The organism is Chryseobacterium sp. HNCC26DJ239, from assembly GCF_057180445.1.
In genome coordinates, this window is record NZ_JBXUGJ010000002.1 from 346029 (window position 1) to 402059 (window position 56031).

At 34.7% G+C, this 56031-nt stretch carries 63 protein-coding genes and 1 tRNA gene (2 of these 64 running past the window's edge); 49 read left to right on the top strand and 15 right to left on the bottom strand.

The annotated features are described in order from the left end of the window. From AC2A1D_RS05275 to AC2A1D_RS05295, 5 genes are all read left to right on the top strand, one after another. A protein-coding gene (locus tag AC2A1D_RS05275) for a hypothetical protein (RefSeq protein ID WP_484042583.1) crosses the window boundary here: on the top strand, positions 1 to 1015 show its 3' portion. Its footprint begins 2360 nt before the window's first position; 1015 of the gene's 3375 nt are visible here — the last part of the coding sequence; the start codon falls outside the window, past its left edge; its stop codon occupies positions 1013 to 1015. Between the two features lie 42 nt (positions 1016 to 1057). Further along, positions 1058 to 1612: a hypothetical protein gene (locus tag AC2A1D_RS05280; protein WP_484042584.1), complete on the top strand. Its 555-nt coding sequence runs from the start codon at positions 1058 to 1060 to the stop codon at positions 1610 to 1612. Beyond that, positions 1587 to 2165, top strand: coding sequence for a hypothetical protein (locus AC2A1D_RS05285; RefSeq protein WP_484042585.1), 579 nt, complete (start codon positions 1587 to 1589; stop codon positions 2163 to 2165). Before AC2A1D_RS05280 ends, AC2A1D_RS05285 begins: the two co-directional genes overlap by 26 nt. A gap of 123 nt (positions 2166 to 2288) precedes the next feature. Beyond that, positions 2289 to 2828, top strand: a complete 540-nt coding sequence (locus tag AC2A1D_RS05290) for a glycoside hydrolase family 108 protein (RefSeq protein ID WP_484042586.1) — start codon at positions 2289 to 2291, stop codon at positions 2826 to 2828. Position 2829: 1 nt separating this feature from the next. After that, the gene (locus AC2A1D_RS05295; RefSeq protein ID WP_484042587.1) at positions 2830 to 3063 is read left to right on the top strand and encodes a hypothetical protein; all 234 of its coding nucleotides are present in this window, start codon (positions 2830 to 2832) and stop codon (positions 3061 to 3063) included. A 68-nt stretch (positions 3064 to 3131) separates the two neighbouring features. Here AC2A1D_RS05295 and AC2A1D_RS05300 read toward each other — a convergent pair whose 3' ends face one another. Then, on the bottom strand, positions 3132 to 3347 hold the full coding sequence (locus tag AC2A1D_RS05300; RefSeq protein WP_484042588.1) for a hypothetical protein: 216 nt from the start codon (positions 3345 to 3347) through the stop codon (positions 3132 to 3134). A 197-nt stretch (positions 3348 to 3544) separates the two neighbouring features. On the opposite strand from AC2A1D_RS05300, the gene AC2A1D_RS05305 reads away from it, so the two are divergent. From AC2A1D_RS05305 to AC2A1D_RS05420, 24 genes are all read left to right on the top strand, one after another. After that, positions 3545 to 4363: a Clp protease/crotonase-like domain-containing protein gene (locus AC2A1D_RS05305; protein WP_484042589.1), complete on the top strand. Its 819-nt coding sequence runs from the start codon at positions 3545 to 3547 to the stop codon at positions 4361 to 4363. A 3-nt stretch (positions 4364 to 4366) separates the two neighbouring features. Then, on the top strand, positions 4367 to 6448 hold the full coding sequence (locus AC2A1D_RS05310; protein ID WP_484042590.1) for a hypothetical protein: 2082 nt from the start codon (positions 4367 to 4369) through the stop codon (positions 6446 to 6448). Positions 6449 to 6499: 51 nt separating this feature from the next. Beyond that, positions 6500 to 7315 (top strand): hypothetical protein, encoded by an 816-nt coding sequence (locus AC2A1D_RS05315; protein ID WP_484042591.1) that lies wholly within the window; start codon positions 6500 to 6502, stop codon positions 7313 to 7315. 113 nt (positions 7316 to 7428) lie between these two features. Continuing rightward, positions 7429 to 7725, top strand: a complete 297-nt coding sequence (locus AC2A1D_RS05320; protein WP_484042592.1) for a hypothetical protein — start codon at positions 7429 to 7431, stop codon at positions 7723 to 7725. Continuing rightward, positions 7703 to 9040 carry a hypothetical protein gene (locus AC2A1D_RS05325; protein ID WP_484042593.1) on the top strand — a complete coding sequence of 446 codons (1338 nt, stop codon included), beginning with the start codon at positions 7703 to 7705 and terminating at the stop codon, positions 9038 to 9040. Before AC2A1D_RS05320 ends, AC2A1D_RS05325 begins: the two co-directional genes overlap by 23 nt. Further along, on the top strand, positions 9040 to 9936 hold the full coding sequence (locus tag AC2A1D_RS05330) for a DUF6712 family protein (protein ID WP_484042594.1): 897 nt from the start codon (positions 9040 to 9042) through the stop codon (positions 9934 to 9936). The genes AC2A1D_RS05325 and AC2A1D_RS05330 overlap by 1 nt, the downstream gene beginning before the upstream one ends. Then, positions 9933 to 10778 carry a hypothetical protein gene (locus AC2A1D_RS05335; RefSeq protein ID WP_484042595.1) on the top strand — a complete coding sequence of 282 codons (846 nt, stop codon included), beginning with the start codon at positions 9933 to 9935 and terminating at the stop codon, positions 10776 to 10778. Before AC2A1D_RS05330 ends, AC2A1D_RS05335 begins: the two co-directional genes overlap by 4 nt. After that, positions 10759 to 11199 (top strand): hypothetical protein, encoded by a 441-nt coding sequence (locus AC2A1D_RS05340; RefSeq protein ID WP_484042596.1) that lies wholly within the window; start codon positions 10759 to 10761, stop codon positions 11197 to 11199. The genes AC2A1D_RS05335 and AC2A1D_RS05340 overlap by 20 nt, the downstream gene beginning before the upstream one ends. Positions 11200 to 11201: 2 nt before the next feature. Next, positions 11202 to 11630, top strand: a complete 429-nt coding sequence (locus AC2A1D_RS05345) for a hypothetical protein (RefSeq protein WP_484042597.1) — start codon at positions 11202 to 11204, stop codon at positions 11628 to 11630. Positions 11631 to 11648: 18 nt separating this feature from the next. Next, entirely contained in the window at positions 11649 to 11858 is a 210-nt protein-coding gene (locus AC2A1D_RS05350) for a hypothetical protein (protein ID WP_484042598.1), read from the top strand. A gap of 150 nt (positions 11859 to 12008) precedes the next feature. Next, positions 12009 to 12164: a type II toxin-antitoxin system HicA family toxin gene (locus tag AC2A1D_RS05355; RefSeq protein ID WP_484042857.1), complete on the top strand. Its 156-nt coding sequence runs from the start codon at positions 12009 to 12011 to the stop codon at positions 12162 to 12164. Positions 12165 to 12213: 49 nt separating this feature from the next. Next, a complete protein-coding gene (locus tag AC2A1D_RS05360) occupies positions 12214 to 12624 on the top strand; it encodes a type II toxin-antitoxin system HicB family antitoxin (RefSeq protein WP_484042599.1) in 411 nt (136 codons plus the stop codon). A gap of 83 nt (positions 12625 to 12707) precedes the next feature. After that, positions 12708 to 13214: a DUF4468 domain-containing protein gene (locus tag AC2A1D_RS05365; protein WP_484042600.1), complete on the top strand. Its 507-nt coding sequence runs from the start codon at positions 12708 to 12710 to the stop codon at positions 13212 to 13214. A 232-nt stretch (positions 13215 to 13446) separates the two neighbouring features. Continuing rightward, positions 13447 to 13767, top strand: coding sequence for a hypothetical protein (locus tag AC2A1D_RS05370; RefSeq protein ID WP_484042601.1), 321 nt, complete (start codon positions 13447 to 13449; stop codon positions 13765 to 13767). Continuing rightward, the gene (locus AC2A1D_RS05375) at positions 13739 to 13993 is read left to right on the top strand and encodes a hypothetical protein (protein WP_484042602.1); all 255 of its coding nucleotides are present in this window, start codon (positions 13739 to 13741) and stop codon (positions 13991 to 13993) included. The genes AC2A1D_RS05370 and AC2A1D_RS05375 overlap by 29 nt, the downstream gene beginning before the upstream one ends. Beyond that, the gene (locus AC2A1D_RS05380) at positions 13986 to 14174 is read left to right on the top strand and encodes a hypothetical protein (RefSeq protein WP_484042603.1); all 189 of its coding nucleotides are present in this window, start codon (positions 13986 to 13988) and stop codon (positions 14172 to 14174) included. The genes AC2A1D_RS05375 and AC2A1D_RS05380 overlap by 8 nt, the downstream gene beginning before the upstream one ends. A 14-nt stretch (positions 14175 to 14188) precedes the next feature. Further along, a complete protein-coding gene (locus AC2A1D_RS05385) occupies positions 14189 to 14401 on the top strand; it encodes a hypothetical protein (RefSeq protein WP_484042604.1) in 213 nt (70 codons plus the stop codon). A gap of 80 nt (positions 14402 to 14481) precedes the next feature. After that, positions 14482 to 15318 carry a hypothetical protein gene (locus AC2A1D_RS05390; RefSeq protein ID WP_484042605.1) on the top strand — a complete coding sequence of 279 codons (837 nt, stop codon included), beginning with the start codon at positions 14482 to 14484 and terminating at the stop codon, positions 15316 to 15318. 61 nt (positions 15319 to 15379) lie between these two features. Further along, entirely contained in the window at positions 15380 to 15676 is a 297-nt protein-coding gene (locus AC2A1D_RS05395) for a hypothetical protein (protein WP_484042606.1), read from the top strand. Next, positions 15663 to 16244 (top strand): hypothetical protein, encoded by a 582-nt coding sequence (locus tag AC2A1D_RS05400; protein WP_484042607.1) that lies wholly within the window; start codon positions 15663 to 15665, stop codon positions 16242 to 16244. The genes AC2A1D_RS05395 and AC2A1D_RS05400 overlap by 14 nt, the downstream gene beginning before the upstream one ends. Further along, a complete protein-coding gene (locus AC2A1D_RS05405) occupies positions 16241 to 16573 on the top strand; it encodes a hypothetical protein (RefSeq protein ID WP_484042608.1) in 333 nt (110 codons plus the stop codon). The genes AC2A1D_RS05400 and AC2A1D_RS05405 overlap by 4 nt, the downstream gene beginning before the upstream one ends. Further along, the gene (locus tag AC2A1D_RS05410) at positions 16548 to 17189 is read left to right on the top strand and encodes a hypothetical protein (RefSeq protein WP_484042609.1); all 642 of its coding nucleotides are present in this window, start codon (positions 16548 to 16550) and stop codon (positions 17187 to 17189) included. The genes AC2A1D_RS05405 and AC2A1D_RS05410 overlap by 26 nt, the downstream gene beginning before the upstream one ends. Next, a complete protein-coding gene (locus tag AC2A1D_RS05415; RefSeq protein ID WP_484042610.1) occupies positions 17164 to 18879 on the top strand; it encodes a hypothetical protein in 1716 nt (571 codons plus the stop codon). The genes AC2A1D_RS05410 and AC2A1D_RS05415 overlap by 26 nt, the downstream gene beginning before the upstream one ends. A gap of 35 nt (positions 18880 to 18914) precedes the next feature. Then, entirely contained in the window at positions 18915 to 19379 is a 465-nt protein-coding gene (locus AC2A1D_RS05420) for a hypothetical protein (protein WP_484042611.1), read from the top strand. A 94-nt stretch (positions 19380 to 19473) separates the two neighbouring features. Here AC2A1D_RS05420 and AC2A1D_RS05425 read toward each other — a convergent pair whose 3' ends face one another. From AC2A1D_RS05425 to AC2A1D_RS05450, 6 genes are all read right to left on the bottom strand, one after another. After that, complete coding sequence (locus tag AC2A1D_RS05425) at positions 19474 to 19665, bottom strand: hypothetical protein (RefSeq protein WP_484042612.1); 192 nt, start codon at positions 19663 to 19665, stop codon at positions 19474 to 19476. Then, the gene (locus AC2A1D_RS05430) at positions 19656 to 20297 is read right to left on the bottom strand and encodes a DUF3560 domain-containing protein (RefSeq protein ID WP_484042613.1); all 642 of its coding nucleotides are present in this window, start codon (positions 20295 to 20297) and stop codon (positions 19656 to 19658) included. The genes AC2A1D_RS05425 and AC2A1D_RS05430 overlap by 10 nt, the downstream gene beginning before the upstream one ends. Positions 20298 to 20308: 11 nt before the next feature. Beyond that, positions 20309 to 20734: a DUF6943 family protein gene (locus tag AC2A1D_RS05435; RefSeq protein ID WP_484042614.1), complete on the bottom strand. Its 426-nt coding sequence runs from the start codon at positions 20732 to 20734 to the stop codon at positions 20309 to 20311. After that, positions 20715 to 20897 (bottom strand): SymE family type I addiction module toxin, encoded by a 183-nt coding sequence (locus AC2A1D_RS05440; protein WP_484042615.1) that lies wholly within the window; start codon positions 20895 to 20897, stop codon positions 20715 to 20717. Before AC2A1D_RS05440 ends, AC2A1D_RS05435 begins: the two co-directional genes overlap by 20 nt. Further along, the gene (locus tag AC2A1D_RS05445) at positions 20878 to 21087 is read right to left on the bottom strand and encodes a hypothetical protein (RefSeq protein ID WP_484042616.1); all 210 of its coding nucleotides are present in this window, start codon (positions 21085 to 21087) and stop codon (positions 20878 to 20880) included. The genes AC2A1D_RS05440 and AC2A1D_RS05445 overlap by 20 nt, the downstream gene beginning before the upstream one ends. Positions 21088 to 21150: 63 nt before the next feature. Further along, entirely contained in the window at positions 21151 to 21582 is a 432-nt protein-coding gene (locus AC2A1D_RS05450; protein ID WP_484042617.1) for a hypothetical protein, read from the bottom strand. Positions 21583 to 21988: 406 nt separating this feature from the next. Between AC2A1D_RS05450 and AC2A1D_RS05455 the strand changes: the two genes are divergently transcribed. The 3 genes from AC2A1D_RS05455 to AC2A1D_RS05465 are packed head-to-tail and all read left to right on the top strand — an operon-like array spanning position 21989 to position 30247. Next, positions 21989 to 26365 (top strand): phage tail tape measure protein, encoded by a 4377-nt coding sequence (locus AC2A1D_RS05455; protein ID WP_484042618.1) that lies wholly within the window; start codon positions 21989 to 21991, stop codon positions 26363 to 26365. A gap of 16 nt (positions 26366 to 26381) precedes the next feature. Beyond that, the gene (locus AC2A1D_RS05460) at positions 26382 to 28385 is read left to right on the top strand and encodes a hypothetical protein (protein ID WP_484042619.1); all 2004 of its coding nucleotides are present in this window, start codon (positions 26382 to 26384) and stop codon (positions 28383 to 28385) included. After that, complete coding sequence (locus tag AC2A1D_RS05465; RefSeq protein ID WP_484042620.1) at positions 28385 to 30247, top strand: hypothetical protein; 1863 nt, start codon at positions 28385 to 28387, stop codon at positions 30245 to 30247. Before AC2A1D_RS05460 ends, AC2A1D_RS05465 begins: the two co-directional genes overlap by 1 nt. Here AC2A1D_RS05465 and AC2A1D_RS05470 read toward each other — a convergent pair. Together AC2A1D_RS05470 and AC2A1D_RS05475 are read right to left on the bottom strand one after the other, a co-directional pair. Continuing rightward, positions 30244 to 31365 (bottom strand): tyrosine-type recombinase/integrase, encoded by a 1122-nt coding sequence (locus tag AC2A1D_RS05470; protein WP_484042621.1) that lies wholly within the window; start codon positions 31363 to 31365, stop codon positions 30244 to 30246. The two genes, AC2A1D_RS05465 and AC2A1D_RS05470, sit on opposite strands and share 4 nt — an antisense overlap. A gap of 204 nt (positions 31366 to 31569) precedes the next feature. Beyond that, positions 31570 to 31643: transfer RNA gene (locus AC2A1D_RS05475), tRNA-Arg, on the bottom strand. A gap of 47 nt (positions 31644 to 31690) precedes the next feature. On the opposite strand from AC2A1D_RS05475, the gene AC2A1D_RS05480 reads away from it, so the two are divergent. Genes AC2A1D_RS05480 through AC2A1D_RS05490 form a run of 3 tightly spaced genes read left to right on the top strand, consistent with a single transcriptional unit; the run spans position 31691 to position 35471 of the window. Beyond that, entirely contained in the window at positions 31691 to 32737 is a 1047-nt protein-coding gene (locus tag AC2A1D_RS05480) for an ABC transporter substrate-binding protein (protein ID WP_484042622.1), read from the top strand. A gap of 41 nt (positions 32738 to 32778) precedes the next feature. Next, a complete protein-coding gene (mtgA, locus tag AC2A1D_RS05485) occupies positions 32779 to 33423 on the top strand; it encodes a monofunctional biosynthetic peptidoglycan transglycosylase (protein ID WP_484042623.1) in 645 nt (214 codons plus the stop codon). Positions 33424 to 33437: 14 nt separating this feature from the next. After that, positions 33438 to 35471, top strand: a complete 2034-nt coding sequence (locus tag AC2A1D_RS05490) for a recombinase (RefSeq protein WP_484042858.1) — start codon at positions 33438 to 33440, stop codon at positions 35469 to 35471. On the opposite strand, the gene AC2A1D_RS05495 is transcribed toward AC2A1D_RS05490, so the two are convergent. The 3 genes from AC2A1D_RS05495 to AC2A1D_RS05505 are packed head-to-tail and all read right to left on the bottom strand — an operon-like array spanning position 35449 to position 37580. Beyond that, positions 35449 to 35745 carry a DciA family protein gene (locus tag AC2A1D_RS05495; RefSeq protein ID WP_484042624.1) on the bottom strand — a complete coding sequence of 99 codons (297 nt, stop codon included), beginning with the start codon at positions 35743 to 35745 and terminating at the stop codon, positions 35449 to 35451. The two genes, AC2A1D_RS05490 and AC2A1D_RS05495, sit on opposite strands and share 23 nt — an antisense overlap. Then, a complete protein-coding gene (gene recF / locus AC2A1D_RS05500; RefSeq protein WP_484042625.1) occupies positions 35742 to 36821 on the bottom strand; it encodes a DNA replication/repair protein RecF in 1080 nt (359 codons plus the stop codon). The genes AC2A1D_RS05495 and recF overlap by 4 nt, the downstream gene beginning before the upstream one ends. Positions 36822 to 36824: 3 nt before the next feature. After that, on the bottom strand, positions 36825 to 37580 hold the full coding sequence (locus AC2A1D_RS05505; protein ID WP_484042626.1) for a UbiA prenyltransferase family protein: 756 nt from the start codon (positions 37578 to 37580) through the stop codon (positions 36825 to 36827). Between the two features lie 18 nt (positions 37581 to 37598). Between AC2A1D_RS05505 and AC2A1D_RS05510 the strand changes: the two genes are divergently transcribed. The 5 genes from AC2A1D_RS05510 (at position 37599) to AC2A1D_RS05530 (ending at position 45534) form a co-directional block, all read left to right on the top strand. Then, the gene (locus AC2A1D_RS05510; RefSeq protein WP_484042627.1) at positions 37599 to 43595 is read left to right on the top strand and encodes an alpha-2-macroglobulin family protein; all 5997 of its coding nucleotides are present in this window, start codon (positions 37599 to 37601) and stop codon (positions 43593 to 43595) included. A 155-nt stretch (positions 43596 to 43750) separates the two neighbouring features. Continuing rightward, on the top strand, positions 43751 to 44206 hold the full coding sequence (locus AC2A1D_RS05515) for a DUF1569 domain-containing protein (protein WP_484042628.1): 456 nt from the start codon (positions 43751 to 43753) through the stop codon (positions 44204 to 44206). A 72-nt stretch (positions 44207 to 44278) separates the two neighbouring features. Beyond that, a complete protein-coding gene (locus AC2A1D_RS05520; protein ID WP_484042629.1) occupies positions 44279 to 44749 on the top strand; it encodes a hypothetical protein in 471 nt (156 codons plus the stop codon). A gap of 2 nt (positions 44750 to 44751) precedes the next feature. Continuing rightward, positions 44752 to 45159, top strand: a complete 408-nt coding sequence (locus AC2A1D_RS05525; RefSeq protein ID WP_484042630.1) for a hypothetical protein — start codon at positions 44752 to 44754, stop codon at positions 45157 to 45159. Between the two features lie 3 nt (positions 45160 to 45162). Then, positions 45163 to 45534: a VOC family protein gene (locus AC2A1D_RS05530; RefSeq protein WP_484042631.1), complete on the top strand. Its 372-nt coding sequence runs from the start codon at positions 45163 to 45165 to the stop codon at positions 45532 to 45534. 83 nt (positions 45535 to 45617) lie between these two features. Here AC2A1D_RS05530 and AC2A1D_RS05535 read toward each other — a convergent pair whose 3' ends face one another. Next, on the bottom strand, positions 45618 to 47639 hold the full coding sequence (locus AC2A1D_RS05535; RefSeq protein WP_484042632.1) for a hypothetical protein: 2022 nt from the start codon (positions 47637 to 47639) through the stop codon (positions 45618 to 45620). Between the two features lie 515 nt (positions 47640 to 48154). Here AC2A1D_RS05535 and AC2A1D_RS05540 point away from each other — a divergent pair. The 8 genes from AC2A1D_RS05540 (at position 48155) to AC2A1D_RS05575 (ending at position 54494) form a co-directional block, all read left to right on the top strand. Then, positions 48155 to 48607: a VOC family protein gene (locus AC2A1D_RS05540; protein ID WP_484042633.1), complete on the top strand. Its 453-nt coding sequence runs from the start codon at positions 48155 to 48157 to the stop codon at positions 48605 to 48607. 314 nt (positions 48608 to 48921) lie between these two features. Then, a complete protein-coding gene (locus tag AC2A1D_RS05545) occupies positions 48922 to 50535 on the top strand; it encodes a Na+/H+ antiporter (RefSeq protein WP_484042634.1) in 1614 nt (537 codons plus the stop codon). Positions 50536 to 50566: 31 nt separating this feature from the next. After that, complete coding sequence (locus tag AC2A1D_RS05550) at positions 50567 to 50998, top strand: SRPBCC family protein (protein WP_484042635.1); 432 nt, start codon at positions 50567 to 50569, stop codon at positions 50996 to 50998. A 16-nt stretch (positions 50999 to 51014) separates the two neighbouring features. Continuing rightward, the gene (locus AC2A1D_RS05555) at positions 51015 to 51398 is read left to right on the top strand and encodes a VOC family protein (RefSeq protein ID WP_484042636.1); all 384 of its coding nucleotides are present in this window, start codon (positions 51015 to 51017) and stop codon (positions 51396 to 51398) included. A 36-nt stretch (positions 51399 to 51434) separates the two neighbouring features. Then, complete coding sequence (locus AC2A1D_RS05560) at positions 51435 to 52478, top strand: glutaminyl-peptide cyclotransferase (RefSeq protein ID WP_484042637.1); 1044 nt, start codon at positions 51435 to 51437, stop codon at positions 52476 to 52478. An 88-nt stretch (positions 52479 to 52566) separates the two neighbouring features. Continuing rightward, positions 52567 to 53472: a hypothetical protein gene (locus tag AC2A1D_RS05565; protein WP_484042638.1), complete on the top strand. Its 906-nt coding sequence runs from the start codon at positions 52567 to 52569 to the stop codon at positions 53470 to 53472. Positions 53473 to 53496: 24 nt separating this feature from the next. Next, positions 53497 to 54111 carry a deoxynucleoside kinase gene (locus AC2A1D_RS05570; protein ID WP_484042639.1) on the top strand — a complete coding sequence of 205 codons (615 nt, stop codon included), beginning with the start codon at positions 53497 to 53499 and terminating at the stop codon, positions 54109 to 54111. A 32-nt stretch (positions 54112 to 54143) separates the two neighbouring features. Then, on the top strand, positions 54144 to 54494 hold the full coding sequence (locus tag AC2A1D_RS05575; RefSeq protein WP_484042640.1) for an ArsC/Spx/MgsR family protein: 351 nt from the start codon (positions 54144 to 54146) through the stop codon (positions 54492 to 54494). A 51-nt stretch (positions 54495 to 54545) separates the two neighbouring features. On the opposite strand, the gene AC2A1D_RS05580 is transcribed toward AC2A1D_RS05575, so the two are convergent. Further along, positions 54546 to 54851 carry a DUF493 family protein gene (locus AC2A1D_RS05580; protein ID WP_484042641.1) on the bottom strand — a complete coding sequence of 102 codons (306 nt, stop codon included), beginning with the start codon at positions 54849 to 54851 and terminating at the stop codon, positions 54546 to 54548. 29 nt (positions 54852 to 54880) lie between these two features. Further along, entirely contained in the window at positions 54881 to 55561 is a 681-nt protein-coding gene (locus AC2A1D_RS05585) for a DUF4197 family protein (RefSeq protein WP_484042642.1), read from the bottom strand. 400 nt (positions 55562 to 55961) lie between these two features. On the opposite strand from AC2A1D_RS05585, the gene AC2A1D_RS05590 reads away from it, so the two are divergent. Beyond that, a protein-coding gene (locus AC2A1D_RS05590) for a SusC/RagA family TonB-linked outer membrane protein (RefSeq protein WP_484042643.1) crosses the window boundary here: on the top strand, positions 55962 to 56031 show its 5' end (the start). The gene runs 2759 nt beyond the window's last position; only the first 70 of its 2829 coding nucleotides appear in the window; it begins with the start codon at positions 55962 to 55964; its stop codon lies off the right edge, out of view.

A 56031-nucleotide genomic window follows, 5' to 3' on the forward strand; every position in this document is an offset into this window, starting at 1 on the left:
TCCGTCTGATTCAGAAGGAAGTGGAATATATTATTTACCAGCAAAAGCGCATAAATGGGGGAATTTAATTTGGAAGGGACTTGATAAAACAAAATCTTATAAAATTAGAGTTCAAAAAATGGATGATGTTAACCCCGTTGCAATTTGGGGTTTTGAGACTTGGAGCAATCCACGAATAAACGTTGTAATTGCAGCGGAAGGCGGAAATGTTGCAGGTTCGCAGAATGTAGCATGGGAGCGTTTTTATTCTTCGATTTATAATCAAGATTTGATTTTATATAATGTGCCATATCTTAACGATTTGGGCGTGGGTATGATTTCACAATTTAAAAATAGTATTGACTTAACGACCGCCGCCCCTTCAAGTCCTTTGGCTTTAGATTTTTATTTCGTTTCTGAAAATGGGATTTATTCAAATTTTGGAAATTTACATTTGTTAGCGGGTGATTATGTAGAGTGGACTGGTTCGGTTTGGAAAAAAGATTCAACGCAATTAAAAACGGTTTTTGATGAATTTTTAACGCAGAATAAAGCGGTTTACGATAGGGCTTCAAAAATTGGGATTCCCGTTATTTGTTTAATTACACATGAATCTACAAGTTTTGTAAATCGTCCTTATACGTGGGGTTATGGATTATTGCTTCAAAGATTAATGGTTAAAGAATTCGGGTTACCTTGTATTGATATTAATAGATTTCAAGAAATTAATAATATTCAAGATTACCATTCAGACGGTACGCACTTAAACGACAATGGCGTATTAATGTATATAGAGCCAATTTCAGAAGTTTTATCGCCAAACAGTAAATTTACTGGAATATCAAGCGGAAAATTTAAGCCTGAAAAATTAACAGGAAATTCAAATACTACAAGCGTAGATTTTGGTTTTGAATTTAAAAAAGTTCCTACAATTAGAATTTTTAATAATTCAGGAATTTCAATTTTAAGTAAAACAAAAAAAGGATTTACAGTCACAGGAAGCGGTGATTTTGATTGGGAAGCTTTTATAAATTAACAATAAGCACTCTCTTTCTGGGAGTGCTTTTAAAACAATAAAATGAAAATAACACTCACAATATCAAAGTTTCTCATCGCAAATCTTCAGAAACTTCATAACGGGGTTGGTTTAGATAAAATAATTGCCTCGGGAAAACTCGCAGTAATTCCAGCAATTTTCGCAAGTTCTGTAGAAGGGTTTACGCAATGGTATGTTGCCAACATGCTATATATGGCATTTGTCGTAATTGCAATTATTTTCGACCACGCTCTTGGTACCATCGTGCATTGGAGATATACAAGAGATTTTTCCATCAAAAAAAACCTTTTAGGCCTTTTGGTGAAGACAGGATCTTGCATTGCGGGGTATTCTCTTTTTGTAATGATACACGAGATTCTGAAAGATGTGCCATTCATTGCAGATTATTTTCAGATTTTAATTCAGTTTATGGTATTCATCTATCCCGCAGGTTCAGCGATGGGAAATCTAAGCATCATCACCGGTGGCAAATTTCCGCCCGTAGGGTGGATGAGAAAGCTTGAAAGATTTCAGGAAAACGCAGATTTAACCGAATTTAAAAATCAAAAAGATGAAAACACTGATAACAATTCTTAGCATATTTCTTCTTCTTGGCTGTAAGACGAAAAAAGTAGCAAAAACTAAATCTGAAGAGATCACAACGGAACAAATCGCCACCGAAAAAAAAGAAGAAAAGCAAGTTGAAAAAGTTGAGCAAAAGCAGGAAACAAAAAAGGCTGAAATTTCTAACCAAAAAAAAGAAAGTCAGACCGAAATTGAAATTAAAGGCAAAGCTGAAACTGATAAACCACTTGAACTCTTCCAGATTGAAAACGGTGACACGATTAAAAGTATTACAGTTAAAGGAAACGCCGAAGTTTTTATAAAATCAAAAACCAAAAATTCTGACCATCAGAAAAAAGAAAATGCAGTTTCAAATATCACGAATAAGGTTGAAGAAATTTCCCGAAATCTCGTGAAAGAAGAAAACCTGAAGAAAACAGGAAAAGAAATAAACACCACCGCAAAAGAAACAGTGACCAGAACTGGCACGTTTTGGAGCTTCGGTTTAATTGCCATCTTGGGGATTGTGGCTTTGGTGCTGATTGCTCTGTTTATTTACTTTAAAAATTACAGAAAGAAAAATTAATCATCATCATCATTGGTCATGCCAAAAGCTTTGGCAGCGCAGTAAATGCCAAAAGCCCCGAGAACCCAAAACAAAACGAAAAGAATAATTTCTAAAATCATAAATCAAAAATACGAATATAAAATGGCAGATATAAAAAAATTAGCACCGTTCATTCTAAAATGGGAAGGCGGTTTCGTAAATGATCCGCTTGATAGAGGTGGAGCAACAAACAAGGGAGTAACGATTGCAGTTTGGAAATCTCAAGGCTACGATAAAGATGGCGACGGTGATATTGATGTTGCAGATTTAAAGCTTATCACTGAAGCCGATGCCATCATGATTATGAAGAAAAACTATTGGGACAGATGGAAAGCTGACCAAATAAATTCTCAAGCAATTGCCAACACAGTTGTAGATTGGGTTTGGGGAAGTGGCGTTCATGGTATTAAAAAGGTTCAAGAGCTTTTGGGAGTTTCCGTCGATGGAATTGTTGGAAATAAAACGATTGCCGCAATTAACAATGCACCCGCAGATTTTCTTGAAAGATTGTACGAGAGACGATATAAGTTTCTCAATGACATCGTAAAAAATAATCTATCACAAAAGCGTTTCATCAAAGGATGGACGAACAGAATGGATGATTTGAAGAAGCATAATGCAAAATTCTTAAAACAATTATAAAATGAAAAAAGTCTTAGCAAAATTCAAGTGTGATTCAGTCACAAATTTCGTAAATGGTAAAACCGTAAATCTTCAAGCTGTTCAAAGCGACTCTGAAGAAAACAAATCATTTGCAAATTATACTCCTTCCGGAAGGTTAGAAATGTATATTGACAACGGAACAGAAGCAGCAAATCTTTTTGAACCAGGAGAAGAATATTTTTTAGAATTCTCAAAAGCTGAAAAAGAAGCTTAATTGTTTAATCCTATGTCTCCGACATCAATGTCGGAGACATCAAAAAAATGGTAGCGGCAAAAATGTCGCTACCATTGTATATTCAATCCTAAAAAGAAAAAATCTCTAGGATTAATTTCTTGATTTTCTTTGGCTGTAAAAATTATTCTGTTGTTTCCGTAGGATGGTCGTTCTATTTTTATATCATACATTATGCGAATTCCCTTCCCGATAATGTCATTCTTTAGGCTTTTTACGATTTCTAAAATGAGCCCTGCCTGTCCTTCAATTTTAAATGTTTTCATATTCCAAATGTAAAAAAGGAAATTGTTTATAAAAAAAGGAAAACCGTAATGCAGAATAAAAAATACATTCTACATTTGCACTGTATCACATACAAAAAATTTAATTAAAGCATGAGCCGCCTGACAACAGGTGGCTTTTTTATTTCCAAAATTTTAGTGTAACACGTTTTTTTTTGCCGGCAATTTAGTTTTGCGATATGAAAATTTTATCGGAAATAACTGGCGGAACCTGGCTGTTCGAAAATGTAAATCCTGAGCAATTAAAAGCGATGGTGAATACTGTTTTGGCAGGCGGCAAATTAAACGAAAACACTCCGGAGCTTTCCTCTTATATGGGAGAGAGGCAATTCGATGAAGCTACTGGAGACACAAAGCTTATAAACAAAGTTGGATATATTCCTATCGTGGGGGTAATGACCAAGTATTCTGGTCTGTGCGTAAATGGTGCAGATAGAATTTGTGCTGAAGCCTTGAAAATGCAGAATGATCCTGATTGTATTGGAACCATTTTTCATTGGGATGGTACTGGTGGTAATGCGGATTCAATTCCATTATTTCAAGAAATTTCATCCAAGCTTACTAAGCCTAGAATTAATCTTATTGATGATGCCTTGTCTGCTCACTATTGGGCTGCATTGCTGTTGGGACAACATAATATGATGTCGAATACGCTTACGGCTGAAGTTGGCTCTGTTGGCGCTCAAATGATGTGGGAAAAATCGAGTAATGAAATTATTATAGTTCGTCCTCCGGAATCTTCAGATAAAAATCAAGAGTTTATCGATGCGATGGAAGGGAAGGTAGAAGGTCTAGAAGCGAAACTTTCACCTTTAGCTCAAGCATTTCAAGCTGCTGTCAGACAATTCAGACCAGGAGTGAAAGAAGAGCACATCAAAGGTAAAACATTCAGAGCTGAAGAGGCTATTCTTTACAAATTGGCAGATTCAGTAGGTAATCTTCAAGATGCCTACAACTGGGTTCTCGCAAAATCAGAATTAAAAAAATTAAAATCTTAAAATATGAAATGGTTAACCATGTTAGCAGGACTTTTAGGAGTTACTGCTGTTGCTCAGAAAGATAACAAAGTAGATCTTTCTGAAGCGGAAAAAACAAAATTAGACGGACTTTTAGGGACTGATGAGCTCGCAACTATGATTGAGCAGGCGAATTTGGAACTAGCAGGAATTAAAGATGCTAAAGCTCAGTTACAAACTGTGAAGGCAGATTTAGCTACAGCTACAGCTGCAAATGCTACTGCAAGTCAGCAAGTGACTGATTTAACAACTCAAGTTACTGGGCTTCAGCAAACAGTTGCTCAGCAAAACCAACAAATTCAAACATTAGCCAATGCAGACGAAAATATTGTTACAGCGGTTACTGCGATTCCGAATGTTGTTTTTGGAGCGGGTAAAATTGTGGCGGTTGCTGGTTTCTTAATGGGATTGCAAGGTTCTGTTTATGCTATGGATCGTCCTTGGAATGCGAGAATTGTTGCGGGAATGTCTGCGCCACAAACAGACTTCAAAAATGATTTGGTATTAAATACTTTGAATGAAGATATCAAAGGATTTGTCGCTGAATATCCTACAAAATTTGAAGCTCTTTTTGAAAAGCGCTACAACCTTCCGGAACTATGGAAGCAAAATACAATTTATGGTGTTGCCGATAAATTGGTTTCTGCAATCATTTCTGTTGATGAAGTTACTCAGCCTAGAAAAGCGGTTTGGATCGCGAAAGGCGGCGTTAACATTAAGCCGGAAGTGATGGAGGTAAGACCTACTCAGATTGATTTGCAATTCAATTACTGGAAGCTTCAGGCTTTGGAAACATCTTGGATGTATCAATTCAACAAAGAAGGCTCTCAAGCTTACAAGATGTCTTTCATCGAATATTTAATTGTTAAATATTTGGAGAAAGCAAGATCTGAAGATGCAGATGTATTAGTGAGAGGTGTATTCTCAGAAAAGCCTGAAGATTACGATAAGCCAGTGAGCTATCTAATCAGAAACAACGGTGTTTTCAAACAACTTTTCGATGCTAGAGATGTGACCAAAAAATTCAGAGCTTTCTACTTGGGAGAATTAAACGAGCAGAATGTTTGTGACTATGTCGAAAAAGTAATCATGTCTCTTCCATTAGATGTAAGAGGTATGGATTTACAATGGGATTGGTCGCCGTATTGGATCAGAAGATACCAGACTAGAGACAGGGAAATCAATGGAGGAAACACTGACTATAAAGAATTGGTGAAAAACCCTCGAGATTATTCTAATATCGAATTTGTTCCATTGGCTCAGCTTGAAGGCTCTAAGTTCTTGTTCATCACTTTCAAAGATAACATCAAGCCTTTGGAGTATAAACCTGAAGAAAAATCTAAATTAACAATTGAGCGATCTCTGAGAGATGTTTACGCTTTTGCGGATTATAGATTGGGAATTGGTGTAAATCACATTGGTCTTGAGACAGATGATGATAGTCCTTTGAAGTTCGAGCTTCAAGCGGTATGGTCAAACTCAGAACCTATTTTCGATAAGAACTTCTATATTCCTGTATTTGATTTCAAAAATGGAGTAGTAGAGGCGAATCACAATAGAATTACAGTTGCTCAAGATTTCTCTACGGATATTACCAACATCAAAGGAAATATCGGAAATTATTTATTCATCAAAGGAAACATTTCTCTTGCGGGTTCTGTGAATGTGAAGAATAATGCGAAGTTAGTTTTAACTGCTGATTTCGATTTGAAAACAGGAGGAACTTTAACTCTTGTAAAAGTTGGAGATACTTGGAAAGAAATTTCTAGAACAACGGCTCCGGAGACAATTACAACTCAGTTAGAATTTACCGATGCAACTATCGATTATGCGAATTCAGACAGATTCGTATATACTGGAGATACAGCGATTGAACTGGCTTCAATTGAAGGAGGTTCTGAAGGAAATACAATCAGAATTTTTGGTGGTGAAACTGCCGGTTCTGCATTAACTGTGAAAACGGTTGGTAATATTAAAGTCGCCTCAAACTATGTGATGGATTCACATACGACGTATATCGACTTAATCTATCTGGAAGGCGTTTGGAATGAAACAGCTAGAGGGTAAAAAATAATAACCAAAATACCTCACGATGTATAGGTAATCGTATTTTTTATTATGAGAGCAGATCTTAAAAAATCAAAAAATAATGCAGGCGCACCGTCGCCTAAAGATGCCAATACGATTGCTGCTTTAAAAAGCGATATCGTGACATGGCCGAGTGTAGATGAAGATGGAGTAACTCTTATTGGTAATTTTGTTTTCAAAGAAGGAGCCAACTTCTTCAGAATCTACATGACAGCTCCTACTCAAGCTGCAACTTTTGATAGTTCAGGGAATCCTGATGGAAGAGGGGCGATGAACAAATATGTCGGTGAACATCCGGGAACAGAAAAAGAAGCTATTGCTTTTGTTAAAAAGTACATGGGTGATGATTTCGTATTGATTTACGGTGCTTGTGACGACTCAATTCTTGAAAAAAAGGTAATGGGTTCTAAGTGCTTCCCTATGGTTCTTACAGCGAGTGGGAAAGACGATAAGGATGGTAATATCACAACGCTTACTTTTGAACAGGAAATTATCAACAGAGATTTTATTAAGTTCTATGGTGGTGATGTAACATTTGCCCAGGCTAAAGTTGTTGCTGATGAAAATGTAACGTTAGCTAAAGCGGATGGACCTTCTTATCAGTTACCTTCTACTGCTGTTACTGCCGATATTGCGTTTGCGTCTTCAGACTTTGAAAACGGACAGATTGTTACCTTAATTGGTGGCGGTGGAGCTGCTCCATTATTGTTGAAGAATTCGCCAACGGGAACGATTCCGGTATTGCTTACAGAAGCAACGGATTGGATTGCGCTGAAAGATGCTGTCATTAACTTACGAGTAGTAGTGGCAGATAAAACATATCTCGTTGAAATGTCTCGAAAATAATTTTTTTTCATATAGATATTTTTGTGTTTATTTTTTGCTGAGCCGTGTCTTTTGATACGGCTTTTTTAATGTAACAACTTTCAGAATTATTCAGAGATATTTTTGCAATTATTATGGAAGAAATTAATGTTTACGATGCGCTCAAAGTAATGAGAAAGCTTTCTGCAGAAAACTTTCCTTTCAGCTTTAGCTTTATAAGTTGCGATCGCTCCAGGAAAACATCACAGGGATTGGTGGTCGTTGAAAATGGAATTTTAACAAAAGGACTTCCGAGTAAAAAATCTAAATACGCTAAGAACTTAATAGCGTACGAAAATATAGAAAGCGGTGAGAGAAAGCATTTTTGGCTTCCGCTATTAATGACATTTAATAATTATAAAATCAGCCATGATAGAGTTATTAGGAGATGATGCCATTGTTGGCGGTCAAAGTGCCTTTACCTTTGAAGTAATTGATAGAAAAAGACAGGTAAACGATCCGTATTTTTCTATGGATATGTTTAGTCCATCGGTGTTCCAAACTGTTCATGGGGATTGGAAGGTTTTTCCCTACGGTGAAAATAATGATCTTCCTGTTCAGATTAGAAATATCATTTACAGTAACTCTATTGCTCCAGGTATTCTTAATAAGAAGACTGGAATGAACTGGGGAAAAGGACCTAAATTATACGAAGAAAAGTTTGAAAAAGGTAAACTTTATCGAGAATACAAAAACGATCCTGAAGTACAGGCTTGGTTAGATACTTGGGATTATGAGGAGTATTTAGCAAAATGTGCTACAGATTTCTCTCATGTTGAAGGTTTCTTTACAAAGGTTATTCAAAACCGAGGTTGGAGAATTGGTCGAGATCCAAAAATTAAAAAATTGGAACATATCTCGATGGATAGAAAGCCGATTGTTGCAGGGAAATTATATACCCCCACTCATGTTCTTCTTAATCGGGAAGATGAGCCGTTGGTTTATGATGCTTACCCTTTCTTTGATCGCTTTGATGCCTTCAAATATCCATTAAGTATTAAGTACTCGAATCTCTATACTTTTGCTTCGTCATTCTATAGTATTCCGCATATTTTGGGATCCATTCCCTGGATAATTCAGAGTACTAATGTTCCCAAATTCTTAGCAGCTTTAAGCAAAAATTCAATCAATATTAAATATCATATTACTTCTCCCAAAGAGTATTGGGATCAAAAAAAACAAGATATTAAAGATGATTGTGCTGACAAAGGAAAGCCTTACAAGGAATATATGTTTAAGAATTTCAAAAAGAAAATGCTTAAACAGGTGGAAACGGTTCTTTCGGGCTTAGAAAATGCAGGTAAATTTTGGCACTCCGAGCAGGTCCTTGTAGTGGAAGGCGTTAATGTAATTGAAGTGGGTTGGAAAATTACCGTTATTGATCAGAAAATGTCTGATACGGTTTCTGCTCAAATTCAAATTGCCAATAAAGCAGACAAAAGTACGGCAACTGGTGTTGGTGTTCACAATGCAATCGGGAATATTTCGGAATCCGGAGGGAATAGTGGTTCTGAACAATATTACGCATTGAACAATTACCTTCAGACAGGAATTGATCTTCCTGAAATGGTCGTAATGTGGTGTATGAACGCTGCAATAAAGGCTAATTTTCCAAATAAAAGTTTAAAAATGGGGCTTTATCATGACGAGATGAATCGTCAGGAAGATGTCTCTCAATCTCAACGTGGTTTAAAAGTTACTAGATAATGAAATTATTATTTAAAGAAGAGGGCTTTAGTGCCGATTTTAAAAATCTTGTCGGTATTATCGATTCAGATTTACCTTGGTTAAAATTAAAGGCTTCCATCAATATTGCAACGGATGATATTGTTGATATTATTGGTCTTGATAATTATAATATACTTACTGGAGATAATATTCCGGAAGATAAGCAGCTGTTTTATGATTATGTAAGGTTTGCCATTGGTTTCAAGGCTTACATGTTATATGCTCCAACAGGAGATGTGGCAATGACAGGGCAGGGTAGAACCATGAGACGTGATGAATATCAAGTTGGCGCTTTTGAATGGCAAATTGCAAATCATGACGATTCTTTAGAATCTTTTTTCTATAAACACATGAATCTTCTTCTGAAGTACATGGTGAAAAATAGTTTGAGTATTGAAAAATACAATCACTCGGGTTTAATTGTGCCGTCTCTGACGGAGTTCGAAAAACATTACGGAATCAACGATTCATATTTTTTATACTTGAATCTTCTTCCTGGTCTTCGAGAGTTTGAAGAGCTCGAGCTAGAACCAAGGTTGGGAGAAATGACGAAGGAAATTCTGAAGGGAAATAATTTACTTTACAATTACGCTCAGAAAGCGGCTGTTCACTATGCGATTGGATGGGGTTTAAGGAGAATTGATATTCAAATGTTCCCAAAAAATATAGTTCGCTCTACAGATAAAGCTTCGAAGACAAATAAAACTTCGAGTTTTATGCCGTCAGAATTAGCGTTGACTTTTGAGAAAGATGCAGAACGATATCTGAAGAAATTTGAAGCTGAGTTGACAGCGCTTACTAGGGTGGTGACAGATCAGGAACTGGAGCTTCCGGAGTTAGATTTCGATGAAGACGATAATTTTGTTTCAACATGATTCATCTAGAGGTTGTCGCAAAGAAAATGTTTCTGTATATGCCCGAAAACTTGGGTGAGTGCGACAATGATCAGTATGCAGATATGGCCAAACTTATTTGGATGGCGAAAGAACAAAAGATTTCAAGGTTTCAGCTTCGTGATCTTGGGGTTTACGCTCTTTTGCGATTAAAAAAGAATGGTAAAAACTGGGATGAAAAAAGCGAAAACACTTACAGATTTTCGCTCATCGTAGATAATTTCTTTGAATTTGATCAAGATGATAATCTGTTGGAGGTGAAGTTAGATTATACTCATAATCATCTTCCGGTGTATAAATTATTCAAAAAATATTACGGTCCTGAAGACGGCTTTAATGATGTTACTTTTGGGCAGTATATGGATGGTTTGGAAGAATATATTTACTACACAAACACTGGAGATATGAATTCCTTGCGGATGTTATTTTCAATTTTCTACCTGCCAAAAGGTGAAACATATAATTTCAGAACCTCGAAGAAAAGAGCTCTAGGGATTTTTAGGTTTGTAGATGTAAGACACTTGTACGGATTTTATCTGTTTTTTGCTTCGATGCAAACGTATGTTCTCGGCGGCGTAATAAATGTGATGGGCAATGATATCGACCTCAGTTTAATTTTTGAAGAAACTTCAAAGTTTAAAAGCGATATCGCCGGAACCGGAATGAGATCCGTTTTATCAGAGTTGGCAGAAAGTCAGGTTTTCGGACCTTATTCGGGTGTAGAGCAAACGAATATGTGGAGGGTTTTGAGCCGTCTGTATGAACTGAAGAAAAAAGAGTTGGACGAAGAAAAAAAGAATAAAAATGACGCCAATAGAGCTTAAGGAATTCCTCGTAGAAGTGAAATCGGTATTTCCGGAAATAAAAAAAACAATTGGCGTAGCTGATGAATCAGATCTCGCTAAGTTTACTGGAGACTTGAACACAGAACATAATATGATTTTGGTGGGAGTAGTTCCATCCATTGGCCACAAAGGTCATATCGGGGCTTACAAAGAAACTCCGGTTTTCCAGTTAATGGTTTTTGAGAAAACAGATTATTCTGCAATTTCTAATGACCAGTATCTGGAGCTTTTGCAGCGTACATTATTAGTAATGCAGAAAATTCGAGATTACATTTTGGGGAAAGTGGAAGACGGATGCTATCCTTTCTTAAAAGGCGTAAACATTGATGGTCTTGAGATTGATGCAGCAAAGCATTTGCTTAACCTTAATGGGTACAGTATGGATATTTTAACAGAATAATCATGAGCTTACTAGAACGCCGAAGTCAAAAGCAAGGGATTGTGGAAGGACTTTTTATAAAAAAAACATTGGAAGAACAGGCAAAAGGAATTCTCGACGCTTCAAAACGAGCGATGAAAGGATTTACTTCGCCAAAATGGAATAAACGTAAAATGGTTATTGATGAAGATACAATGACGTATTCACAGATATCGCCGTTTCGTTTTGTCGATATGAAGACCAGGAAAGCAAAATCCGGATATAATCCTGCAACTAGAAAATTAAAAGCCGGAAAAGTTCGTAAAAAGAAAAGCTTCCCGATTCACAACAAACCAATTATGCATCATAAAAGAATGATCATAAGAACGCTTTCTTTTGGATTTACTCAGGAGGTAATGGCGCAATTTGAAGAGTTGGCGAAAATTAATAATTTGTTACCCGAAAAAGAGTAATTTTTTGTATCTTTGGGTATGGATTACAAAGAAAAACTAAAAAGCATTTTCGAGAAGGTTTACTTCATTAATATTTCAGATCTTGCAAGAAGTATTGGGATGGATCCTTCCAATCTTCGTAACTACTCGAAAGGGAAGATTTATTGTAGCGAAGAAAAATACAAGCAAATTACTTCAGGACTAGATAGTTTTTTAGAGATTTTGAAGGAAGAAAAAATGAGTTTCTAAACATAACTAGATATATTCTGCTGAGCGACTGCAATTTTTGCAGTCGTTTTTTTTATGGCTGAAAAAAAGTAACAAAAATGTTACAAAATATTTGCAGGTAACAAAAATGTTACTTATCTTTGAAGCATGAAATCTAGTTTATTAATAAAGATGATTGAAGCTGATGGATGGATTCTCGAGAGGACAAAAGGAAGTCACCATCACTTTAAGCATCCAACGAAAACAGGGATTGTTACTGTACCGCATCCTAAGAAGGATTTACCAATAGGAACGGTGAAATCAATACTGAAACAGGCAGGGCTTTAAAAGCCCACCTGTTCTATTAATAAACAAACTATAAAAACAACACAATATTATGTCAGGTAAGAAGATCGAGGTTTTTGTTGAAAAAGCCAGTGATGGAACCTATTGGGGAACATCACAAAATTATGAGGGGATTGTCTCCACTTTCGGAGAGAGTCTCGAAGAGTTAATGAGTAATTTTACACAAGCATTTGCGGATAACTTAGAAGTGGCAAAAGATTTAGGAGAGCCTTATGCAAATGATTATGACGATGTAGAATTCACTTATAAGATGAATTTGTCTTCGTTTTTTGAATTAGTACCAGAACTTAAAATTTCATCAATTGCTAAAAAAGCAAGTATGAATGAATCTTTGGTAAGAAAATATAAAAACGGGATTGTTACTGCTTCCGAAGAGCAGGCAAAGAAAATACAGGAAGCTGTGCATGAACTAGGGCGTGAGCTTTTAGCTGTGCAGTTATAAAAATATAAACTATTATTATATAAGACCATTCTTTTAGAGTGGTCTTTTTTTGTATTTTTATCCAAAATAATAACCTTGAAAACATGAGAAAACTACTAGCTTTAATTTTTTTGATATGCGGATTTATTTGTAATAGTCAAATTAAAACAACCGCTAAACTAAATGAAATTGTTTTAGCAGAGAATGTTATATTAATTGACAGTCTATCGGCTGATAAAATATATAACAACTCAATAAAATGGGTAAATAAAGTTTTTAAAAATCCGGATTTTGTATTGCGGTCAAAGATACCAGGAGAGATGTTTAGAATTCGAAGTGTATGGGAAATTCCATCTACTGGAGTTTTTGGAAAAACAACATTAGAACTTTATTACACAATGCAGGTTGATATTAAGGATGGAAAAGTTCGTATTAGTATTTCAGAATTAAAGGGGAGTAATAATACTGTTTATAGCGCATTTTTCAAAAGTTCAGGTGAAAGACGGCAAACAAAAGAAGTTCAAAGGTATTTTGAAGATATAGAACTTTATTCATCAATATTCTTAAAAAACTATATTGAAGCCGTAAAAGGGGTTGATGATAATTGGTAAAATAGGTTTGCAGATTTCTGCAAACTTTTTTTTGATATTACCAAAATTCATGTATATTTGTATCGCTAAGCTATCATAGGGAAAATCCTATGTTTTTTACGAGAATTTATTCTAAATAAATTGCTCTCGATTTGGGGAGACCGAAAGGTCTGTATCATTCTTATGATAGCTTAGCAGCCCCTTTTCGGGAGCTTAAATTTTTTTAGGATATTAACTTTTAAATATATTGTACATGCTAAGCACAATCAATTTAGAAGATACTCCATCGTTGGATATTTTCCGCTTTGCCGGCGCAGAGGCTCAGAAAGGTTTTACTAGAAAATCTTCAAAATTAGATACTCCTTGCGAATTCTTCCGCAAGAATAAACTCAGGTCATTTCGATACAAAATTCTCAAAAAGGGAGACGTTAGATTGTCTTTCAGTCTTCCAGACGGAAGAGAATTTTATGCTATACAGAGAAATTTTTCTTTAGCATATATCAAACTTGTGCGTTCTTACTATTCACAATTAAATGACTATGAAAATGAAAAAACACAGCGCACTCACAGTTGAGAACGAGAAAGAGGTATTTCTAACGCTTCAGAATTTGCTTATCGGCAATTCTCCTGAAGATATTGAAGACATGATTTTTCATGTTTTTGAAGATGCCAATCTTGCAGCTGGTGATCTGTCTGCAGACGAAAAGTCGCTTCGTCATGAGTTTCACTTATCCATTCGAAAAATTCTAAGGATCCTAAACAGAGATCCCGAACTCCTTAAAAAAATTAAAGATGAATAAATATTATAGAAATATTGAAGATATTACCTCTTCGGAAGGTATTTTGATAGAAGCCGGAAGTTTATGGAAGCTTCAGGATAATTCTAAAATTGCAAGCATTCAGATCCTGGTTCTGGAAGATGATGATATCTACGCCACTCATTATTTAGATGTAGATTTGTTTGAAGAAATTGAAATTTAAAATTAAAAAATATTATGAAACAAGCCGAATTTATAGAACTTTCAAAAAATGAAATAAAATCTTTGAACGGAGAACAAGAAAATGATGTTGCAGTTGAATCCTGGAGAGGAGGGTATATCTATCTTCAAGAGAAAATAAGAAAACTTTTCGAAGAAAAATATATGGAGGAGTTTATTTCTGAAGTAGAGTCTTTGGTTATGGTCGAACTCTCAGAATTTGAAGATTAATTTTAAACCGCATTTAATGCGGTTTTTTTAATGTAACAAAGCAATTGCCAGCAATTGCCAAAATTTGCTCAAAAATAATTATGAGCAAAGAAGTACTTAGATTTCTCAAGAATGAGAATCTTAAACCTCAGGAGCAGTACAATCAAGGTTTGCAACATTTAATGAATGCAGCAGTTGGTTCTAACCTGCTTAGATCCTATAACAATCGTGGATATTCTCCAGATAATCTCAAAAGTCTGAAATACGATTTGATGAAGTTTTTCAATTTGAAAGCTTCAGATATTAGAAATTTTGTAGATGCAGACGAAGCAAATACAGTCGTTCAAACTGCCGTAAATCGTGACATCGAAGCTTTTGTCGCCGAAAATAAAGGCAGAAAAGTAATGAAGATTATTTTGGGAATGCCTCCGGAAGCAAAAGCCGGTGCAAAAATCTACGGCAAATATGAATTTTTGAGATCCAAAGATTGCCCGAATGAATTCAAAATTTTAACAGCGGATGCAATCACGGCTTTCGAAAACTACAAAGCAGGTCATAAAGAGTTACTGGATAAAGTAGCGTCTTTAGCTACTCCTGCATTATCCAACGAAGAAATTTACAAAGTTGCCGCTCAGGTTTTGGAAGATTTCGAATTGAATCATGAGATTCATGCAGAACTTCAGCATTACCAGGATAAAGGTGAAATTTTGGGTGAACATTCAATTTTCGCCGACTTAAAACAGGAACGTGAGCTTGAGAGTTTAACGCCTTCAGAACTGTCTAAAAAATATACCAACTTCAAATCTTATGTTTCTAAGGCTACAACAGCTCTGGAAAAAAACAAAGATCCGGAAAAGGTAGAAGCGCTTCAGGCAGATTTAGACGAAAAAATAAAAGTGAGAGATCTCGCTAAGAAAATTCTAGACTCAAGAGCTTAACATAAGCTCTTGATGTCTCGTTATAAAAACTCGTTTTTAAACAATTTTAAATATTTTTTATATGAAAACAAATCTTTTTTTATTACGTGCACAGCGAATTTGTCTTTGGATTATGACGTTCTTTTTTACATTCTTGGTGTTATTTGAGGTATATAAAGGGCCTTCAAATCTAGAACCTCAATTTTCTACAATTAAGATTGGAATATTCGTCTTGATTACAATGGGTATGATGTTTTCTGACAGATTTATTTCTGCTGAAATAAATTTTCTACGAAGAAGAATTAAAAAAAAAGCTAAAAAGTCTAAAGCAAAAAAGACTTACGAAATAGTGATTGATGAGCAGAATGAAGAAAGTTAACAAGTTCTTTGATCTTAGTCAATTGAAAGACTCAGAACCTGCTCCGAAAGAATTCGGATCGGGTTCTTTGCCTGTTTACCTAAATCATCATTTGGATAGAATAGCCAATGTGGATGAATTGGTAAGAATGCCCGGTGTTGGTGAAGTGTTTTTTCTTCAGACCGAAAAAGCTTTCAATGCATTTACATTCATTCCGTGGGTAAGCAAAAGACTATTTATTGAAGAATTATTTGCGAGTACTTATTCAATTAGTCGAAGGGTAATTGAATCACTGCAGCACTTGCAACAAAATGGAAGAATTGGTGATGTAACTCTGCTTATCTCCGACTCAATGATCAAGAGAAATCCTTTGACCATTGATGTTTTAGAAGGCGTCGCAAAACACAATCCGAATTTTCATGTAAAATATTATTGGAATCACTCAAAAGTGTGCCTGATAAAAGCAGGGGATTCTCACCTTATTTTGGAAGGCTCCGGAAACTGGAGCGAAAATGCTCAGCTTGAGCAATACATTATTACGAATCACGAAGAAGTGTACAACTTCAGAAAACAAATGTTTGAGTTTTGAAAGCTATTCACATCAGACTTGCCCAGGAACAACTGGAAGAAATTGAAAATTTAAGCGGTGCCGGTTACGACATCGATAAAATTGCAATGTATCTCGATGTGGACCGAAACCAAATGCGAAAAGAGTTCAGTAATCCCGATTCTTTTGTTCGCTATCATTACGATAGGGGAATTCTTCTTGTAGATGCGGAAGCGGGGATAAAACTCGCTGAAAATGCAAAAGTGGGGAATATTACTGCGCATCAGCAATTAATGAAAATACGAGCCGGACAAAGGCTTGAGAGTCTCAGAAAAACGATTATGTATGGCGAAGAAATTGACGGATTATAACATCGAAGATCTTTATAAATGGATTGAATCGGGTATGTCGACCACTGCTCCAACGGAGTTGATGGAATACGTTAATTTGCTCGAGAAAATTTATAAGATGATGAATCGTGTAGATCTATACGGTTCTCGATCGGCTATTATAAAGCATTTGGTAGATTTTGAGCCTAGCGTGAACGGGAATAGAATAAAAGCTTTGGATTTATACAACGAAGCTTTCGAATATTTCAATGCAGATTCTAAGATTTCCAAAAAAGCCTGGAGAAATTTCTATGCCGCAAAAATAGACCAAGACTACGAAATGGCGAGAGCTGTTGCGGAAACTGCTTCGGATTTTGAAAAAGCATCACGTATTGCAGATAAGGCTTACAAGTTCCGAGAACTGGACAAAGAAGATCCGCCGGAGTTACCGAAAGAAATGTTTAAAAAGCCGATTAAGGTCTACACGATGGACATGGATCAGTTTGAAGTAGGTAATGAAGACATCAAAGAAATTGAAATGTGGATTGACGAGAATACGAAAGAATTGTCGCCAAAAGCAATAGATAGATTGAAGCAAGAAGCGATGTTGCTTCCTGTAAAAATATTTGACGATGAAGAGACAGACAGTACGAATTGAATCACTGAAATCTTATGATGATGTAGAAATTCGCTATACAACATGGCTCAAAATGTTGACGGATCTCATGGAGCCGCAAAACCTGTTTCTGGTTCTTGGAAGAGGAACGGGTAAAACTACAGATTATTTAGCCGAAAGATTGCAGAATATATGCTATGAGATGCCTCATAGCTATATTGCTTTGGTAGGCGATACTTATACAAATTTGCTTAAAAATGTAGTTCCCTCAATTGTTGATGGCTGGAACCGTAAAGGATGGGTAGAAGGTATTCATTATGTAGTGGACGAACCACCACCGGATCACTTCAAAAAACCGTACAAAACGCCTTTTGAATACAAACATACCATCTCAACTTTTACTGGGAATTTTTTCAATTATATTTCGATGGATACTCCCAGTTCCGGAGCGGGTAACTCTTATCAGCATATTGCCGGTGACGAAGCGAAGTATCTAGAAAAGAAAAGAATTGACAGATTATTTCCGGCTCTTCGTGGAGATCCTACGATGTTTGGCAAATCTGCCTATTATTTAGGTGTAACATTTACGACTGACTTCCCGAATATCATCATGCCTGGAGAATACGACTGGATTCTTGATAAGGCAAAGGAAATGAAAACGAAGCAGATTAAATATTTGCTTCAGATTTCTCTTGAGCTTAATAAAGCGATGGCGGATTCTATCCGTGCAGTTCGTAAGCGAAATGAAAGATTGGTTCACAAGCTTCAGAATAAAATCAAAAAGCTTTCGATTCTAAAAACAAGGCTTCGCCAAGGTTCTACGTTCTTTTACAAAGCGTCTTCCTTTGTCAATGTAAACGTTTTACGAATTGATTATTTTAAGGCAGCTTTGGCTGCTTTAGGCGAAATAGAATTCAATACGGCGGTTTTATCTCAAACACCACAAGTTGAAGCGGGGCAAAGGTTTTATGTGGCTTTTGATAGTACTCATATTTACGAAGATGGAATTATTCGTGAGAATTATTATCGATATAAAACGGGCGATGCAGCCGAAACTTTTTCCACTGATTTAAAATATTGTATTCCAAATAAAGCCCTGGAAATTGGCGCCGACTTTGGAAATATGATTTCGATGGTAATCGGGCAAACGCAAGGAAATCAGCTCCGGATTCTGAAAAATATTTATTCAGTTTCTCAAAAAACGGAAATAATCTGCGAGCGATTTTTGAAGTTTTTTGCAAATCATAAGCACAAAGTGATTGATTTGTACTTTGACCGTTCCGCCAATGCCTACGAAGAAGTAGGGCGGGATTGGGCAAACGAAATGAAGAAATTTTTGGAGACATGGCCGGATGGAATTGCAACTGGCTGGACTGTGAATTTAATGTCTCGAGGTCAGGGAAATATTGAGCAGGATCTTGAGTTCAAATTCATGAAAGCGATTATGAATAGAAATTATCGAGAGTTGCCGGAACTTCTGATCGATAAATATCAGTGTAGACAGCTGATCTCTTCAATGAATGTAGCGAAGCAGATTGTGAAGAAAAATTCGAAAAATATCACGAAGATTTATAAAGATAAATCTTCAGAAAAGCTTCCAAAAGAAAAGCTTCCAATGTATTCTACGAATATGAGTGATGCGTTGAAATATTTAATCTGCCGTCGTCCTTGGCTAAAGCTTTACAGAGGTAAGCAAAAAGATTTTTCAGATCCTGAAGTTTTGGGTGAGTAGAATTTGTAAATTTGTGAGGAAAGTGAATAGTTTTTATGAGCAATAAAAAAAGAATTAATGATAGAATTGTGAAACTCAAAAAGCATGGTGACAAAATCGAAAAAGAACGAAAAGATATTTTAGTTAAGGTTCTTATTAAATTGGGTGTGCGATCCGCAGAATTTAGCCAGGCGTTGATTGAATTATCGAATGCTTTCCAAAATTCCTCACGAAAAGTTGTTGAGAAAATTAGCGGGATCTATAAAAGTGGCGGGGAAATAATTACTGCAGCTGACGGTTCACAAAAACAAATTTTAATTGTAGGAGACAATTTTAAACCATTATGGCCGGAAAAAGTAAAAGTTAATTGGAGTGAAGAGCTTCCTGATATCCGTCCAAATTCTGTCGCTGAAACTACTTTCTTAACTCAAAAAATGCTTGAAGGCGTGATGGCAATCACACATGATAAAAATGGGAAATCCAAAACTGTTTTTTATGGAAGCAGGGAGTCGAAGGGATAAAAAACTCCCTTTCGGCGAAGCCGAAAATTTTTTTTAAGCGTTTGTAAACGGTTAATTTTGATAAAAAAATAAGCGCCAATAAATGGCGCTTTTCTTATAAAATTTCATTTAGTACCTCGAAAATATAATCGGGTTCTAGTCCGTAATCCTCGAAAATCTCTTCAACTTCCATAAAATCAAAATCTTTTTCGTTCATACGTTCTCTGATTTCTGCTTTTATTTCTTCTAGCTTTTCCGCTATTTCCTGCGGATATCTTTCTTTTATTGGGGTTTTTATTACGACCATAGTTTTTTTGCGATTTCAAGGTTTTTATTTGCTTCGTTTACTGCTTTTTTTGCATAGGTTAAGGAAAATGAGTGCTCTCGTTTTTCGGGGTTGGCTTTATAAAATTCATGTTTTATTTTTGCTTCCTCCAATTTGTATTCGTAAAAATCGATGCTCTCAGGCATTGACAAATTAATTGTGTTTGTTTTGCTTTCCCAATATTCCGCCTTACTTTGGTGGGCTTCTGCTTTCTCGCTCATTTCAATAGATTTTCCCATTCTGTTCCAATTTCTTTCAATCAGTGCCCTGTGTCGTTTTTCGCTGTGATGTCCTATTTTTATAGGTTCTCCGAGTGCTAAAAATTCTCTTCCCTCCTGCGAAGCTTGATAATATTGGTTTCCTTTTTTTTCTGCGCTAATTGACCAGTTTTTGTATCTCTCCGCTTTGGCTTCTGCTCTTGTCTGTGCGTTGGTTCCGTCTGCTCTTATTATGGAGTAATAGAAAAAACCATTTTTTTCAAAAATTAAATTAAAAACCTCGCTTTCATTTTCTTTGCCATACTTGGTGGTAACGTTGATAATTTCACCTTTATGGTGTCTTTCTGTGCATTTTGCCAAAAATACATTAGTATAATATTTAAAATAAGTATTCATTTTTTTTCTGTTTAATTGTGAATAGATAAATTTTTAAAAACTTCGTTTGATAGTGTTTTTTTCATTTCGAAAAGCAAAGATTTTATTTTGTCTTGGTGCAAAATATTTTCTTCAATTTTTCTTATCTGCAGATAGTGTGTGTTAATGATTCTATTATTGTGTATTGCTTTTTCTAAAATAGGGAAAACTACATTTTTATAATCTGTTAAGGTGATGAAAGGAATCACAGAACCACGTGAAAAAACCTCTAAAATTCTACTTTCATAGACTATGTATAAAATCTCAAAATCTATGCTTCTGTACGTTCTTACTTCCCAACAGTTGGGAAGTGGTTCTTTTAGCGGTCGCCCTGCTCGGTTGCCTTTACTTTGCACATAAAAAACGGTTTCCATTTCGTTCGGTTCTGCGGTTCTTCCGTTATATACTTTTATGGTCATTCGAGATTATTATTTTATTTTCTATAATTTCCATTTTTACACTGTTGCCAATTTCAAAACCTGCATTTTTAAGCCATTCCCCCGAAATATTTAGTTTTGGTACTTGCTTTTTTCCTTGCCATAGATAGCAGATTTTCAATTTTTTAAAACTCATATTCTGCATAGTCTGAAAGTTCGCAAGTCTCTTCAATAAATAGTTTTGCAATGGCTTCGGCTCTGTGTATTGCTGTTTCTGTTACCTTTTTAAAATATCGGTAATCTTCCCAGTTAAAAATTTTGTCGAATCCTTTAATAAAAAGTATCTCTTTCACGCAATCAGATAATTTCATACTTTTGTGGGCAGTTGTAGTCATGATTTTAAAATTGTGATTATTTTAAAAGTGCTCCCGCTCGTCACAGCAGGAGCGCATTTTTTTTTAGATATTAAAGTTTATTAGCGTTTCTTCGCTTTCGTTAACTAGATTATCTAGTTTATCGCTACAGATGTTTAGAATTTCTTCAATGATTTGCGTGTTGTTTATTTCAAACGCCATTTGATTTTCTCCGTAGATAATTACTTTTTCTTTTAGTCCATCCCTAGAAACCATAAACGATGCTAAATCGTCTTGTTTTTCTTTCAAAAACTTATATTTATCTATAAGCTTTTCCATGATGTCAAAGTTTTTAATTCTTTGGTTTGCTGTTGTCGGTCCGACAATGGTGTTTAATTTCTCTTTTGCTTCCTGCAACCCTTGTTTTTGGTCATTTTGGGTATTAGCAATTTTTACAACTTGTACTTTAGTTGCTTTTGTGTCTGTGCTAGATGTTACTGTCTTTGCATCTGCTGTTTTTGGGTTTAAGTTGTTCATAATGTGTATGTTTTAACTATATAAATATACGAAAATATCGCAATGTTACCAAAAAAAAGGTAATAAAAAGAGAGTGGTTTTATAGAAAAACTCTTAATTTTTATCAATTCTAAACAATTCATTTTTCACTTATAAAAAGTCGTTTTTCATTACAAAAATTTACAACAAAAACAATCAAATAACTGATTATCAACGCTTAAACCCTAAAAAATGATTTTTAGGGTTTAGGTGTGTGATACTCTGCCCGACGCCGCCGAGAATCGTATTTGCAGTTGCAAAAGGCGTTTTTTCGTGGAAATATGGTTGAAAACGCCCACCAATAGGGCTCTCGCACCGATTTTAATCGGCTGTGAATCCTCTTTGACACTTTTGTTGTAACAACGATTGCGAAGGCATTGAGATAACATTGCAAAAAAAAACAATGGCCAAGGTTATATCGGACGAAATACTCAAGCTCAAGATTGTTGTTAACGGAGATGAAGCGCAAAAACGAGTTTTAGATTTAGAGAAGGCGAATAATGTTTTGTCGATTCGATTGAAGGATCTTAATGAAAGACAAAAGCAGTTAAGTAAACAGCGCAAGAAAGATTCTGAAGAGTACAAGAAGAATGAACAGGAGATAAAAAAACTGTCAGCTGCTTTTGATTCCAATAGGCAAAAGATTGATGATGAAATCAAAGGGATGAACATCATGAATCTTACTATGGAGCAATTGACCAGAAGGGCTAATGATTTGCGATTCGCAATGAATGACATGGCAGCCGGTTCTGGTCTAGATAGTGCAAGAGAAGAGTATCAGCAGTTAACCGATAGACTTCGAGAGTTAAGAACTGGAGCAACAAATTCTTCTTGGTCAATTCAAAATTTAAGCGACAAGTTTAATCAATACTCAGGTATCGCTGTTGCGGTAGCTGCTTCTCTTGCTGGCTTTGCTGTAAGCATTCAGAATACCATCGATATGAACAATAAGATGGCAGATGCGCAAACGGCAGTTGCTAAGACTACAAGCATGACTAAGCAGGAGGTTAACGACTTAGTGGCTGCCTATTCAGATTTTGATACACGTACGAGTAAGATAGATCTTTTGAGGATCTCCACAGTCGGCGGTCGTCTAGGTGTGCCGAAAGAAGAGATATTAGACTTTACTCGGGTTGTCGATCAGGCTTATGTGGCATTAGGCGATTCATTTGAAGGGGGTGTTGAGAAGGTTGCGGAAAAGATTGGTAAGATAAAAGGTTTATTTGACGGAACTAAGGAGCTTACTTATGCCGACGCAATCAATAAGATAGGTTCGGCTCTTAATGAATTAGGTGCAGATGGTGCGGCTTCTGAAGGTAATATCGCTGACTTTACTTTAAGGATTGGTCAGTTGCCTGCCAATCTCAAACCAACTGTGGCTGAAACTATGGCTTTGGGTGCTGCTTTTGAAGAAAGTGGGGTAGATGCAGAAAGAGCTTCTTCAGGATATTCAAAGTTTGTAAGAACTGCTGCAAAAGATACGGCGGCTTTTGCCCAAGTAATGCACATTTCTCAAAAAGAAGTTGAATCGCTTATCAATAAAGATCCTCTGCAATTCTTCCTCAAATTTAGTGAAGGTGCTAAAGGTTTAGATACTACTGCTCTAGCTTCTATTCTCGATGGCTTGAAGCTTAATGATAATGAAGTTATCTCAATTATTGGGGCAGCATCCGAGAATACGGATCGCTTCCGTAAATCAATTGAATTATCAAATCAAGCCTTGTCGGATGCAACATCGCTTCAAAATGAATTTAACCAGGTGAATAATAATGCGGCGGGTATTTACGAGAAAGTTCGTAAAAAGTTTGTCGCAATGTTCACTAGTGATTCGGTAGCAAAATCTTTGAATTGGACCATTCAGACAATGGGTAAGATGTTAGGTGTTGTAGAAGATGCTGAAGGAGGTGTAACGGGGTTCCGTGATTCTCTTTTATTTCTTGTAAAAATATTAACGGTTGCTGTTGTTGCAATTTTTAGTTACAACACTGCTTTAGCTTTATCAGAGCTGACTTTAACAAAAGTTAAAGAAAGACTTCTTGCGTATACAGTTGTTCAGAAAGTAAGTGAACTGCTCAATAAAACATCAGCAGTTGCTCAGAATATATGGAACGCTAGTATAGGTTATGGAGCTTTAGCAATTGGCAAATTGACAGGATCCACCAACTTACAAACTGTTGCCCAGGAAAGATTGAATCTTGTGACTAAAGCAAATCCGTGGGGTGCTGTATTGGCTGTTGTAATGGCTGTTGTTACTGCTTACATGTTATTTAGAAAAAGTTCTGAAGAGTTGCGAGAAGCTGAGAAAAAGCGATTTGAAGAAAATAATAGATATCAATCTCAACAAAATGAAATTTTACAAAAAGGAAAGTCTGCTGTTGAAGATTATAAAAATAGTGTTGCCAATTTAGTTGCGATTCTTCGTGACGAGAATACGTCGCAGGAGATTAGAAAGAAATCTTATGAGGCGCTTATCAAGATGCACCCTGAATTTATGGGAACTGTTGATAAGGAGTATATGGCGACAAAAAAGCTTTCTGTTGTCTACAAAGAGTTAGCCGCTCAAATTGATTTGTCTGCACGTATACGAGCGAGAGCTGCGGCAAAACAAAGTGTTTATGATGAAAATGCAAAGCTTGAGCTTGAATATGCAAAAGGAGCTGCAGCAAGGGAGAAAGAACAGCAGGATCGAAACAAACTTCGTGAACCATATTCTTACAACAAAGAACGTGCTGACTCAGCGGTAAAAATGTTTGGAAGCTTTGAAGAGCATAACAAAGGAGTTACTATTCTTAATCAAATTAACGCAAATAATAAATTACTTCGTCAATACAATGAAGCTAATAAGGTAAGAATTGCCGAATTGCAAAAGGCTTTAAATTCTGCGAAAGGCTCGAAAAAGAAGCAGCTTGAAATGGAACTTTATAGTTTGCTTGGAGCCCCTGAAGAAAGTACAACTCCTGAGTTTAAGTCTAATTATACACCGCTTCCGGAAAAGGAGAAAAAGCATAAGCTTACCGATGAAGATAAAGCGGCTAAAAAAGCTGAAAATGAATATCAAAATATGCGAAAGCGTATTCTTGAACACAAAGAAGATTATGATAAAAAAGAGGTAGATCTAGAAGCAGAAAAGCAGTTGGCAATCTCTGAAAATCAGAAAGAGGGTTACGAGAAGGAGCGTGCGATGATAATCGCTGAAAATGGCAAAAAACAGGCTGAACTTGAAAAAATGAAGTTTAGTTCTGGAGACTTTGCAGACCTTGATAAAATTATCGCAAGAGAAAAAGAAGCTCTTAAAGTTCAGTTTGAAAAAATAAAAGAACAATGGATTAAAGAAAATGCCATTGTCGATGATATCAAAGAGCAGGAGAAAGAAAAAACCAATACCAAGCTTCTAGCTCTTGATGATAAGTACTTAGCTCTAGATTATAAGAAACAAGAAGAAGCACTTCAAAAGAGAGTTAATCTCATTACGAGGGAGCAAAATCAAACCATTGCTACAGCTCAGTCTGTTGAGCAACAGAAAGCATTTTTAGCTTCAAAAGGTTATTCTGAAGATAGCCTATGGAAAATTAAGACTTGGGAAGAAGGAAAGGCTCAGATTGAAAAATATTATCAGCAAAAAGCACTTGAACAGCAGATTGCATTTTTACAAGAGCAGCTTGATATTTTCGATATGATGGCGGATTATGCGCCTGATTTTATCACCGCAGATCAAATTGAAACAATTCAGTCTTACAAGGATAAAATAGCAGCTCTTCTTGCTGAAGTGACGAAGCTTAAAAAAGGTGAAGAGCAAAAACTAGGAGGTGCTTTGTCTTCGTTTGGTGGTGGGAATACTGATATTTTCGGATTAACTCCGGATCAGTGGAAAGCGATGTTTACCAATACGGATAATCTTGCTGAAAAAATTCAAAAAGTAGGTGCAGCGGTGTCTGTGATGCAGAATATGTTTGCTGCTTATTCTTCATTTGTTCAAGCTAATGAGCAAAAGATGTTAACACAAATGGAGGTGGCTTCTGATAGGAAGAAAAAAAGGTTGAAGAGTCAACTTGATTCAGGTGTTATATCTCAAGAAGAGTATAAAAAACAATCAATTTTAATTGATAGTGAGCTTGATAATAAAAAAGCTGAAATTGAATATCAAGCGGCTAAAAGACAGAGAGATCTTCAGATTGCGCAAGCAATTACAGGTGTGGCAATGTCGGTAATTAATGCGGCGAATACGACTCCTTTCTTTCCAGTAGGTATGGCAATGATGGCAGTTGCAGCGGCTTTAGGAGCTGTGCAAATCGGCACAATTATGAGTACACCACTTCCTTCGGCTCCTGGTGCTGAAGATGGTTTCTACCCTGTATTGCGTGAACAGGATAACAAGTTGTTCAATGCTCGTCGCAAAAAATCAAAAACAGGTATTTATAATGAGCCTACGATGCTTGTAGGTGAAGCGGGTGCTTCAATGCCGGAACTGGTAGTTTCGGGTAAGACTTTAAGAAGGATAGATCCAAAAGTTAATAAAATGTATATGAATGAAATTCAAAGAGTAGAAGGCTTTGAAAATGGGTTGATGCCGACTGGTCCTGCCTCGTCAGGAAGTGATGAGCTTTTAATTAGTGCAATGGCGATAATTGCGGAGTGCACGACCGTGATGCGTGATTTAAGAGATAAAGGAGTTACCGGGCGCTTTGTGAAGAATGCTAAAAATGGTAAAGCAATCTCTGAAAGTCAAGAAATGTACAAGAATTTAAGAAACAATAGTAAAAATTAATATTATTATGCCTTTAATGAATCAACCAGGGACAGGTATTGTAGTTCCGTTTTTTGCGTCGACTGTTACAGCTGATATTACTTATCAATACGGAAGTGGTGTGAATCCTTCGGATGTGAAAGTAACTTTGGAAGGCTCGGTTTCGGGGTATTCAACATATAAGATTAAGATTTTTTATTCGGTTACTAATACGACTATCGATGTTGTTGAAGTACTCGATTCCGGCTCTGTTGTCACTGAGGTTACGGGGCTAAGCGGAAGCTTTACGAGAGATGTCTTTGCGCATCTAAAAAATTTAGACCAGTTAAATCCTGGAAGTTATGATCTAGATTTAACTTTTGAACTTTATGGAGTAGGATCGTCTGATGTTTTTCTAGAAAGTGCCTACGTTTTTTTAACTTTAAATGTAGTAGGGAGTTCTAGTACAATAGGCGTCGATAAGTCTGTATATAAAATTATCTACAACCGTCAAACAAATGTGCTTTCGGGTGATACTACAGTAAATATTACGGGGAATTCTGATAATCTTCCATTGCGTTTTTTCAATAGTTTAGTGGTGTTAAAAAATGTTGATCCGATTGATAATAATACTTTTCAATTAGAAGAAAACACGCCGTTAGCAACGAATAGTAATTTGCCTTTAGAGGGGATTTATGAGATAAGTTGCATTATTTACAAGAAGAATGTTGGAAGCTCGGATGTTAATGTAAAATCGTTTATTATTCAATTAATTGTTTTGAATACCGATTTAATTGTTTCGCCATCACTTTTTAGTTTCAGCTTAATGCAGTCGCTAAATGAGGTTAAAACGCAAACAATTTCAGTTATTAATCCGTATAATAAAACTTTTACTATTGAAGGACCTAGTTGGTTAAATTTTTCAGCTACTGGAGGTTCTGGGACTATTGATATTGTTGCGAGCACACTGAATTCTATGTCAATTCCAGTCGGTAATTACTCAGGCAATGTTTTGGTAAAATTTGATGGCAAAACAATAACGGTTCCGGTTACGATGACGGTGGTTGCCTACATTTATCTAACAGGTTTTGAAGAATATAATTTTTGTCTTGATAACAAGAGGATTAATTTTATTAAAAAAGATACTGCAGCTCGATTTGTGAAGTCAACGGTAACGGCGTATTTCGAAAATGAAGATGGTCAGTCAACGATTGTAGTTCCGATAACAGTTCCGTACTATGATGATCGTGCAAGCTTCGATATTGGGTATAAAATTCACCAATATTTTCTTCGATTGAAAAAAAGTGTTCTTTCGGAAGTTAAAAAACCAACTTTCGATAATAAGTTTTGGTTTTCTCCAGCTGAAGTAACCATAGTTGTTGAAGAGCTTGATGTTGATTATAATGCTTTGAATTCTGATAATGTTGGGATGATTCGTTTTTATCCAGGGAAAAAGCCGAAAGCTTTTCCAGTCCTAAGTAATGCTCTCATTAAACAGCGTATTGAAGGTTCTAAGTATATTTTCAGCTACATTCAAGGGTTAGTAGATCCTGCAACGATTGCTATTGGAACTCCTAATGTATTTCCAGACGGAATTGTTACTCGAGTGAAAATTGAAGATGACGAGAATAAAATCATTTTTCCAAAAAAGAAGGTTTTTCAAATTACGGACCAGGTGCAGTTAACTTATTTGACTTTGAGAAAAACAGGTCCGAATCTCATTCATATTCAATTTGAAAATCAAAATTTAGTTCCTGAAGCTTTTACTTTTAGCGGTCATTTTAAAAATAACCCTGTCTATACTCATGTATATGACCAGAACCTGTTGAATTCAATCAAGGAAAAGTTTGATGTAACCAAGGTTGTAAGCAGAACCATTAATACGGGGTTTATAGCGAAAGCTTGCGTACCTATTATTGATGAAATTATTCAGAGTAGGTTGTGTTTTATTGAAGTAAATGGGGTGAAGTATCGAGGTTTTTGTACTTCAGATAAGATAGTGGACGAAGACAGCTCTGCTGAGCTTATTCAGTTTGATTTAGAATTTTTATTAGTTGAGTAATGGAAATAAAATTTTACGCACCACAAGGTGTTTTAGACTTATCGAATATCGATTTTAGTACGCAAGAAGAGAATTCTATGTTGAGCGATAAAACATTCACGAAATTCTTCTTTCCTTTTGAAATTCATGTAGATGATGCGTTTATTCATGCTTTTGGAGATTATCTAAGCGATGAGAGTAAAGATGCGGTGACTAAAATTGAGGGCTATTTGTTTCACGAAAATAAAACACATAAAGCTGTTCTTAACATTGAGGAAGGAGAAGATGGTGTGTTGATGGCGCAAATCGATTACGGGCTTGAGGAAATTCCGAATTTTAATAAAAAGTTAAGCGAATTACCTTTGGAAAAATTTACGGTTCCGGATATACATTTGCATGCCGCTGCGGTTATGCAAAAAACATGGCCGCAAACGAATTATAATTTTCCTAGAATCTATACTGAGCGTTATGATCAGGATTCTGAAGTTTGGGACGCTTTTGAGGGATATTACAACAATACCAGGATTGAAAGTGGAAATCTTGTTGTGCCTAATAATTATGTGGATTCGGGAGGAAATATTTTTAATATTAATATTATACATCCGTGTCCTCACCCAATATACTTGTTGAAAGTTGGTTTTAAAGATGCCGGTTTTGATTTAGTTGGCGATATTTTATCGGATCCTGATTTGCAAAAGCGTTGGGTTTTTTCCGGAACTGAATATTTTTCGATGAAAGCGCAAACGAGGCTTTATGCTGAAGCGACTCAGATGGACTATTACTTTGATGAAGCTTATAGCGTGTTTCGTAATGGTGTTTGGTGGAATATGCGCAAAAGAAGATATAATCGAACGCTTTCAAATTTGCTTCAGGGAAATTATATTGTGAAAGGGGCTTTCAGGGTTAAGGCTTTTCATGGAAAAGTCATTTGTCAAATTAGTAGCAATGGAAGTGTTGTATGGGAGCATAATCAATTTTATGATGCTGGGGTTTCAGATCTCTCATTACCTGTAGACATTATCGTTCCATTAAATCAAACTTCTAATGAGATTATGTTTTTTGTTGAATTTATTCCTATCAATAAGGATGCAAGTGACTACGAGGTTGTAGATTTTCAACTTACTTCAGATGTTTTATTAGATACTTCAGCTACTACAGAAGACACGAAGGCGGTTAATAATGCAAATGAAATTGATCTTTCAAAAGCGGTTCCGGAAATGACATTTGGCGAATATGTCAATGGGATAAAAAATTTCTTGAATTATGATTTTACACCAGTGGGTTCAAAAATCTATATGAACCGACTGGGTAAGAACGAGCCTTCCGGTGTTGTCGATTTCACGGCTTTTTCTGTTAAAAATCCAAAGAAAAAGTTTTTAACAAAGAGATCTTTTAAATTGAATTTTCCAGAGTTCGACGCGCCGTACAAGATTAATTCGATGTACTATGATGTCGAGGGTAAGAAACTAAATGGCGTAGCAAAAGAAGATACTAATGTAATTGATATTAATGCTTATCCGTTACCATTGGCTAAACCAGAAGAAAGTTTACCGTTATCTGCAATAGATGTCGCGCAGAGCTCTGATGTTATTGGATTGGTTTACTATGATGGATTAGTAGGTGGTGTAAATGAATCGAAGGATGTTCCTGGTTTGCTGTTTCCAGAATTGTTTGATAAGAATTGGCTAAGGTGGTTAAGGCAAAGGATTCGCGGAACTCAGTACGAATGGAGTAAAGAAGTAAATGCTGAAGAATTTAGCTTAGTAAGTGTGAAAGACTATATTTTTTGTAACAATAATGTTCACTTAATTTCAAGTTTGAACAAAGAAAAGTCCGGTGATAACTCGTATGTTGTCGATATTATCACCGAAACTATTATTTAATCTAAAATGTGCGTGGCCATATTCGATTCTTTTTCGACGATATGCACGTAAATCATTGTTGTTAAAATGCTAGAATGATTTAGGATCTGTTGAAGGTCACGTACATTTCCTCCTTTACGTAAGAAGTTTGTTGCAAAGGTGTGTCTTCCGGTGTGCATCGATACAGTTTTGTTGATTTGAACCTTGCTCAACTTCATAATGTTTTTCAAAGTACGATTTATGCAGTTCGCGTGAATGTGATCAATAAACAAAGCAGGATGTCTATCGACAATCATTTTTGCGGTATTGTTCAAAACAATGGTATGAGCTTTATCTGTTTTGTCCGAGTAAAAAGTAATTGCATTTCCCTTCAGATCCGCTCTTTTTAAGTTTTGAATTTCGGAAATTCTCAAGCTTGTATAGCAGGCGAAAAGAAAATAACCTAAGCTCAGTAAATGTCCTTTATCTACGTCCTCGCTGAAGTAATACTGCTTTAATTTTTCGACCTCGAGTAAAGTAAGATTAACTTTAGAACCTTTCATTGAACCTACTTTTAAATCGTCAATATCAAAATTGATAAACAAACCATGCTTTCTTGCAAGGTTGATAAATTTTTTAATCACCTTTATGTTTCCGGCTATGGTTGTTTTCGCGTTTCCGTTTTTGTATAAGTGCCCACGGAAGTCTTCAAAGAATCCAATATTTAAGGAACTAAATGGAAGCGGACTTTTAAATTCTTCAAGTTTTTTAATCACGCTTCGGGCGTGTCTTTTAGAAGAGTCTCTTGTTGGCTCGTTCTCAATATGATGTTTTGCGAAAGTAATGAAGTCGTATTTTGGTGTTTTATTAAAAAATTCATTTCTAAAGGTTTTAATATCCAAGAAGGAAGATTTAGATAATCTGTAGTGTGTTCTTATCTCCGTGGTTTTGGATTCCATGTTGTCTAGAGATAGATTTACGTCTTCTGTATCGAAGCGTTTTTTAACCCGGCGTAGTTCTTTGTCCCAATGTTCGGGTTTCACATAAAGGCCGCTTGGGATTCGATCTCGTTCTCCGTTAATGTTTACGTCGTAAAAAATTTGACATTTGCCATCTTTTCGTTGATAGTTGTTTAGGTAAAAGTGTGTGTTGATTGTCATAAATTTCGAATTTGTGACAAGCTCTGTGACAAGAAATGAAGGTCGGGTCTGATGCATCAATTTTAAATTTTTAAAGTTTAAGAATTGACCAGAATCGTTGTGACAATGTTATGACAAAGGGAAAAAGAAAACAGGTTAACCCTTAGACCTTATCACTTCAGTAGCTTGAAATGAGCTTGATTTAATTGTTAACCTGTTGTTTTGTGACCTCGACAGGATTCAAACCTGTAACCTTCTGAGCCGTAATCAGATGCGCTATTCAGTTGCGCCACGAGGCCTCGTTTAATGGTTTGCAAATATACAAAATTTTTGTTTCCTTTGAAATATGAAATCAAGAATTTTAATATTAATCGCGTTTTTGACGCTAATTAGCTGTAAAAGAGAGCAAAAAATTACAGGTTCAGAGTGGGTAAATATATCGCAACGCACCAAGTTTAAAGAAGAATCTGGGAAAATAAAGCTTGAAACAGGAAAATTCAGTTATTCTTTTGATGAAAAACAGCTTCCTTTCAAAAAAATAATTGTTCTCAATGCAAGTATGATGGGGTATATTTCAGAATTGGGAAGTGAAAATCAAATTGTAGGGATTTCGAGCCCTGAATATGTGTATTCACAAAAAATTCAACAATTGTTAAATACCGGGAAAATTCAGAATGTTGGTTCAGACCAAAAATATAATGTCGAAAAAATTATTTCTCTTCAGCCAGATGCTGTTTTTACAAATCATATTCCAAGTTTTGAAAACACTTACGATTTACTTAAAAATAATGGAATTAAAGTCGTTTTTCTTGATGAATATCTCGAGCAAAAACCACTAGAAAAAGCTGCATATCTAAAAATCTTCGGTAAGCTTTTAGGAAAAGAAAAATTAGCCAATCAGAAATTTGCTGAAATAGAGCAGAGCTACGATAGGTTGAAGAAAGTTGCAGCTTCTACACCTTCTAAACCAAATGTTTTAGCCAACGAAATGTACGGAAATGTTTGGTATTTACCTGGTGGGAAAACTTCTGTGGCACAATTTATTTCAGACGCCAATGCGAATTATATTTTAAAAGATAATACCGAAGATAAAGCTGTAACTATGAGCTTTGAAGAAGTGTATGCAAAAGCAAAAAATATTAATTTCTGGGTAAATGCAGGAAGTCATTTTTCCAAAAAAGAGATGCTGCAGATAAATCCTTTATATGCAAAACTCAATGTTTTCGAAAAAGGTAAGGTTTATAGCTATAGCGAGAAACAACCAGCTACAGCCAATGATTTTTTTGAAAGCGGATTGGTGCGTTGCGACTTTGTTTTAAAAGACTATATCAAAATTTTTCATCCAGAATTATTTCCAAAATATAAACTTACTTACTTCAAAGAATTGCCTTAAACTCGTAGTATTTTTTTACTTTTGCAGTAGTTTTTTAGCTTATGTGGAAAAAAATTAAACAATTCCTATTCGTAATACTTCTTCTGAATGTGTTTTTTATTATTTGGGGAAGATTTTTTAACCCACCCATTACTATTACCCAAATTGGCGGTTTAATACAATACGGAAAGCTCGATAGAGATTATATTTCGTATGAAGATATGGGTTCGAATGTGAAAAAAGCCGTGATTGCGTCTGAAGATCAAAAGTTTTTTACTCACGATGGTTTCGATTATACGGCAATTGAAAAAGCTTACAAGAATAATGAAAAAGGTAGAAAAGTACGCGGCGGAAGTACAATTTCTCAGCAAACAGCCAAAAACGTGTTCCTTTGGCAACAAAGAAGCTGGGTAAGAAAAGGTTTGGAAGCAGTATACACTTTTATTATCGAAAAAGTTTGGTCCAAAGACATTATTTTGGAACGTTACCTTAATTCCATAGAGATGGGACAGGGCGTTTTTGGGGTAGAAGCTGCAAGCAAATATTATTTTGGCAAATCTTCAAAAGATCTTAGCCAGTCTGAAGCTGCATGGATTGCTGCTGTACTGCCAAATCCGAAAAAATATGATCCTAAAAATCCTTCTGCTTACCTCAATAAAAAGCACCGCTGGATTATGAGGCAGATGAAAAATGTAAGTTTGAAATAAACATTAATATGCAGATGAATTTTAGAAATGTAGCGAGTAAAAACTTTAAAACAGTGCTCAGTAAATACTTTTCGTTTAAAAACGAAACGAGATCTCTTGAGCCATTGGCAGAGTTTTTAGAAAGTTTGCGAAAAGCAGATTTTCATGATGTACTCAATAATTTCAGATTCAATGAAGAGCATAGAAGTAATTTTTCGTATTATATAAAAAACGTTTTTTCAGACAGACCCTTTAATTTATCTCTTACTGAAGCAAATATTTTAAGCGAAAATTCGTTTTTTTCAGAATTAAAAAAACGAATCTTAAATAAAGTCTTACCTCCTGTTGAAAACGAACAAACAGTTTGGTATCTTATTGATAATGTGAGTTTTAGTCCGAAAAAAGATCTGGAGTATTTTCACAATGTTCCAGAGAATGAGATTGACGAACTTTTACATCTTTTAGAAATTTCAGATTTTATAAAAAACGAAAAAGTAAAGAATGATCTTATTTTTTCTATGAACATTCTTGCTTGGCGAGTAACAGGAATGGCACTTGAGGTAGATGTCGTAAGGATGGCTCCAGAGTATAGAAATTTTGACAACCCTTTTTTAGCTTTACAAAATGAACTGGAAGCTCTTGCCGAAGACTTTAAAGTAAACAGATCGCTACAGCTTTCCTCAAAAGACAGTCGATACAAGCAGATAAAAATCTATTGTGAGCAGTGTCTAGATTTTGTAAATATCTCCTTTAAAAACTCTGGAAAATATGGTATTTCGGGAAAGATTAACCAAGCTTTGCTTAAAATTAGGCAACAAACTCAAAGAATTTTTGAGATTGTAAATTTGTTGGTTATCGATTCTAATGATGATTATATTTTAAAATCTAAACAGCTTATTTTTAATATTTTATCTTATAAATCTCATAAAAATAATATTGCGGAGCTTTTTAACGATAGTACACGTTTAATTTCGCATCTTATTACCAATCATACTGCAGAAACTGGGGCTCATTACATTACATCTAGCCGTAAACAGTACATGAAGATGTTTTATAAAGCAAGTGGTGGTGGGATTATTGTTGGCGCACTTTGTGTTCTGAAAATGCTCTACGGATTTATGCCGGGAAGCGATTTTTTTCATGCATTTCTTTTCGCCTTAAATTATGCGATGGGGTTTGTAATGATCTATTTGATGGGCTTTACACTGGCAACAAAACAACCGGCAATGACTGCCGCAACCATGACTAAAGTACTTTCTGAACAGGGAAATACCAAACGAAATAATACAGAGTTTGCAGATCTTGTATCTAAACTTTTTAGAAGTCAGTTTATTGCATTTGTCGGAAATGTTCTTTTATCTTTTCCTATTGCGTTGGCTATTATCTATGGTTTGGATGTTTTTTTCTCGCAGAATTTAGCGATAGAAAAATCAGATAAATTGCTTAAAGATTTGGATCCTTTTAAATCGAAAGCTATTTTACATGCTTGTATTGCTGGTTTTTATCTTTTTATTTCGGGAATTATCTCGGGGAATATTGGTAATAATTCTATTTTCTATCAAATTCCAGACAGAATCGCCAAAAACCTCACTATTAAACGTTGGTTTGGAGCCAAATTTGCCAAAAGTCTTTCAAAATATTATGCAAAAAACTGGGCTGGAATAATTTCTAATTTTTGGTTTGGTGTTTTTTTGGGTGCAACAGCTCCAGTAGGTTTGTTTTTTGGGTTAGATTTAGATATTAGACACATTACTTTTGCGGCAGGAAACTTTGCTTTAGGGCTTTATGGTAAAGACTTTTCAGTAGATGCTTATACCTTTTGGATTTCTTTTATTACTGTATTTCTAATAGGATTTTTCAATTTCTTAGTGAGTTTCAGTCTTTCTATGTTTTTGGCTTTCCGATCCCGAAAACTGAATATTGGAGAGGTGGGAGATATTTACAGAGAGATTTTTAGATACTTTTTGAAACATCCACTTAAGTTTTTTATCCCATTACGTTCTGTTTTTGATAAAAAATCGAATGATTTAATGCAAAGTACAATTCCTACAAAATCTGAAGATCATTAAACTTCTCTTCGCCAAATTTTTCCTGAAATTTCTTTAGAAAGAATGATTTTCTCATCTGAAAATCGTGCTTCAGTATAGGAGAATTTACTTTAATGAAAATAATTTTATTTTCTAGATTTACCGTTTTTATTTCGCTGAATAAAGCTTCATCAAGATAATCTTCTAGAAAATCTTTTATTTCAAATGCGACCAGTTTGTCTTCAAAACCATGAATTCTGGCAAAAGATTTTACCAGTTCAGAGCTTTGGAATTCACGTTTTTTGTTGCGTTTCATATTTCGAAAATTACACTTTCCTCATTAATTCTTTTCACGACGTTTTCCGTACGTTCTCTATGCGTATCTGTAATGAAAATCTGCCCGAAATTTTCTTGATTCACCAATTCAATTAATTGAGAAACGCGGTTGTCATCCAGTTTATCGAAAATATCATCTAAAAGGAGAATTGGTGTTTTTCCTGTAAGTTCTTTTACTAAACTCATTTGCGCAAGTTTTAGAGAAATTAAAAACGATTTCTGCTGTCCTTGCGAACCAATTTTTTTAATTAAAACCGAATCCATTTCAAATAAAAGGTCATCTTTGTGAATCCCTTTCGAAGTGTAAGTAAGCATTCTGTCGCGATCCAAACTTTCTTTCAGTAAATCTTCAAAAGAACTGGTTGAAAGATGAGATTCATAGAAGACCGAAACGCTTTCTTTTCCACCTGAAATAATTTGGTAAAAGTTCTGAACAATAGGATTTAATTTAGATACAAACTCTCTTCTTTTTTCAAAAATTTTAGTTCCAGATTTTGTGATGGGTTCATCATAAATTTCCAAAGAATCTTTGTCCCAAGTTCTATTTTTCGAAAAATATTTCAGCAACGCATTTCTTTGTTGAATCGTTTTTTGATACTGAATTAAATCAAAAAGATAAGAAGAATCGGTTTGTGAAATCATCGAATTCAGAAATTTTCTTCTGCTTTCTCCAGAATCTGAAATTAAATTAGAATCGTATGGCGAAATCATCACACTCGGTAAATATCCGATGTGGTCTGCAATTCTGTCGTAGCTTTTATCGTTTTTTTTGATGATTTTTTTCGATTCTTTAGGTTGAAGAACTTTGATGATGTCTTCAGATTCTTCATTTTGAATTTCTGCCTCAATTGTGAAGAAATCTTCTTCGTGTTGAATGTTGTTCAAATCGCTATTTCCTAAAAAACTTTTACCTACGGAAAGGTAATGCAAAGCATCAAGAATATTGGTTTTTCCGACACCATTATTTCCCACAAAACAATTGATTTGCGGGGAAAGCGTAAAATGTTGCTCAGCGTGATTTTTAAAGTGATATAAGGTAAGTTTCTTCAGAATCATTCTTCAAAAATAATGTATTATTAGTAAAAACAAAAGCGGTAATCCAGAACAGAGTTCAACGCCGAAAGAGAAGTAAGAGTCACGATTGGTATTTTTGGAAAAATAAATAAGGGCAAACGTTACAACAGACGCTAAGGAAAAACTGATGAAATATTGAGTTTTAAGATAGAAAACCGATAAAATACAAGCCAAAAAAACTAAAATATAAGCTAAATACTTGGTATTTTGAATCCCGATTAATTTAGGAAATGTCATTACCGTATCATTTTTCATATCCCGAATGTCGAATGGTAAAACCAAAGCCGTAATGAACAAAAAGCTAATTAAAAATATTGGAATATTGAATTCCGGCAATGTGAGCCAACAATTCATCAAACCCCAAACTAATCCTACATAAAAAACTTTCAATAAAGGTATTTTTCTGATGTAAGTTTCTAAAAACTGAGAATTATAGAGCAATCCTAAAACGACGATGATAAAATATTTCAGTAAACGAATTTCATTATGATTGAGGATAATGAAAATGGCAGAGAAAATTCCTGCAAGTGCGTTAATGAAAAGGATTTTATAAAAGTATTTGGTTTTCTGATATTTCGTGTACAAATATCCGCTGAAATACGTTATGAATAAAAGTGCAACCGTTGGCCAACGGAATGTATTTTGCTCAAGCATAAAGAAAACTGCAAAAAAAGTTCCCATCAATGAGACAAAAATTTGGCTGTCGATGAGGTATTTTTTCAGTAATTTTAAAGCAATCATTTATCAAAAATAAAACATATGAAAAGATTTTCCAAGATTTTATTCCTTTTGCTTGTAGTATTGTCTGTTACAAGTCTTTCTGCACAGGATTTTTACAAGAATCAGTGGAAGAAAATACAGGAGAATTCTAAAGCTGGAAAGTTTAAAAGCAATCTTCCCATCATTACCGAAACACAAAAACGAGCTATGAAAGAAAATAACACGATAGAATTGATAAAAACGCTCAAAGCAGAGTTTTTGATTCTTAATCGAACTTCTGATGACGAAAATAACGATGCTTCCTCAAAATTTTTCGCAAAATTAAAACAAACCGAAAGTCAGTTGAAAGGAGACGATAAAATCTTCTTTTCTACTTTGATTCCGAGTTTTGTGAGTGATTATTTTCAGGAAAATGAGTGGGAAATTGTAGAAAGAACCAATGTTGTAAGTGCAGATGTTGCGACAATTGAAACGTGGTCTAAACTCGATTTTAAAAATTATTTTACCCAAACTTTTGCAAAGTTGGACGCTTCAAATGGGGAGCTTAAAAAAATGAGTTTCTCAAAATATAAAGAAGTTTTTTCCAACAGTGAAGATTCCAGCTATTTTCCGACAGTTTACGATTGGTATGTTTTAGAGAAAATTAAATTTTTGCGAGATTCAAGTTTGTTTACAAAAGATGAAATGGAGGTGAACGAAACTAAAATAAAAACTCTTTTTGACGAAGAAATCGCTTCAAATTCAGGAAACGCAAAACTTTATTTTTCTCATGAAAAATTAAAAGAAGAATGCAGATTTTCTCAATGCAAAGACCAATTAGAACGACTTCAAAATTTAGCAAAATCTAATGAAAAAGGCGATTACAAGGTTTTTATCTATGAAGAAATTGCGCAGATCTTGTGGAGAAACGAAAAGCCAAAAGAGGCTTTAGCAGTTATTAATCAAGCAAAAAAAGAATTTCCTAATTCTGCGTACTTGAATAATGTTCAAGGTATTGAAAATCAAATTCTTAATGAAACTTTAAATATTATTTATGATGCTGAAACACAGGCGAATAAACCTATTCATTTTGTGGCTCAATTTAAAAATGTGAATCATTTTGACCTTCATATTTATAAAGTTGATGACGTGAACGATTATATTTCTTTTGCGCAAAATCATTCGTTTTCAAAGATTAAAAAAACGCTCATTAGAAAAGAGAAATATCAGTTGAACGACCCAAAAGATTACGTTCAGCATTCTACTTCTTTAGAAATAAAACCGTTGCCTTCGGGAATTTATTTAGTGAAATATTTTGTAGATGAAAATAGCGATAATTCCGAAAAAGAAGTTTTCCAGTTTTTTGTTTCAGAAAATAAGGTGATTTATCATAAAAAAGCAGACCTGAAGAATCCAACGAATGTTTTAAAACTGGTGAATAGTGAAAATGGAGTCGCTTTAGCCAATGAAAATTTAGTTTTATATGAGTTTTCTGGGGGTAAAATATTGTCGGAGAATAAAGTAATTACCGATAAAGATGGATTGTTTTCTTTTCCAAAGACTAAAAGCAATGAATATTACGGAAATTTTTTAATTAGTCAGCCGAGTAGCAGGAGTTTTCAAAAACTTAGTTTTTATGGCGAATATTACTATGAAAGAAATACTTCTTCGGTAGAAAACAAAAAAGCACAGATTTTTACAGATAGAGCCATTTACCGACCTGGGCAAACCGTTTATTTTAAAGTAATCAATACTCAATATCTTGAAGGGAAAGAATCTGTTGTAGCGAGAGAAAAGCAAAAAATCAAGTTAAAAGATGCCAATGAACAAGAAGTTGCTTCGCAGGAGTTTGTAACGAATGAATTTGGCTCTTATCATGGAAGTTTTGTCTTACCAAAAGGAAAAATGAACGGAGAATTTATTCTTCAAACAGATGGTATAGCCTCAGATTATCATTATATTCAGGTTGAAGAATATAAAAGACCAAAATTTGAAGTCACTTTTGAACCGATAAAAGAAGAGTACAAATACGGACAAACCTTAGAATTGAAAGGAAAAGCGATGATGTTTTCTGGCGTTGCTTTGAGCAATACAAAGGTGAGTTACGAGATTAAAAAGTACAATATTCGTTGGAGATATTTTTCGTGGTTTCCTCGTGATTACGGTAATGAAAACTCAATTTTGGGCGAAGTAAAAACAGACGAAAAAGGAGAGTTTGTAATAAAAGTTGAGCTTAAAAAAGATGAAAAAATTGAAGGAATTCAAATTGATAATTTTGCAGTAAATGCTTCTGTTACGGATATTAACGGCGAAACGCAATTTGCCGATACCAATGTGAAAGTAGCTTCGGTTTCTCATTACATCAAAGCTGAACAGGTAAAAAATACTTTTGATGATGAAAAAGTAACCTTAAAAGTCGAAACTAAAAATTACAACGAACAAAACCTTAAAAAATCTTATCAAGTAAAGCTTTCAAAATTAACATCTAACGAAAGAATTTTTAGAAATACTTTTAAAGGAGTTGTTCAGGATTTTCCGCAGATGTCGAAGTCTGAATTTGTGACTCAATTTCCTCACGACCGTTTCGATAAAGAAGATATTGAAGAAAACAGAAAAGTAGAAAATACAATTCTTAACGGAGCGGTTCATAATGAAGAGCTGCTCGATTTGGGTAAACTTCAACCCGGAAATTATACCTTAGAATTATACAATATTGAAGGAAAAGACACGATAAAAACGCAGCAGAATTTTGCAGTGTACAGCAAAAAAGCGGTGGCAAAAAACCAAAATATTTTCTTAGAAATTGTTCAGCCTAAAAACGAAGTGAAAAGAGGGGAAAGTTCCGAAATTTTTGTGTACTCTTCCATTCCGGATGCTTTGGTGAATGTCTTTGTGCAAGATGGAGTGAATCCTGTAATAAGCTCGGTTCAGAAAATGAAAAATGGCGTGTTGAAATTTCCATTCACAGCGCCACAAGATAAGCAAATTTCAAATCTTAATTTTTCGTTTCAAATTGTGGCTTTCAATGATGTTCAAACCGAAGTTGCGAATGTTTCTGTTATAGATTCTGAAGAGCCATTAAAAATTGAAACTGTTACGTTTAGAGATAAAATCCAGCCCAATTCTAAAGAAAAATGGACTGTAAAAATAGTAGGCAACACTTCGAATTCGCACAGTACGAGTGAGAAAATAACAGCGGAAGTGCTTGCAAATATGTATGATATGTCTTTAGACCAGTTCCGAAGCAATCGTTTTGCTTGGGAAGCTTTGATTCAGTTTAATGACAACTTCCAAAATTATTCTATGGATGATTATCTTCAAAGAGGATATTATCAAAAGAACTTTAAATATTTACAAAGGGATTACTTAAAAACTCCAGAATTTAGTTGGAAGTATTATCTTATATTTGAGGGTGAAAGTGATGCAGATCTAGATGGTATTAGTGATATGAATGATGCTTGTCCAACTGTTCCAGGATCATCTCGGTATAGAGGTTGTCCTCAACCAAAAGCTATGGTAGCTGAAGAAGTTACTATGTCTCTGAGAGGAAGATTAGCTGGAGTTAGTGTAAGTGATAATGCAGTTGAAATTGTTAATTCTGGAAGACAATTAACAGAAGAAGAGAAGAAACAATATACTGATGTTATTGACCCTTTAGATGTGCAGGAAAGATTATTAAAAGCAGTTCCAGTTCGCCAAAACTTAAATGAAACCGCCTTTTTCTACCCCAATTTATTAACCGATAAAGACGGCAATGTTTCCTTTGAATTTACTTCTCCGGAAGCATTAACGAAGTGGAAATTAATGTTTTTAGCGCACACAAAAGACGCAAGAGCAGCGACTTTAGAAAAAGAGGTTGTGACACAGAAAGAATTTTCGGTTACGCCAAATTATCCACGATTTTTAAGAGAAGGAGACGAGTTGAATTTACAATCTAAATTATCAAATCTTACGTCTTCACCGCTCAATGGTTCTGCAACTTTACAGATTTTGGATGCGTTCACCAACGAAGATGTTTCTTCGAAATTTGGATTGAATTCTGCACTTCTAAACTTTACGATAAAAGAAAACGGAAATACTGCCCTTACTTGGAAAGTAAAAGTTCCAGCGAATGTGGAATCTATTATCTTGAAAGTTGTCGCCAAAGCTGGTAATTTTTCAGATGGGGAACAAAAAGCGGTGGCTGTTTTGCCCAATCGAATGTTGATAACGGAAGCTGTTCCTGTTTTCGTGAAAGAAGGTGAAACCAAAACTTTTGTCTTAGAAAACCTGAAAAATACAGATTCTAAAACACTTTCAAATGTTTCTAATACGCTGGAATTAACGACAAATCCTATTTGGGAAATTATGTTTGCGTTACCAAGTTTGAAAAACGACCAACACAATTCCGCAGACGTTGTGTTTAATAAATGGTTTGCCGATGTTTTGGCTTCCGAAATTTTCAAAGCAAATCCTAAAATGAAAACTGTTTTTGAGGAATATCAATCTAAAGGTTTGCTGGTTTCCAATTTAGAGAAAAATCAAGAACTGAAACAAACATTATTAGATGAAACGCCTTGGGTTTTGGAATCTAAAAATGAAACCGAACAAATGGCAAAATTAGCTTTGCTTTTTGATGTAAATACGATGAAAAATTCCATCAATCAAGATTGGTCAGATTTGGTAAAACTTCAAAATCCTGATGGTGGTTTTTCGTGGTATTCTGGGTATCCGACTTCGTATTCAACTTCGTTGTATGTACTTAAAAATTTAGGGAAAATCAATCTTTGGCTAAAAGGTAATCTTACAGATTATCAATCTTCCGAGCAAAAAGAAATGGTTACTAAATTGATTAATTATGTCGATAACGAAATTCAAAAATATTATGCTTCGACTTTACTCAGCAACCAATCGGACAGTGAGCAAAATGGAAAACCGGTTGCTGAGCGTAGCCGAAGCAACGTTTGGAGTAACTATGTTTTAGAATACCTCAACGCAAGAAATTACTGGGAAAAAGAATTTCCATTAAAAGGAAAAGGTTTAGCCCTGAAATCTGCCGTGAAAGAAAAAGCGAAAACGGCAAAAATCACCGATTTTACGTTCTTTGGATTACATCGTGCTGCTTTGTTGATGAATGACTACGGTTTGAAAGAGATTTCAAATAAATTAATGACTTATTTAAAAGAAACTTCGGTAGATTCTAAAAATCAAGGGGTTTATTGGAAGCAAAATTTAGATGATTGGGGTTGGTTCAGCTCAAAAGTTGTGAATCAGGCAGGAGCTTTGGAAGCTTTTAATCAATTAAAATCTGAAGACCAAAAGTTTATCGAAGACATGAAAGTTTGGCTAATTACACAGAAAGAAGTGAATTCTTGGGGAAGTTCTCGCGGAACTGCAGAAGTGATTTTTACGATTTTAAATTCTGGAAAATCATGGACGAGTGCAGAATCTGATAAAGCAGAAATTACTTGGGGCGGAAAGAAATTACAACCTCAAAATCAAGCAACGGCTTATGTGAAACAGGCGATTAATTCTGATAATTTAGACAAAAATTTGGCAACTGTTACCATCAAAAAAGATAGTCCGGGAATTGTACAGGGAGGTTTATTCTGGCAATATTATGAAGATTTAGATAAAATAAAATCTTCTGAAAATTATCTTTCTGTTACCAAAGAATTGTACAAAAAAGTAAAAACGGTAAACGGTGAAGAACTTCAAAAAATAACCTCGGAAACTCCGCTGAAAGTTGGTGATAAAGTTACGGTTAGAATGATTTTGAATACAGACCGCGCAATGGAATTTATTCAAATTAAAGACATGAGAGCGGCTGGTTTTGAGCCTTTAACAACGATTTCCGGTTATCAATGGAATAATTCTTTAGGGTATTATCAATCGACGAAAGATGCTTCCACTAATTTCTATATCGAAACTATGCCAAAAGGAAGATACGTTTTTGAATATGATTTAATTTGCAACGCGTCCGGAGTTTTTTCAAACGGAATTACGACCATTCAAAACTATTATGCGCCGCAAATGAGTTCTCATACGAAGGGAATAAAGGTGGAAATCAACGAGTAAGAATTTTAAAATACATTATAAACGCAATCGGTTTTTAGCCGGTTGCGTTTTTTTATTTACGTCTCATTATGAATAATTCACAAGGCTTTTGTGGGAAAAGTTAAAATTTAAACAAAAAAAACTAATATCTTTGTTTTAGTACAATACATTAAAATATGGAAAATGTTTTTAACGCGCAAGACGCTCAGAATTACATTAATAGAATAAATAATCTGGTAGAAGATACACATGGTTTGTGGGGAAGAATGACGGTAGACCAAATGTTGGCACACTGTAACGTAACGTACGAAATGGTGTATGAACCAGAAAAACATAAAAAACCGGGTGCTATTGCAAAATTTATCCTTAAAAGTTTTGTGAAACCTAAAGTGGTAAGCGACAAATCGTACCCAAGAGATTCTCCTACTGCGCCACAGTTTATCATCGCAAACAGAAGAAATTTTAATGATGAAAAGAAAAGATTGATTGGTTTTATCCAAAAAACACAACAATTAGGCGCGGAAGCTTTCGAAGGCAAAGATTCATTTTCTTTCGGGAAATTAAGTTCAAAGGAATGGAATAATATGTTTGCAAAGCATCTTAACCATCATCTTGCACAGTTTGGAGTGTAAGAATACAATTATAAATTTCCTTTAGGCACAAATAATATCTTTTAGCATAGGCTAAAAATTAATTTTCATACCATGAGAAAACTTCTATTTCTTTTTTTATTATGTTCGGCGTTTTGTTTTGCGCAAATGCCCGATATTTCTAAAGTTTGGCTCAATAACAGCAAGCCTTATTTAGGAACGATTGGCAAAGACGGAGAGGTTTTAAAACTCAAAATCAATATTTCTGAACAGGATAAGAAAAACGACCAGGAATACTTTGTTTCTGGCTATTCTTTGGTGGATAAAGTGTATGCTAAGTTTGAAGGAAAAATAAAAATCACCAAGTATAAAGATTCAAAAAAGAAAGGAACTGTTTACGGGGAGTACGATTTGGCTGAAGAAAATAAAGGTAAACACTCAGGTCAGTTTAAAGGGAAATTTATTTACACATTTACTTGGGATAAAGATAAAGAACAAATTGAAAATCAATACATCGATTTAATAGGAGATTGGTTAAGTTATGATAAAACCATGACCTTTAAAACGAGGCTTAAAAATCAATAAAAATGCTGAAAAGAATACTTGCTGTTGTGGGTGGAATTGTAACGGCAAACGTTATCATTATCATCAATGAGATGATAAATCATAAATTATATCCGCTTCCGCCTGGAGTTTCTTACGAAACCAATAAAGAAGCTTTCTTTAAATATGTTGAAACAGTTCCTGTAGAAGCTAAATTGATGATTATCTTTGGATACGCTGTTGCAGCATTTGCAGGAGGTTTTGTTGCAACTAAAATAAAAAACGATGGAAATCGTTATTATGCGCTAATTGTTGGCGGATTTCTTTTGGCCGCAACTATTTTAAATTTTATGATGATGCCTATTCATACTCCAATTTGGATATGGGTTTTAGGTGTTGCAGCACCGTTCTTGGCAATAGTAGGTTTTAAATTAGCTTCAAATAAAGAATAAATTATGAAATTAGGTGTATTTTCTTTGAGTCTGAGTGTAAAAGACCTTGCAAAATCTAAAGAATTTTACGAAAAACTAGGCTTTTCTTCCATGGGAGGAAGCATGGAGCATAATTATCTCATCATGAAAAACGGAAGTACGTTAATAGGACTTTTCCAGGCCATGTTCGATGGGAATATGCTTACATTTAATCCGGGTTGGGATGAAAATGCTCAGAACTTGGAAGATTTTGATGATGTAAGAGAAATTCAGAAAAAACTTTTAGAAAGTGGAGTAGAGCTTGATAAATTGGCAGACGAAAATACTTCCGGTCCCGAACATATTTTCCTAAAAGATCCAGATGGAAATATGATTCTTATAGACCAACATAGATAAGCTTTTCGATAGAGAAAATTAATAAAAAAGGCGACCAACTTTGGTCGCCTTTTGTGTAATGTATGGTTTGTTTTATCTTTAGCTTATGGGCAAGTAGGGGTTATGAAACAATTCCATTGAGCTCCGTCATAAATTTTTAAACATTTAGCGAAAGTGTCGTACACCATCATTCCTTCAACTGGGTTTGTAATCTTCGAATTACTGTCGTTAGACAGATAGTTGGTTGCGGTTGTTTGTGCAGGGTCACTGGTCATTCTTGTTATAACAAATCCTTTAATGTTCGATTCTAAAACTGTATGTGCGGAGTTTCTGTTCATTGGCCAGTTTCCGTTGTCTGCTCCCGCTCTTTTTAATAAGGAAATGCCATGTTTGGAGCCTTCTGGAGTTCCTAAAACAGAAGCTGGATCATAGCAAAAACATGAGTTTATGAGACTGTTTGTGGAATTTCTGATGGTTTGTCCGGTTCCGGCAATGGTCGGAATTCCTAAAGTTGTTGAGGTTGATCCCACAGTTGTTCCTAAATTAAGTAAAACAGATTGGTTGTATCCCGACAATCCCGAAACAGTTGGGTTTACCCCATTTCCTCCTTGTAATGTTCCTCCAGAAGCAACCAAACTTGTTTTAGGAATGGTGGTGTTTCCTCCTTCACCAGCATCTGGACATCCGTCGTTATCAGAATCCAAATCTAAGTAATCGGGAATCGTATCAGAATCAGTATCTCTACTTACACATACAGAAACACTGTCGATAAAATTACCTAGCGAGATATTTCCACCACTAGAAGATACCGCTTCGAATGAAAAACTAATAGTACTTGCCGTTGCTGCCGTAACATTAAAGCTTCCATTTATGTATCGCCATGCTGTTCTATCATCAGAAATGTCTTGTGTTTGTAAAGTTGTAGTTCCTTGTTTTGCGGTAACTCTCATTACATCAACACCCGCTCTGCCTCGATGGGCAAGCCCCCAAGTGATAACATAAGATCCTGCAGATGGTAAATTGATGTTTTGTAATAGAGCTCCATTGTCATAAGCGTTTAGTTCAACAAATTGATTTCCTGTAAAAGCAGAGAAAGAGTTGAATCCAGATCTCCAAATTTCAATATTTCCTGGGGTTGTATTTGCTGTTCCACAGCTTCTCCCTGTGCCATCAGTTCCTAAAGAATCCCATCCTGGAAATGAAGTTGAAGGGATGATTGAGGAGCTTGGAGGGTTACAATTTAGGTTGGGTAATTCAAAATCGCCATTTGTAATGGTAGAAAGACATCTACCTTCGTCTGTATCTAAAATACCATCGTTGTCACTATCCAAATCACATGCGTTTATAACTACATCTGCATCAGAATCGTTAATATTATTGGCGCAATATTCAATATCAAAAATATCTATTGCCATATTGGTGTCTGCGCTAGTAGAGCCTCCTGTTGCGATAAACTCTATTTTATCTACAGGGATGGGGCAGGAGTTGGTAGATAATAATTCAAAAACATAAATTTGATGCGCAAAAGTACTTGTTCCATTGAGCGTATTTCCCGAAATTGATAATCCCTGTGGAGTGTAAAATACATTGCTAATGGTACTTCCAGCAGGTGTACTAAACTGATATTCTGTAATACTCGTATTGGTTATTCGGTAGAGAGTAGAGCCGCTGTAGAGATTGATAGTAAGCAATTCTGTTGAGGCTCCTGATCCAAAATCTATGTCTGCAACTTTAAATCTTACATTGTAAATAGGTTTGGTATAGGTAAGTGTTGCAGTTTTAGTCTCGCCACTTCTTATAAGACCAGAGATGTTTATACCATAAGTATCCCCGCCTAAAGCTGTATTTCTTGCCGAAAAAGTTGTAGGAGTTGTAACGTTTAAGAAGCCATTTCCTCTGCCATTAGTTAAAGTAAGTGTGACATTATCTCCAGAAGAATAACCTGCCATTTGTATAGTTTGAGAAACCGGAGCTGTGGTTGTGTTCGCACTCAAGCCTGAAAAGCTTGTCATATCGGTTATGCCACAATTGGTTTGTGCTTTTACTGAATTTAAATTAACAATCATTAAGCCTAAAATAGCGTATATTGCCTTTTCAAACAATAAATTAAATAATCTATCCTTCATTTATATTTTTCTTTTTTTTGCTTTTGCGAAATATCGCAGTGTGATATATAATGATAATCGTTGCTAATATAAAATTTAGATTTCAAAAAAAAATCTTTTCATAAATATTTTTTTCTAAAAATCATGTAATTAATTTAAAATCAAAAACTTTTATTTATGCTTATCATTAATATTTTTTAATTTTTAAATCTATAATAGATGATTTTTAACAAAAAATGCGTTTTTATGGAAATTGTATCACAATTTTTATGATAACCGTAGTTTTTTTGTTATCATATTTTTGTGATGCTTAATTTTTTTTTCAAGTGAATGGCGAGTCAATATTATAAATTTGTAAATTGCTCAAAATTTTTGATTTCAAGGGTGTTTTTCAGTGTTTCTTAATTCTTTTTAGTTAAAATTATTTGCTTGAGAGAATAAGTTAAGCACTTGAAAGCTTTGATTAGACTGTTGTATTTACAACAACAACAACAACAACAACAACAACAACAACAAACTTTTAAACTATATATTTTATGGCACAAGTAAATGCTTATTTAACATTCAATGGAAATTGCGAAGAAGCGTTCAATTTTTACAAATCTGTTTTCGGTGGCGATTTCGCTTATATCGGTCGTTTTGGAGAAATGCCTCCAATGGAAGGTGCAGGAGAAATGTCTGAGGAAGAAAAAAACAAGGTGATGCACGTTTCGCTTCCAATTTCTGAAGAAACTGTTTTGATGGGTTCAGATACAGGCGGAGAATGGGCTTCTCATTTTCAAGCGGGGAACAATATTTCAATTTCTATCAACACCGCATCGAAAGAAGAAGCAGATAAATTATTCAACGGTCTTTCTGAAGGCGGAATGGTTACCATGCCTCTTGCAGAAACGTTTTGGGGAGCTTATTTTGGAATGTGGACAGATAAATTCGGCATCAATTGGATGGTAAATTATGACGATCCTGCAAAAATGCAGCAACATCCTTAAAATCAATAGTAAAATATACAGCCGTCAGATTTTTCTGGCGGTTTTTTATTGTTTTAGTTTCAAAAATCAGTACTTTAGTTAGGTAATTTTGGTAAAGGTTTAAATGTTTTATAATGACAATTTGACTATTTTTTAGATGGCTAAAATGAATATGAAAGTGCAATCGTCATTTTTATAACAGAAAAATCAGTCTCTTTGTCTTTTGATTGATAATCAGTATTGATTTTGCTTTATTTGATAGAAGAAATAAATTACCCTTCACATCGACTTTTTTCTGATTTTAAAATTTCAAATTAAAAACTCACAGATTTATTATGATTCATGACTACGTTATTATTTCCATTGCGGTTCTTCTCTCTGTGATGATATTGGTAATGATTGGGCAAAAACTAAAGGTTGCATATCCTATTTTTTTAGTAATTGCAGGTTTGTTAGTAAGCTTCGTACCAGGAATGCCACAGATTGAGATAGAACCAGATTTGGTTTTTCTAATTTTTTTACCGCCTATTTTATTTGAAGCAGCTTGGTTTACATCTTGGCAGGATTTTCATAAGTGGCGAAGGCAGATTTTCTCTATGGCTTTTGGTTTGGTTTTTCTCACCTCAATTGTGGTGGCTTATGTTTCGTCGTCTATTATCCCGGGTCTGACTGTAGCGATGGGTTTTCTTTTGGGGGGAGTCAATTCGCCTCCAGATGCGGTTGCCGCAACTTCGGTTTTAAAAAATATGAAGATTCCGAAAAAAATTACTTCGGTTTTGGAAGGTGAAAGCTTAATAAACGATGCATCGAGTTTAATTGTTTTTAAATTTGCTTTAGCAGCGGTAATTTCGGGGCAATTTGTATTTCGTGAAGCTGTGCAAGATTTTTTTACGATGGCGATTGGCGGTGTTGCTATTGGAATCGCTTGTGGAATCGTTTTTGGCAAGTTTTTGAGATTAATCCCCTCCAATTCTAATATTGATACAGTTATTACGATTATTGTTCCTTACGTAATGTATGTTGCGGCAGAACATTTCCATTTTTCTGGTGTTTTGGCGGTTGTTGCAGGTGGTTTGTTGATGTCTTACAACTCACATTGTTATTTAAGCCATACCTCAAGAATTCAAACAGGCAATGTGTGGAGTGTTATCATATTTTTAATGAATACCATTATTTTTATTCTTATTGGCTTAGAACTTCCGGTTGTGGTAGAAGCAATGAAAGAATATACTATTTCCGAAGGTATTTTTTACAGTATAATCATTGGAGGAGCGATTATTTTTACAAGATTAGTTTACAGTTATTCACTCGTTTATGTACCCTGGCTTTTATCCAGAAAAAGGAAGCAAGACGTACCAAAACCAGATTGGAAAGAACCTTTTATCATTAGTTTTGCGGCGATGAGAGGTGTGGTTTCTTTGGCGGCTGCATTGTCGATTCCGGTATATATTGCTCCGGGAGAAGTTTTTCCGCATAGAAACATCATTTTGTTTGTTACCTTTGTTATCATTTTAATTACTTTAGTTGGGCAAGGTTTATTGCTTACTCCAATTCTGAAATGGTTGAATATTGAAGACGCGGGAAGTGAGTTGCCAGAAGAAAAGCAGGAAGCTATTTTGATGAAAAAGTTGAAAGAAACAGCATTAGAAAAGCTAAATACCGATTTTTCTGAGTTATCTGAAAATAACAAACTGGTGCAACATCTTATTTATAAATTGGAAAATGAGATGAAATTAATGGCAGATAAAGCACAATGTATGGCTTCTACGGTAGACTATGTTCAAGCAATGAACGAAACTAAAGATGTTCTGAGGCAGGTTATTCAAACTCAGCGAAATGAACTGCATCGTATGAAGCGAGAAAAAATATTCGACGACCATGTGATGAGAACCATAGAAATGCAACTCGATTTTGAGGAAGCAAAAATTACAGGTTTCTCTCATGGATAATGATAAAAATAAACACTAAAAACTAATACTTATGAATACTCCAATTGAAATTCACTGCGAAATAAAAGCTTCTCCCGAAACGGTTTGGAATGCTTTAACTAATAAAGTCGAAATGAAAAAATGGTACTTCGATATTCAAGATTTTGAACCTGTCGTGGGAACTGTTTTCGATTTTTACGAGCCGGGCGACCATAAAAAATACCATCATATTGGTGAAGTTTTAGAAGTGGTTCCGCAGAAAAAAATATCTTACACTTGGGCGTATCCAGATTTTTCGAAAGAAAAAACCGCTGTAACTTGGGAAATTGATACTTTGGAAAACGGCGAAACTTCCGTAAAAGTAACACATTTTGACATTGAAAAATTTCATGATTTAGGTGAAAACTTTTCTCGTAAAAGCTTCGCTGAAGGTTGGAGAGGAATTTTGAACCAAAGTTTGAAACCGTATTTGGAGAAACAATAATCTTTTATAGTAGAAAATGACAAAATTCAACAATCTTAGACCAATTCTTTGGACTAATTCTTTTGAGGAAACACTCAAATTTTACACGGAGATTCTGGGCTTTACCATTCATGAGCAAAATAATGACTGGCAATGGGCATCTCTCGATAAAGATTCGGTTTTACTGATGATTTCTAAAGCTAATGAACATTCAAAATGTAAAGAAATTGGCTTTTCTGGTTCATTTTATTTTAATGTAGATGAGGTTGATGTTTTGTGGCAAGATTTAAAAGATAAAGCTGAAATTTGCTACGAAATTGAAACTTTCGATTGGGAAATGAGAGAGTTTGCCATCTATGATAATAACGGTTACATTTTGCAGTTTGGGCAGAATGTTTCTGAAATTAGCAAAGAGCGATAAATTTTCCTATTTTTGAGAAAATTTTTTAAATAGAATATGAAAAATAAAATCATAGTAGGTTTTGCTGCGCTTTTGATGATTGTTTCTTGTAAAAACGACGAGAAAGTTCTCAATACGCTTGCAGACTACAACAATTCTATGGAAGCAACAGGCTATCATTTTGGCGACAAATTGCAACTTCCACAAGATGTTTTAGATTATGCAGAAAGCATTACCATTAGTTTTGGAGACAAAGAAACGTCTAATCTAGCCATCGATCCTAAGTATTTTATGTTGGGAGATAATGCTGTGACTTTTAAAATTAAAACTAAAAGTGGCGAAAATATCGAGTCTGATGCCACTATTTATGTATACGGTAAAATTGAGGAGCAAAACCTGAATTATGAGATCGTAGCAGAATATCCTCACGACTCTGCAAACTTTGTTCAGGGCTTTCAAATGGAGGGTAATTTAATCTATGAAAGTGATGGGCAAAATGGTTCTTCAAGATTAATTGCTTATAAATTAGGAGATACTACTCCGGTAAAAGAAACGAAACAAGCAGATGATATTTTTTCTGAAGGAAGTACGATCGTAGGAGATAAAATCTATCAGTTGACTTGGAAAAATAAGATTGGATTTGTTTATAATAAAAGTGATTTAAAACCTGTTTCGCAGTTTTCTTATCCAAATATGATTTTAGAAGGTTGGGGAATTACTTATGATGGTAAAAACCTTATCGCTTCAGACGGAACCAAAAATCTTTATTTTTTGAATCCGCAAGATCCTTCAAAATTGGTGAAATATATTTCTGTTGCAGGGAATAAATCGGTTTATGACCAACTGAATGAGCTTGAATATTACCAAGGTTTTGTATATGCCAACGTTTGGCACCAACCAATTATCTTAAAAATTGACCCAAAAACAGGCGAAGTAGTGGGTAAGTTTGATTTTACAAAAATTGCAGAGCAATACACTAATAATGAAATTAATCCAAATGCAGATTCTGAGCATGTGTTAAACGGAATCGCATTTAAAGGTTCAAATATGTTGGTGACGGGTAAAAATTGGTCAAAAATTTACGAAGTAGCAATTAAATAGTTAAATTGAAAAAGCAATTTCGTTTATCCATATAAAGTATGTAAATTGTCAGCGTTCCGCAAGGAACGCTTTCTTAGTAAAAAAGATATTGAGGTTACTTAATTTTATTTTCATTGTTTTGTTCTGTACGGTTTCTGCGCAGAAAGCTCTTCCATTAGATACTTTAAAACTAAAGGAGGCAAGAGATTTTTTTGCCGACGATTATGGTAATTTGTACATCTACAAAAGCAAAGATTTCAGCCTTACTAAATATGATACGCTGGGAAAACAGATTGGGCAAATGATGTTGACGGTGCCTTTTAAAATTCAAACGGTGCAAAACCCGCTCAATATCCCCATGTTTTCTGAAAACGGACAAGAAATGAAGTTTGCCGATCAAAACCTTAATGATATTCAGAAAATAGATTTCAAGCAGAAATTTAGCTTTATAAAACATGCGTACGCAGAAGATTTGCAGCAAATTTGGCTCTTAGACGAGAGTACGAGAAGATTGTTGCAGTATAATTTCAGAAACGATACGACCATAAATTCTTATCCTTTTGATGGTGGTTTTGATGATATAATTGATCTTTTGGTTTTTGAAAACAAAGTGTATATTCTGAGTAAAGATTTATTTAGAGTTTACAGTTTAAAGTTTGAAAAGCTTTTTGAAACGGAGGTTAAAGACGCAAAACGTTTCCGTAGAGAAAACGAAATGGTATTGATTATTACTAAAAACAGTATTTTAAGATACAGCCCAGATCAAAAAATATCTAAAATTTTCGAAGACCTTGATGCGCAAATTGTGGATAAAAATAGCCTCGCTTTTTTTGAAATAAAAGACAACAAACTCTATCTTTACACCCCCGAAACTCTACAGCAAATTCAAAAGCTGAAAGAAGTTGAAGCTCAGAAAAAAGAACTCGAAAAATCGATTGAAAATCTTGAAAAAGAAAAAGAGAAAAAAGGCGATGTAGAGAAAGTAATTAATGAAATTGAAGAAATCGGGTTCTAATTAAAAAAAATAAGAAATAGAAAAATGCATATAGCGGTTACAGGAAATATTGGAGCAGGAAAAACCACTTTAACAACAATGTTGGCAAAACATTACGGTTGGGATGCACAGTTTGAAGATGTAGATCATAACCCATATTTGGAAGATTTTTATGCAGATATGAGTAAATGGAGTTTTGCTCTGCAGATTTATTTTTTAGGAAGCCGTTTCAGACAAGTGAAGGAAATTCGTGAAAGTGGAAAAAACATTATTCAGGACAGAACGATTTATGAAGATGCGCATATTTTTGCTGAAAACTTGAATGATATGAAACTGCTTTCAGATCGTGATTATGCGAATTATGCGTCGGTTTTCAACTTAATGAAAACTTTTGTTTCGGCTCCTGATCTTTTAATTTATCTAAAATCTGACGTGCCCAATTTGGTAAAGAAAATTTACAAAAGAGGAAGAGAATACGAAGCGTCAATCAGTATTGAATACCTTTCAAAACTAAATCAGAAATACGAAAAATGGATTTCTAATTATACCGAAGGTAAATTGTTGGTAATTGAGGTTGATGATTTAGACTTTGTAGAAAAACCAGAAGATTTTGGCTTTATTCTTGAAAAAATAGAAGCAGAACTCAACGGATTGTTTTAACTTTGAAGTTCAAATTTTAAATTAATAATGATATGATCTTGAAAGTTTTACACAACGGAAATTGTTCCAAATCTAGAGCTATTTTGGAATATCTTGATGAAAACGGAGTTGCTTTCGAGATTATTGATCTGATGGAAGATCCTCTTTCTGTTGTTGAGATTAAGACAGTGCTTAAAAAGCTGAATCAAAGTGTACACGATCTTATAAGAAAAACAGATCGTCTGTATTTGGAAAATTTTGCAGATAAAGAGCTTTCAGATGATGAATGGATTAAAATTTTATCAGAAAATCCATCGCTTATACAAAGACCTGTTATTATAAAAGGTTCTGTAGCAATGTTGGGAAGGCCTATTGAAAATGTAAAATTATTTTTAGAAAAATAAAAAAGTCAGCTTGAAAAAGCTGACTTTAATTTTATCGTGCATGCTTAAAATTTATAGAAGAATAACACCTTCAATCTTAGCAATTTCTTGGTAAATATTTACCACCTGATCGGCGTCCAAAACAAAAGCATTAATATTACATGCTGTATATTTTCCGTTTTTGCTTTCTCTGTTTCCTAAAGTAAATTTAATCCCGTCGAAAACTTTGTAAATTTCTGTCAGCTTCGCCTGATCTGTCGGAATAATAAATTTGAATAAGTAATCTTCCGGAAAATCGTGATGATCTGTTAGCTTTTCTTTCAAAGAAGCGTAAAAATCTTCCGGACTTGCGTGTTGGTTTCCTTGTAAAATATCCATCTGCTTTATTTTTTTTATAATGTAACGTGCTACTTTTTGCCTAAAGGACCTAAAAGTGCTTGTGAATTCTGGATTTCGTAATCTTCAATAATGTTGAAAAGTCCGTTTACCATTTGTTCTGATGCCAAAGTACTTAAACCACCTGCGTTTACAGAAGTTTTAGTTCCACCAAGAAGGCTTCCTAAAAGATTGCTTCCAGAGAGTGCGGTGTTGATAGTTTTTGCAATACCATATTTATTAAGTTCTTGCTCAACTCGAGGTGCGATCGCTTGTATAAGCTGCGTTTGCGTTTTTTCTTTCAGGATTAATGTTGCGGTGCCTTTTTCTCCCTGAATAATTCTTGTTACATCCTGTGAATTAAGACTGTTTACAGCACCTTCAAGAATGGGTTTAGAAATATTAACGGTATAAACGGCTGCTTCCGCAATATATTCTCTTTCTTTTTGAACAATGGAAGGAGCAATTTTTTCTAGAGTAGTATTAATATCTCTCAATTGTTTTGGAAGTGCTTTATCTACAAGGTTATTTTGCATAAAGGCTTCTTTGTTTCCATAAATGTTGGCTCCTTTATTAATTCCACCAAGAAGCACTTTCTTAATTACCGCCAAACCAATGTCTGATGTAGCTAGAGAAGTGCAAGATTGTACTGTTGTGGTAATGAAATAGCCAGTTCCGAAAATAAGGGTTGCAGCTATGATATATTTTTTCATAATACTTTTTAAAAATATAAAGGTTCAAATATAACACCAAAAATTAATAAGTTAAAATTTAGAAGGTAAATAGGTTCAAACTATAATCTTGGAAAATGTTAAAATTAGGAATATGTTTAAGAAAAAATCAATGTTTTGCATAGCTTACTTCTATTTTTAGGGAAGGTAAATGCTTCGAAACGACAAAATAACTGAAAAAACCACTGAAAATATGATAAACATTTTAATTTAAATTAACGAAATATTAATAAATAAAGCAATTATATTGTTTGAATTGTGTTTTTTTTGTTAAAATTCTATTTTTTTTAAGAAAAATTAACATGTTAATTTTTTTTTGCTATTTTTGAATTAATGTCTTTTTTTGAGAAAAAGAATGACAATTAAGAAAAAAAGAAACTATATGAAACAAAGTAATTTAAAGTATTCCACCCTAATTGCGGTTCTTTACTTCGGTATGAACGTAAATGGGC

What these genes read in the sequence shown, in the direction of transcription:
- AC2A1D_RS05280 (WP_484042584.1), top strand. Translation starts at nt 1,058, where the DNA reads ATGAAAATAACACTCACAATATCAAAGTTTCTCATCGCAAATCTTCAG.
- AC2A1D_RS05285 (WP_484042585.1), top strand. Translation starts at nt 1,587, where the DNA reads ATGAAAACACTGATAACAATTCTTAGCATATTTCTTCTTCTTGGCTGT.
- AC2A1D_RS05290 (WP_484042586.1), top strand. Translation starts at nt 2,289, where the DNA reads ATGGCAGATATAAAAAAATTAGCACCGTTCATTCTAAAATGGGAAGGC.
- AC2A1D_RS05295 (WP_484042587.1), top strand. Translation starts at nt 2,830, where the DNA reads ATGAAAAAAGTCTTAGCAAAATTCAAGTGTGATTCAGTCACAAATTTC.
- AC2A1D_RS05300 (WP_484042588.1), bottom strand. Translation starts at nt 3,347, where the DNA reads ATGAAAACATTTAAAATTGAAGGACAGGCAGGGCTCATTTTAGAAATC.
- AC2A1D_RS05305 (WP_484042589.1), top strand. Translation starts at nt 3,545, where the DNA reads ATGAAAATTTTATCGGAAATAACTGGCGGAACCTGGCTGTTCGAAAAT.
- AC2A1D_RS05310 (WP_484042590.1), top strand. Translation starts at nt 4,367, where the DNA reads ATGAAATGGTTAACCATGTTAGCAGGACTTTTAGGAGTTACTGCTGTT.
- AC2A1D_RS05315 (WP_484042591.1), top strand. Translation starts at nt 6,500, where the DNA reads ATGAGAGCAGATCTTAAAAAATCAAAAAATAATGCAGGCGCACCGTCG.
- AC2A1D_RS05320 (WP_484042592.1), top strand. Translation starts at nt 7,429, where the DNA reads ATGGAAGAAATTAATGTTTACGATGCGCTCAAAGTAATGAGAAAGCTT.
- AC2A1D_RS05325 (WP_484042593.1), top strand. Translation starts at nt 7,703, where the DNA reads ATGATAGAGTTATTAGGAGATGATGCCATTGTTGGCGGTCAAAGTGCC.
- AC2A1D_RS05330 (WP_484042594.1), top strand. Translation starts at nt 9,040, where the DNA reads ATGAAATTATTATTTAAAGAAGAGGGCTTTAGTGCCGATTTTAAAAAT.
- AC2A1D_RS05335 (WP_484042595.1), top strand. Translation starts at nt 9,933, where the DNA reads ATGATTCATCTAGAGGTTGTCGCAAAGAAAATGTTTCTGTATATGCCC.
- AC2A1D_RS05340 (WP_484042596.1), top strand. Translation starts at nt 10,759, where the DNA reads ATGACGCCAATAGAGCTTAAGGAATTCCTCGTAGAAGTGAAATCGGTA.
- AC2A1D_RS05345 (WP_484042597.1), top strand. Translation starts at nt 11,202, where the DNA reads ATGAGCTTACTAGAACGCCGAAGTCAAAAGCAAGGGATTGTGGAAGGA.
- AC2A1D_RS05350 (WP_484042598.1), top strand. Translation starts at nt 11,649, where the DNA reads ATGGATTACAAAGAAAAACTAAAAAGCATTTTCGAGAAGGTTTACTTC.
- AC2A1D_RS05355 (WP_484042857.1), top strand. Translation starts at nt 12,009, where the DNA reads ATGATTGAAGCTGATGGATGGATTCTCGAGAGGACAAAAGGAAGTCAC.
- AC2A1D_RS05360 (WP_484042599.1), top strand. Translation starts at nt 12,214, where the DNA reads ATGTCAGGTAAGAAGATCGAGGTTTTTGTTGAAAAAGCCAGTGATGGA.
- AC2A1D_RS05365 (WP_484042600.1), top strand. Translation starts at nt 12,708, where the DNA reads ATGAGAAAACTACTAGCTTTAATTTTTTTGATATGCGGATTTATTTGT.
- AC2A1D_RS05370 (WP_484042601.1), top strand. Translation starts at nt 13,447, where the DNA reads ATGCTAAGCACAATCAATTTAGAAGATACTCCATCGTTGGATATTTTC.
- AC2A1D_RS05375 (WP_484042602.1), top strand. Translation starts at nt 13,739, where the DNA reads ATGAAAAAACACAGCGCACTCACAGTTGAGAACGAGAAAGAGGTATTT.
- AC2A1D_RS05380 (WP_484042603.1), top strand. Translation starts at nt 13,986, where the DNA reads ATGAATAAATATTATAGAAATATTGAAGATATTACCTCTTCGGAAGGT.
- AC2A1D_RS05385 (WP_484042604.1), top strand. Translation starts at nt 14,189, where the DNA reads ATGAAACAAGCCGAATTTATAGAACTTTCAAAAAATGAAATAAAATCT.
- AC2A1D_RS05390 (WP_484042605.1), top strand. Translation starts at nt 14,482, where the DNA reads ATGAGCAAAGAAGTACTTAGATTTCTCAAGAATGAGAATCTTAAACCT.
- AC2A1D_RS05395 (WP_484042606.1), top strand. Translation starts at nt 15,380, where the DNA reads ATGAAAACAAATCTTTTTTTATTACGTGCACAGCGAATTTGTCTTTGG.
- AC2A1D_RS05400 (WP_484042607.1), top strand. Translation starts at nt 15,663, where the DNA reads ATGAAGAAAGTTAACAAGTTCTTTGATCTTAGTCAATTGAAAGACTCA.
- AC2A1D_RS05410 (WP_484042609.1), top strand. Translation starts at nt 16,548, where the DNA reads ATGGCGAAGAAATTGACGGATTATAACATCGAAGATCTTTATAAATGG.
- AC2A1D_RS05415 (WP_484042610.1), top strand. Translation starts at nt 17,164, where the DNA reads ATGAAGAGACAGACAGTACGAATTGAATCACTGAAATCTTATGATGAT.
- AC2A1D_RS05420 (WP_484042611.1), top strand. Translation starts at nt 18,915, where the DNA reads ATGAGCAATAAAAAAAGAATTAATGATAGAATTGTGAAACTCAAAAAG.
- AC2A1D_RS05425 (WP_484042612.1), bottom strand. Translation starts at nt 19,665, where the DNA reads ATGGTCGTAATAAAAACCCCAATAAAAGAAAGATATCCGCAGGAAATA.
- AC2A1D_RS05430 (WP_484042613.1), bottom strand. Translation starts at nt 20,297, where the DNA reads ATGAATACTTATTTTAAATATTATACTAATGTATTTTTGGCAAAATGC.
- AC2A1D_RS05435 (WP_484042614.1), bottom strand. Translation starts at nt 20,734, where the DNA reads ATGACCATAAAAGTATATAACGGAAGAACCGCAGAACCGAACGAAATG.
- AC2A1D_RS05440 (WP_484042615.1), bottom strand. Translation starts at nt 20,897, where the DNA reads ATGCAGAATATGAGTTTTAAAAAATTGAAAATCTGCTATCTATGGCAA.
- AC2A1D_RS05445 (WP_484042616.1), bottom strand. Translation starts at nt 21,087, where the DNA reads ATGACTACAACTGCCCACAAAAGTATGAAATTATCTGATTGCGTGAAA.
- AC2A1D_RS05450 (WP_484042617.1), bottom strand. Translation starts at nt 21,582, where the DNA reads ATGAACAACTTAAACCCAAAAACAGCAGATGCAAAGACAGTAACATCT.
- AC2A1D_RS05460 (WP_484042619.1), top strand. Translation starts at nt 26,382, where the DNA reads ATGAATCAACCAGGGACAGGTATTGTAGTTCCGTTTTTTGCGTCGACT.
- AC2A1D_RS05465 (WP_484042620.1), top strand. Translation starts at nt 28,385, where the DNA reads ATGGAAATAAAATTTTACGCACCACAAGGTGTTTTAGACTTATCGAAT.
- AC2A1D_RS05470 (WP_484042621.1), bottom strand. Translation starts at nt 31,365, where the DNA reads ATGACAATCAACACACACTTTTACCTAAACAACTATCAACGAAAAGAT.
- AC2A1D_RS05480 (WP_484042622.1), top strand. Translation starts at nt 31,691, where the DNA reads ATGAAATCAAGAATTTTAATATTAATCGCGTTTTTGACGCTAATTAGC.
- mtgA (WP_484042623.1), top strand. Translation starts at nt 32,779, where the DNA reads ATGTGGAAAAAAATTAAACAATTCCTATTCGTAATACTTCTTCTGAAT.
- AC2A1D_RS05490 (WP_484042858.1), top strand. Translation starts at nt 33,438, where the DNA reads ATGAATTTTAGAAATGTAGCGAGTAAAAACTTTAAAACAGTGCTCAGT.
- AC2A1D_RS05495 (WP_484042624.1), bottom strand. Translation starts at nt 35,745, where the DNA reads ATGAAACGCAACAAAAAACGTGAATTCCAAAGCTCTGAACTGGTAAAA.
- recF (WP_484042625.1), bottom strand. Translation starts at nt 36,821, where the DNA reads ATGATTCTGAAGAAACTTACCTTATATCACTTTAAAAATCACGCTGAG.
- AC2A1D_RS05505 (WP_484042626.1), bottom strand. Translation starts at nt 37,580, where the DNA reads ATGATTGCTTTAAAATTACTGAAAAAATACCTCATCGACAGCCAAATT.
- AC2A1D_RS05510 (WP_484042627.1), top strand. Translation starts at nt 37,599, where the DNA reads ATGAAAAGATTTTCCAAGATTTTATTCCTTTTGCTTGTAGTATTGTCT.
- AC2A1D_RS05515 (WP_484042628.1), top strand. Translation starts at nt 43,751, where the DNA reads ATGGAAAATGTTTTTAACGCGCAAGACGCTCAGAATTACATTAATAGA.
- AC2A1D_RS05520 (WP_484042629.1), top strand. Translation starts at nt 44,279, where the DNA reads ATGAGAAAACTTCTATTTCTTTTTTTATTATGTTCGGCGTTTTGTTTT.
- AC2A1D_RS05525 (WP_484042630.1), top strand. Translation starts at nt 44,752, where the DNA reads ATGCTGAAAAGAATACTTGCTGTTGTGGGTGGAATTGTAACGGCAAAC.
- AC2A1D_RS05530 (WP_484042631.1), top strand. Translation starts at nt 45,163, where the DNA reads ATGAAATTAGGTGTATTTTCTTTGAGTCTGAGTGTAAAAGACCTTGCA.
- AC2A1D_RS05535 (WP_484042632.1), bottom strand. Translation starts at nt 47,639, where the DNA reads ATGAAGGATAGATTATTTAATTTATTGTTTGAAAAGGCAATATACGCT.
- AC2A1D_RS05540 (WP_484042633.1), top strand. Translation starts at nt 48,155, where the DNA reads ATGGCACAAGTAAATGCTTATTTAACATTCAATGGAAATTGCGAAGAA.
- AC2A1D_RS05545 (WP_484042634.1), top strand. Translation starts at nt 48,922, where the DNA reads ATGATTCATGACTACGTTATTATTTCCATTGCGGTTCTTCTCTCTGTG.
- AC2A1D_RS05550 (WP_484042635.1), top strand. Translation starts at nt 50,567, where the DNA reads ATGAATACTCCAATTGAAATTCACTGCGAAATAAAAGCTTCTCCCGAA.
- AC2A1D_RS05555 (WP_484042636.1), top strand. Translation starts at nt 51,015, where the DNA reads ATGACAAAATTCAACAATCTTAGACCAATTCTTTGGACTAATTCTTTT.
- AC2A1D_RS05560 (WP_484042637.1), top strand. Translation starts at nt 51,435, where the DNA reads ATGAAAAATAAAATCATAGTAGGTTTTGCTGCGCTTTTGATGATTGTT.
- AC2A1D_RS05570 (WP_484042639.1), top strand. Translation starts at nt 53,497, where the DNA reads ATGCATATAGCGGTTACAGGAAATATTGGAGCAGGAAAAACCACTTTA.
- AC2A1D_RS05575 (WP_484042640.1), top strand. Translation starts at nt 54,144, where the DNA reads ATGATCTTGAAAGTTTTACACAACGGAAATTGTTCCAAATCTAGAGCT.
- AC2A1D_RS05580 (WP_484042641.1), bottom strand. Translation starts at nt 54,851, where the DNA reads ATGGATATTTTACAAGGAAACCAACACGCAAGTCCGGAAGATTTTTAC.
- AC2A1D_RS05585 (WP_484042642.1), bottom strand. Translation starts at nt 55,561, where the DNA reads ATGAAAAAATATATCATAGCTGCAACCCTTATTTTCGGAACTGGCTAT.